Source organism: Pseudomonas sp. F9001 (assembly GCF_013385435.1).
Taxonomy (GTDB): domain Bacteria; phylum Pseudomonadota; class Gammaproteobacteria; order Pseudomonadales; family Pseudomonadaceae; genus Aquipseudomonas.
The window spans coordinates 57,322-114,612 of sequence record NZ_JACAPX010000036.1; the positions used below are offsets into that span (position 1 = coordinate 57,322).

Annotated in this window: 50 protein-coding genes and 1 tRNA gene (1 of these 51 only partly in view); 27 read left to right on the top strand and 24 right to left on the bottom strand. The window is 61.6% G+C overall.

What is annotated here, in order from left to right; genetic code table 11:
* The 3 genes from HX818_RS26640 to HX818_RS26650 form a co-directional block, all read left to right on the top strand.
* Positions 1–575: the final stretch of an ATP-dependent DNA helicase RecQ gene (locus tag HX818_RS26640; RefSeq protein WP_177021023.1), read on the top strand. 1,363 nt of this gene lie to the left of the window's left edge; the window shows 575 of its 1,938 coding nt (coding positions 1,364–1,938); its start codon lies off the left edge, out of view; its stop codon occupies positions 573–575.
* A gap of 114 nt (positions 576–689) precedes the next feature.
* Positions 690–1,547: a M15 family metallopeptidase gene (locus tag HX818_RS26645; protein WP_003213205.1), complete on the top strand. Its 858-nt coding sequence runs from the start codon at positions 690–692 to the stop codon at positions 1,545–1,547.
* A 60-nt stretch (positions 1,548–1,607) separates the two neighbouring features.
* A complete protein-coding gene (locus tag HX818_RS26650) occupies positions 1,608–2,039 on the top strand; it encodes a thioesterase family protein (protein ID WP_003213207.1) in 432 nt (143 codons plus the stop codon).
* A gap of 165 nt (positions 2,040–2,204) precedes the next feature.
* Here HX818_RS26650 and HX818_RS26655 read toward each other — a convergent pair whose 3' ends face one another.
* From HX818_RS26655 to HX818_RS26670, 4 genes are all read right to left on the bottom strand, one after another.
* A complete protein-coding gene (locus HX818_RS26655; protein WP_008435777.1) occupies positions 2,205–2,687 on the bottom strand; it encodes a glycine zipper domain-containing protein in 483 nt (160 codons plus the stop codon).
* A gap of 231 nt (positions 2,688–2,918) precedes the next feature.
* Positions 2,919–5,267 (bottom strand): FdhF/YdeP family oxidoreductase, encoded by a 2,349-nt coding sequence (locus HX818_RS26660; RefSeq protein WP_102367895.1) that lies wholly within the window; start codon positions 5,265–5,267, stop codon positions 2,919–2,921.
* Positions 5,264–6,103 carry a formate dehydrogenase accessory sulfurtransferase FdhD gene (gene fdhD / locus HX818_RS26665; RefSeq protein ID WP_008435774.1) on the bottom strand — a complete coding sequence of 280 codons (840 nt, stop codon included), beginning with the start codon at positions 6,101–6,103 and terminating at the stop codon, positions 5,264–5,266. The genes HX818_RS26660 and fdhD overlap by 4 nt, the downstream gene beginning before the upstream one ends.
* Positions 6,104–6,198: 95 nt before the next feature.
* Positions 6,199–7,086 carry a LysR family transcriptional regulator gene (locus HX818_RS26670; protein WP_177021024.1) on the bottom strand — a complete coding sequence of 296 codons (888 nt, stop codon included), beginning with the start codon at positions 7,084–7,086 and terminating at the stop codon, positions 6,199–6,201.
* A 130-nt stretch (positions 7,087–7,216) separates the two neighbouring features.
* Here HX818_RS26670 and lysM point away from each other — a divergent pair, with 130 nt between their 5' ends.
* Positions 7,217–7,657 carry a peptidoglycan-binding protein LysM gene (gene lysM / locus HX818_RS26675; RefSeq protein ID WP_003213215.1) on the top strand — a complete coding sequence of 147 codons (441 nt, stop codon included), beginning with the start codon at positions 7,217–7,219 and terminating at the stop codon, positions 7,655–7,657.
* Positions 7,658–7,777: 120 nt separating this feature from the next.
* Here lysM and yrfG read toward each other — a convergent pair whose 3' ends face one another.
* Positions 7,778–8,440 (bottom strand): GMP/IMP nucleotidase, encoded by a 663-nt coding sequence (gene yrfG, locus HX818_RS26680; protein WP_003213217.1) that lies wholly within the window; start codon positions 8,438–8,440, stop codon positions 7,778–7,780.
* Between the two features lie 87 nt (positions 8,441–8,527).
* On the opposite strand from yrfG, the gene nudE reads away from it, so the two are divergent.
* Complete coding sequence (nudE, locus tag HX818_RS26685) at positions 8,528–9,094, top strand: ADP compounds hydrolase NudE (RefSeq protein ID WP_003213218.1); 567 nt, start codon at positions 8,528–8,530, stop codon at positions 9,092–9,094.
* Positions 9,091–9,927, top strand: coding sequence for a 3'(2'),5'-bisphosphate nucleotidase CysQ (gene cysQ, locus HX818_RS26690; RefSeq protein ID WP_008435771.1), 837 nt, complete (start codon positions 9,091–9,093; stop codon positions 9,925–9,927). The genes nudE and cysQ overlap by 4 nt, the downstream gene beginning before the upstream one ends.
* A gap of 113 nt (positions 9,928–10,040) precedes the next feature.
* Here cysQ and HX818_RS26695 read toward each other — a convergent pair whose 3' ends face one another.
* From HX818_RS26695 to rfbB, 7 genes are read right to left on the bottom strand one after another with little or no spacing between them, the layout of a single operon-like run.
* Positions 10,041–10,496, bottom strand: coding sequence for a YiiD C-terminal domain-containing protein (locus HX818_RS26695; RefSeq protein WP_003213222.1), 456 nt, complete (start codon positions 10,494–10,496; stop codon positions 10,041–10,043).
* Positions 10,497–10,523: 27 nt separating this feature from the next.
* Positions 10,524–11,909, bottom strand: coding sequence for a sigma-54 dependent transcriptional regulator (locus HX818_RS26700; protein WP_087692719.1), 1,386 nt, complete (start codon positions 11,907–11,909; stop codon positions 10,524–10,526).
* Positions 11,906–13,714: an ATP-binding protein gene (locus HX818_RS26705; protein WP_023659335.1), complete on the bottom strand. Its 1,809-nt coding sequence runs from the start codon at positions 13,712–13,714 to the stop codon at positions 11,906–11,908. Before HX818_RS26705 ends, HX818_RS26700 begins: the two co-directional genes overlap by 4 nt.
* A gap of 36 nt (positions 13,715–13,750) precedes the next feature.
* Positions 13,751–14,620, bottom strand: coding sequence for a dTDP-4-dehydrorhamnose reductase (gene rfbD / locus HX818_RS26710; protein WP_177021025.1), 870 nt, complete (start codon positions 14,618–14,620; stop codon positions 13,751–13,753).
* A complete protein-coding gene (gene rfbC, locus HX818_RS26715; RefSeq protein WP_008435750.1) occupies positions 14,617–15,162 on the bottom strand; it encodes a dTDP-4-dehydrorhamnose 3,5-epimerase in 546 nt (181 codons plus the stop codon). The genes rfbD and rfbC overlap by 4 nt, the downstream gene beginning before the upstream one ends.
* Complete coding sequence (rfbA, locus tag HX818_RS26720) at positions 15,159–16,034, bottom strand: glucose-1-phosphate thymidylyltransferase RfbA (RefSeq protein ID WP_177009293.1); 876 nt, start codon at positions 16,032–16,034, stop codon at positions 15,159–15,161. The genes rfbC and rfbA overlap by 4 nt, the downstream gene beginning before the upstream one ends.
* On the bottom strand, positions 16,031–17,113 hold the full coding sequence (gene rfbB, locus HX818_RS26725) for a dTDP-glucose 4,6-dehydratase (RefSeq protein WP_177021026.1): 1,083 nt from the start codon (positions 17,111–17,113) through the stop codon (positions 16,031–16,033). The genes rfbA and rfbB overlap by 4 nt, the downstream gene beginning before the upstream one ends.
* A 177-nt stretch (positions 17,114–17,290) precedes the next feature.
* On the opposite strand from rfbB, the gene HX818_RS26730 reads away from it, so the two are divergent.
* The 4 genes from HX818_RS26730 (at position 17,291) to HX818_RS26745 (ending at position 22,773) form a co-directional block, all read left to right on the top strand.
* A complete protein-coding gene (locus tag HX818_RS26730; RefSeq protein ID WP_177021027.1) occupies positions 17,291–20,200 on the top strand; it encodes an aminotransferase in 2,910 nt (969 codons plus the stop codon).
* A 125-nt stretch (positions 20,201–20,325) separates the two neighbouring features.
* Positions 20,326–21,204 carry an N-carbamoylputrescine amidase gene (aguB, locus tag HX818_RS26735; RefSeq protein WP_008435737.1) on the top strand — a complete coding sequence of 293 codons (879 nt, stop codon included), beginning with the start codon at positions 20,326–20,328 and terminating at the stop codon, positions 21,202–21,204.
* 6 nt (positions 21,205–21,210) lie between these two features.
* Positions 21,211–22,317, top strand: coding sequence for an agmatine deiminase (gene aguA / locus HX818_RS26740; RefSeq protein ID WP_102604451.1), 1,107 nt, complete (start codon positions 21,211–21,213; stop codon positions 22,315–22,317).
* Between the two features lie 243 nt (positions 22,318–22,560).
* On the top strand, positions 22,561–22,773 hold the full coding sequence (locus HX818_RS26745; RefSeq protein ID WP_003213240.1) for a hypothetical protein: 213 nt from the start codon (positions 22,561–22,563) through the stop codon (positions 22,771–22,773).
* Between the two features lie 169 nt (positions 22,774–22,942).
* Here the strand turns inward: HX818_RS26745 and HX818_RS26750 are convergent, their stop codons facing one another.
* Positions 22,943–25,015, bottom strand: a complete 2,073-nt coding sequence (locus tag HX818_RS26750; protein ID WP_177021028.1) for a TonB-dependent siderophore receptor — start codon at positions 25,013–25,015, stop codon at positions 22,943–22,945.
* Between the two features lie 227 nt (positions 25,016–25,242).
* On the opposite strand from HX818_RS26750, the gene HX818_RS26755 reads away from it, so the two are divergent.
* Complete coding sequence (locus tag HX818_RS26755; RefSeq protein WP_177021029.1) at positions 25,243–25,950, top strand: DsbA family protein; 708 nt, start codon at positions 25,243–25,245, stop codon at positions 25,948–25,950.
* Positions 25,951–26,222: 272 nt separating this feature from the next.
* Positions 26,223–27,509 carry an OprD family porin gene (locus HX818_RS26760; RefSeq protein WP_003218115.1) on the top strand — a complete coding sequence of 429 codons (1,287 nt, stop codon included), beginning with the start codon at positions 26,223–26,225 and terminating at the stop codon, positions 27,507–27,509.
* A gap of 72 nt (positions 27,510–27,581) precedes the next feature.
* On the opposite strand, the gene HX818_RS26765 is transcribed toward HX818_RS26760, so the two are convergent.
* Positions 27,582–28,355, bottom strand: coding sequence for an alpha/beta fold hydrolase (locus HX818_RS26765; protein WP_177021030.1), 774 nt, complete (start codon positions 28,353–28,355; stop codon positions 27,582–27,584).
* Positions 28,356–28,614: 259 nt separating this feature from the next.
* Here HX818_RS26765 and HX818_RS26770 point away from each other — a divergent pair, with 259 nt between their 5' ends.
* From HX818_RS26770 to HX818_RS26780, 3 genes are read left to right on the top strand one after another with little or no spacing between them, the layout of a single operon-like run.
* Complete coding sequence (locus HX818_RS26770) at positions 28,615–28,830, top strand: 4-oxalocrotonate tautomerase family protein (RefSeq protein WP_003218111.1); 216 nt, start codon at positions 28,615–28,617, stop codon at positions 28,828–28,830.
* The gene (locus HX818_RS26775) at positions 28,827–29,477 is read left to right on the top strand and encodes a DsbA family oxidoreductase (protein WP_177021031.1); all 651 of its coding nucleotides are present in this window, start codon (positions 28,827–28,829) and stop codon (positions 29,475–29,477) included. The genes HX818_RS26770 and HX818_RS26775 overlap by 4 nt, the downstream gene beginning before the upstream one ends.
* Before the next feature lie 31 nt (positions 29,478–29,508).
* Positions 29,509–30,219, top strand: coding sequence for an SDR family NAD(P)-dependent oxidoreductase (locus HX818_RS26780; protein WP_003218108.1), 711 nt, complete (start codon positions 29,509–29,511; stop codon positions 30,217–30,219).
* A gap of 69 nt (positions 30,220–30,288) precedes the next feature.
* Here HX818_RS26780 and HX818_RS26785 read toward each other — a convergent pair whose 3' ends face one another.
* From HX818_RS26785 to HX818_RS26795, 3 genes are all read right to left on the bottom strand, one after another.
* Positions 30,289–30,630 (bottom strand): DUF6124 family protein, encoded by a 342-nt coding sequence (locus HX818_RS26785; protein WP_003218106.1) that lies wholly within the window; start codon positions 30,628–30,630, stop codon positions 30,289–30,291.
* Between the two features lie 522 nt (positions 30,631–31,152).
* Positions 31,153–31,228: transfer RNA gene (locus HX818_RS26790), tRNA-Thr, on the bottom strand.
* A gap of 484 nt (positions 31,229–31,712) precedes the next feature.
* Positions 31,713–31,943, bottom strand: a complete 231-nt coding sequence (locus HX818_RS26795) for a DUF2790 domain-containing protein (RefSeq protein ID WP_003218078.1) — start codon at positions 31,941–31,943, stop codon at positions 31,713–31,715.
* 691 nt (positions 31,944–32,634) lie between these two features.
* Between HX818_RS26795 and bcsQ (HX818_RS26800) the strand changes: the two genes are divergently transcribed.
* From bcsQ (HX818_RS26800) to bcsQ (HX818_RS26845), 10 genes are all read left to right on the top strand, one after another.
* The gene (gene bcsQ, locus HX818_RS26800; protein WP_177021032.1) at positions 32,635–33,618 is read left to right on the top strand and encodes a cellulose biosynthesis protein BcsQ; all 984 of its coding nucleotides are present in this window, start codon (positions 32,635–32,637) and stop codon (positions 33,616–33,618) included.
* Entirely contained in the window at positions 33,615–35,834 is a 2,220-nt protein-coding gene (bcsA, locus tag HX818_RS26805) for a UDP-forming cellulose synthase catalytic subunit (RefSeq protein ID WP_177021033.1), read from the top strand. Before bcsQ (HX818_RS26800) ends, bcsA begins: the two co-directional genes overlap by 4 nt.
* On the top strand, positions 35,831–38,089 hold the full coding sequence (gene bcsB / locus HX818_RS26810; protein ID WP_008435714.1) for a cellulose biosynthesis cyclic di-GMP-binding regulatory protein BcsB: 2,259 nt from the start codon (positions 35,831–35,833) through the stop codon (positions 38,087–38,089). The genes bcsA and bcsB overlap by 4 nt, the downstream gene beginning before the upstream one ends.
* Positions 38,086–39,282 (top strand): cellulose synthase complex periplasmic endoglucanase BcsZ, encoded by a 1,197-nt coding sequence (gene bcsZ, locus HX818_RS26815; protein WP_177009278.1) that lies wholly within the window; start codon positions 38,086–38,088, stop codon positions 39,280–39,282. The genes bcsB and bcsZ overlap by 4 nt, the downstream gene beginning before the upstream one ends.
* A complete protein-coding gene (locus tag HX818_RS26820; RefSeq protein WP_177021034.1) occupies positions 39,264–43,121 on the top strand; it encodes a cellulose biosynthesis protein BcsC in 3,858 nt (1,285 codons plus the stop codon). Before bcsZ ends, HX818_RS26820 begins: the two co-directional genes overlap by 19 nt.
* 17 nt (positions 43,122–43,138) lie before the next feature.
* The gene (locus HX818_RS26825) at positions 43,139–43,810 is read left to right on the top strand and encodes an SGNH/GDSL hydrolase family protein (RefSeq protein WP_003218072.1); all 672 of its coding nucleotides are present in this window, start codon (positions 43,139–43,141) and stop codon (positions 43,808–43,810) included.
* Positions 43,810–44,475 (top strand): alginate O-acetyltransferase AlgF, encoded by a 666-nt coding sequence (locus HX818_RS26830; protein ID WP_008435711.1) that lies wholly within the window; start codon positions 43,810–43,812, stop codon positions 44,473–44,475. The genes HX818_RS26825 and HX818_RS26830 overlap by 1 nt, the downstream gene beginning before the upstream one ends.
* Before the next feature lie 17 nt (positions 44,476–44,492).
* Positions 44,493–45,908 carry an MBOAT family protein gene (locus tag HX818_RS26835; protein WP_003218070.1) on the top strand — a complete coding sequence of 472 codons (1,416 nt, stop codon included), beginning with the start codon at positions 44,493–44,495 and terminating at the stop codon, positions 45,906–45,908.
* A gap of 12 nt (positions 45,909–45,920) precedes the next feature.
* Positions 45,921–47,048, top strand: coding sequence for a cell division protein FtsQ (locus tag HX818_RS26840; RefSeq protein ID WP_177021035.1), 1,128 nt, complete (start codon positions 45,921–45,923; stop codon positions 47,046–47,048).
* A gap of 173 nt (positions 47,049–47,221) precedes the next feature.
* A complete protein-coding gene (gene bcsQ, locus HX818_RS26845; RefSeq protein WP_177021036.1) occupies positions 47,222–48,163 on the top strand; it encodes a cellulose biosynthesis protein BcsQ in 942 nt (313 codons plus the stop codon).
* A 242-nt stretch (positions 48,164–48,405) separates the two neighbouring features.
* On the opposite strand, the gene HX818_RS26850 is transcribed toward bcsQ (HX818_RS26845), so the two are convergent.
* The 5 genes from HX818_RS26850 to HX818_RS26870 all read right to left on the bottom strand — a co-directional run bounded on the left by HX818_RS26850 (position 48,406) and on the right by HX818_RS26870 (position 52,637).
* Entirely contained in the window at positions 48,406–49,620 is a 1,215-nt protein-coding gene (locus HX818_RS26850) for a methyltransferase (protein ID WP_177021037.1), read from the bottom strand.
* Entirely contained in the window at positions 49,601–50,290 is a 690-nt protein-coding gene (locus HX818_RS26855) for an ABC transporter permease (RefSeq protein WP_032899447.1), read from the bottom strand. Before HX818_RS26855 ends, HX818_RS26850 begins: the two co-directional genes overlap by 20 nt.
* A 38-nt stretch (positions 50,291–50,328) precedes the next feature.
* Complete coding sequence (locus tag HX818_RS26860; RefSeq protein ID WP_003218063.1) at positions 50,329–51,024, bottom strand: ABC transporter permease; 696 nt, start codon at positions 51,022–51,024, stop codon at positions 50,329–50,331.
* 73 nt (positions 51,025–51,097) lie between these two features.
* Positions 51,098–51,850 (bottom strand): ABC transporter substrate-binding protein, encoded by a 753-nt coding sequence (locus HX818_RS26865; protein WP_003218061.1) that lies wholly within the window; start codon positions 51,848–51,850, stop codon positions 51,098–51,100.
* 13 nt (positions 51,851–51,863) lie between these two features.
* Positions 51,864–52,637 carry an ABC transporter ATP-binding protein gene (locus HX818_RS26870; protein WP_003218059.1) on the bottom strand — a complete coding sequence of 258 codons (774 nt, stop codon included), beginning with the start codon at positions 52,635–52,637 and terminating at the stop codon, positions 51,864–51,866.
* 554 nt (positions 52,638–53,191) lie between these two features.
* Between HX818_RS26870 and gabP the strand changes: the two genes are divergently transcribed.
* Positions 53,192–54,583: a GABA permease gene (gabP, locus tag HX818_RS26875; RefSeq protein ID WP_003218057.1), complete on the top strand. Its 1,392-nt coding sequence runs from the start codon at positions 53,192–53,194 to the stop codon at positions 54,581–54,583.
* A gap of 135 nt (positions 54,584–54,718) precedes the next feature.
* Here gabP and HX818_RS26880 read toward each other — a convergent pair whose 3' ends face one another.
* Both HX818_RS26880 and HX818_RS26885 read right to left on the bottom strand, forming a co-directional pair.
* Positions 54,719–55,132, bottom strand: a complete 414-nt coding sequence (locus HX818_RS26880; RefSeq protein ID WP_134325579.1) for a hypothetical protein — start codon at positions 55,130–55,132, stop codon at positions 54,719–54,721.
* A gap of 73 nt (positions 55,133–55,205) precedes the next feature.
* The gene (locus tag HX818_RS26885) at positions 55,206–56,126 is read right to left on the bottom strand and encodes an alpha/beta fold hydrolase (protein WP_177021038.1); all 921 of its coding nucleotides are present in this window, start codon (positions 56,124–56,126) and stop codon (positions 55,206–55,208) included.
* Positions 56,127–56,298: 172 nt separating this feature from the next.
* Between HX818_RS26885 and HX818_RS26890 the strand changes: the two genes are divergently transcribed.
* Positions 56,299–57,264 carry an arsenic resistance protein gene (locus tag HX818_RS26890; protein ID WP_177021039.1) on the top strand — a complete coding sequence of 322 codons (966 nt, stop codon included), beginning with the start codon at positions 56,299–56,301 and terminating at the stop codon, positions 57,262–57,264.
* Positions 57,265–57,291: the final 27 nt, after the last annotated feature.

The window sequence follows — 57,291 nt, forward strand, 5'->3', positions numbered from 1 at the left end:
AACAGCACCAGGCCGAGCGCAGCCGGGTGGTGAAGGCCCTGGATTACTTTCAGGAACAAGGCCTGATCGAGATGGAAAGCCGGCAGATGACCGAGGTTTACGCCCTGCTGAATACCGACTTCGATCCACCGGCGCTGAGCACGGAGTTATACACAGGCTTCAAGCAGCATGAGGTGACGGAGGTGGCGCGAATTCACGCCATGCTGGATCTGTTCGCGACACAGGAGTGCCTGGGTTACCGCCTGGCGCACTATTTCGGCGATGAAAACGCGCCCCGGCAGTGCGGGCACTGCTCGGTGTGCCACGGTAACGTCGCCCACTTGCCGGCGCCGCCGAGCTTGCCGCCGCTTGTGGATAAAAACTTTTTCGCGCTGTGCGGTGAATTTATCCACAGCCACCATGAATACAGCGGCGACTTGCCGAGCGCGGAGCGGCTGACACGGTTTTTATGCGGTCTCAGCGTGCCGTTGTTTACCAAGCTGAAGGCACGAGGGATTCCAGGTTTCGCGGTACTGGAGGAGTATCCCTATGCAGAGGTTCGTGAATGGGCGGAGGCAGGGTTGGAGGCACCCTGATTTCCGGTCTGGAGGGTCGCGCTTTCCCTTCCAGTGGCAGACGCCGCCGACAGCCGGACCGTGCCCGCAGGTGAGAAGGTTTGACGCTTCACTTCTTCTGCAAAGGAATTGCCCATGGCTTTTGGTTTTTCTCGTGGTGTTGTCCCCGGCGTCTTGCTGTTCGCCGGGTTGCTGGTCGCACAAGGCACGCTGGCCTCGGTCATCCCGTTGAGCGTGAATGACTGTCGGCAGATGCAGCTTCGCAACACTATCACCGCCGCCAATCCATTGCCCTGCGCACGCCTGGCGCGGGTGACGTTCAGCTATGTGGACTTTGGCGGAGTGCTGCATAACAACGGGCAGCTTGTAGTGCTGGATGCCATCGCGCCCCATGTGGAGGAGATCTTCAGGCAGTTGCTGCAACGTCGGTTCCCGGTGCATCAGGCGGTCAGGCTGGAAACCTATCGAGGCAACGACAAGGTCTCGATGGCCCGCAACAATACCAGTGGTTTTAATGGGCGCCAGGTCAGTGGCGCTTCGGGGTGGTCGCTGCACGCCTATGGCGCCGCAATTGACCTTAACCCTCTGCAAAACCCATTCGTTTTGTTCGGGCGTAACCCGCGAGGTGAATTCACCGGCCAGGCCACTGTTGAGCCCAGGGCAAGTACCGCAAATGCCGTTAACCGCCTGGATGCCCGCCCCGGCAAGCCGGCGCGCCCTGGCCGGGCAGAAGAGGTGATTGACCTGTTCGCCGAACACGGCTTTTTGACCTGGGGTGGTTATTGGGATTTTCCGCTGGATTACCAACACTTCCAGATCGGCCGGCGTTCGTTCGTGGAGTATCTGGCGCGGGTCACGCCGCAGCAGGCCAGCGCTGCAGTCGAGACCTATATCACCGCCTATCGCCAGTGCCTGCAGCAATCGGCCGAGACGGATCAAGCGCTCAAGCGTATGGCGTGCGTCCAGCAAACGATTGAGCAAAGCCCAACCTAGGCTTGCGGGTAGTGCTTGAACCCAGTATCAAGAGAGCCTCCTCCTGCCCGGGTTTTACCGATGACCAACGCCATGCCACAACGCGCCGATTACCGCCACTTCCAGCCGATCATCACGCGCTGGCACGACAACGATGTATATGGCCATGTGAATAACGTCACCTACTACAGCTTCTTCGACACCGCGGTGAATACCTACCTGATCGAGCAGGGCGGGTTGGATATTCATGACGGCGAAGTGGTTGGGTTTGTGGTGAGTTCGGCGTGCGACTACTTCGCCTCGATTGCCTTTCCGGACCGCATCGAGATCGGCCTGCGGGTGGGCAAGTTGGGCAACAGTTCGGTGCAGTATGAGTTGGCGGTGTTCAAGGCGGGAGAAGAAGATGCCTGTGCTGCGGGGAGGTTTGTGCATGTGTTTGTGGATCGGGCGTCGAACCAGCCGGTGACGATCCCGGGGATGTTGCGCGAGGCGTTACAGCGATTGGTGATCTGAATACGATCTGCGAAGCAATGAAAGTCAAATGTGGGAGCGGGCTTGCTCGCGAAGGCGTTGTATCAGTCGCCGGATGTATTGGCTGATACAACGCCTTCGCGAGCAAGTCGAATCGTCGCACCGCCGCTCCCACATTAAACCCGCGTTGTTCTTTCGATTCGCGCGTTACCGGTGGTGGCGATAGTGATGCTTGTTTTTGCGATGCCCATAAGCATGGCCGCGCCCGCGATGGTCGTCGCGGTCATAGCGGCGGTTATCGCGCCCACGGTAACGACGATCATCGTCATCGCTCTTGTTGCCCATGTAGTTGCCCAGTGCGCCACCGGCGCCACCGCCGGCTGCTGCGCCGATCAGGCTGCCGGTGCTGCCGCCGACACTGCGACCCACCACGTTGCCGCCGGCCGCGCCCAATGCGCCGCCAATGGCTGCTTCACCGCGGCTGCGCTTGTCTGCGCCCACCGCACTGCCGCCCGCGCCGCCGAGTGCTGCACCAATCGCCGAGCCGGTGTTACCGCCCAACTGCTGACCTACGACAGAACCTAGAACCCCGCCCAATGCGCCGCCCACACCGGCTTCGGTGGTGCCACCGGCCATGGCTGCGCCACTGACCAGGCCAAGGGACAACAAGAGAATCGAGGAGAACTTCATAGAGGAACCTCAAGAGGATGACGGCGCGATCCTGAGGTTGTATCGAGACGGTGACAATCGAAACCCGACCAGTGGTATGGGTTGTATACAATTCTCTAAGTTACTGTTTTGTATGAGGAACTTAAGTGAGTTTTGCGAGTCTTTAGTTACTTCGGAACGGCCGCTTTTATGCAAAAGCGGCCTTTTTTGTGCCCGTAAGAAACTCGGGTGCTGTCTGTGGCGAGGTGTCGCTTAGGCCGACTTCGCCATGATCAAGCCGGTTGCACTCGCTGCTTCCAGGCGGATCGCTACAAACTTCGACGTTGGCGTATGGCTGCCATCCCCCGTGCTTTCCAGCGGCACCAGCGGATTCACTTCCGGGTAATAAGCCGCAGCCTGCCCCGCCGGAATATCAAATGCCAGCAAGGTAAAGCCCTTCACCCGACGCTCACGTCCGTCATCCCAGATCGACACGATGTCAGCCTTCTGCCCCGGCTTGAAGCCCAGGCGGATGATGTCGGCTTCATTGACGAACAACACATCCCGCTGGCCCTTGACCCCACGATAGCGGTCGTCCAGGCCATAGATGGTGGTGTTGTACTGATCGTGGGAGCGCATCGACTGCATGATCAGGTCCGGCAATTGCCCGGTGTTGCGGGTGCGTTCGTGCACCAGGTCCTTGGGCAGGATGTTCGGGCGGAAGTTGGCGCGGCCCGACGGGGTGTTCCAGCGACGGGCGCCAGCCGAGTTGCCCAGGTAGAAACCGCCCGGGTTTTTCAGGCGCTCGTTGAAGTCCTTGAAGCCCGGAATGGTGTCGGCGATCAGGTCGCGAATACGGTCGTAATCGGCCACCAGCCAGTTCCAGTCCACCGGCTTGCTGCCCAGGGTGGCGGCGGCAATGCCCGCCAGAATCGCAGGCTCGGATTTCATCTGTTTCGACAGCGGCTGCAGTTGGCCGTTGGAGGCGTGGACCATGCTGAATGAGTCTTCAACGGTCACGGCTTGCGGACCTTCGGCCTGGATGTCGATGTCGGTGCGGCCCAGGCATGGCAGGATCAGCGCGTCCTTGCCATGCATCAGGTGGCTGCGGTTGAGCTTGGTGCTGATCTGTACGGTCAGGTCGCAATTGCGCAGTGCTTCAAAGGTGCGTGGGCTGTCCGGGGTGGCTTGGGCGAAGTTGCCGCCCAAACCGATAAACACCTTGGAGCGCCCTTCGAGCATGGCGTGAATCGCTTCCACCACGTTGTGGCCGTTATCGCGCGGCACCTGGAACTGGAAACGACGCTCCAGGGAATCGAGGAACGCCACCGGCGGGCGTTCGTTGATGCCCATGGTGCGGTCGCCCTGCACGTTACTGTGGCCACGCACCGGGCACAGGCCTGCGCCCGGGCGGCCGATGTTGCCGCGCAGCAGCATCAGGTTGGCGATTTCCTGGATGGTCGGCACCGAGTGGCGATGCTGGGTGATGCCCATCGCCCAGCACATGATCACGTTCTTGCCTTTGGCGTACATGCGCGCCGCTTGCTCGATCTCCACCAGGGTCAGGCCGGACTGCTCAACGATTTCATCCCATGAGGTGTCGTCGATCTTGCCCAGGTAATCCAGCACGTTGGCGGTGTGTTCGTTGAGGAAGTCGTGGTCGAACACGGCCTCCTTGCCTTCGGCCTGGGCCTGGCGTTCCCACAGCAGCAGGAACTTGGCCATGCCCCGCAGGATGGCCATGTCGCCTCCCAGCGCCGGGCGGAAGTAGGCGGTGTTGGTTGGCTTGTCGCCGTTGGTGAGCATTTCCAGCGGGTGTTGCGGGTGCTGGAAGCGTTCCAGGCCACGCTCTTTCAGCGGGTTGATGCACACCACCTGGGCGCCGCGTTTTACCGCTTCGCGCAGTGGCTCCAGCATGCGTGGGTGGTTGGTGCCGGGGTTCTGGCCCCAGACGAAAATCGCGTCCGCATGCTCGAAGTCATCGAAGGTCACGGTGCCTTTGCCCACGCCCACGCTTTGCGCCAGGGCGACGCCGCTGGCTTCGTGGCACATGTTCGAGCAATCCGGGAAGTTGTTGGTGCCGTAGGCGCGCACAAACAGTTGATACAGGTAAGCCGCTTCGTTGCTGGCCCGGCCCGAGGTATAGAACTCGGCCATGTCCGGGTTTGGCAGCGCATTGAGGTGCTTGCCGATCAAGTCGAAAGCCGATTCCCAGCTGATGGGTTTGTAACGGTCGGTTTCGGCGTCGTAGCTCATCGGCTCGGTCAGGCGGCCCTGGTACTCAAGCCAGTAGTCGCTCTGCTCCAGCAGCGCGCTGACGCTGTGCTTGGCGAAGAATGCCGCGTCGACCCGGCGCTTGGTGGCTTCCCAGTTGACCGCCTTGGCGCCGTTCTCGCAGAACTTGACCATGCCGCTTTCCGGCGAGTCGCCCCAGGCGCAGCCCGGGCAGTCGAAGCCGCCGTTCTGGTTGGTCTTGAGCATCATGCGGATGTTTTTCAGCGCGTTGTCGCTGGTCAGCCAGGCTTGCGCCACGCTGATCAGTGCGCCCCAACCACCCGCCGGGCCTTTATAGGGCTTGTAGCGCGGGGTGGGTTTGTCGTCGGCTTGATGATGATTACTCACGCTTGATTCTCCATCGCAGGGCTATAGACCCGCGGCGCACTTTTCTGCGGCAGGTGGATGAGATTGAGGTTGTGCCGGCGAGCCCATTGCAGGGCCAGGCCGGTGGGCGACGACAGGCTGACCAGGGTCTGGATGCCTGCACGCAGGACTTTCTGGATCAGTTCGAGGCTGCAGCGACTGGTGACAATCGCCAGGCCGCCGTCGGTCGGAATCTTTTGGCGGATCAGCGCACCGATCAGCTTGTCGAGGGCGTTATGCCGGCCGATGTCTTCACGGCCCAGCAGCAATTCGCCCTGGTTGTTCATGAACACCGCCGCATGCACCGCGCCGCTGTACTGGCCCAGCGGTTGGAACGCGCTGATGCGCTGGCGCAGGCCATCCAGCCATTCGGCAGGCGGCAACGGCGCGCCGGGCAACACCTTGAGGTTGGGCAGCGCCTGCTCCACGGCTTCTACGCCGCACAGCCCACAGCCACTGGTGCCGGCGAGTTGCCGGCGCTGCTGCTTCATATTCCAGAACGCGCGGCTGGAAATCTGCACCTGAGCGTATTGGGTCGAGCCCGAACCGCTGATTTTCAGGTCATAAATGTCGCTAACGTCTTCGATAATGCCGCTACCGATGCTGAATCCGACGATAAAGTCTTCAAGGTCGGTCGGCGTCACCAGCATCACCGCCTGGCTGATGTCGTTATAGGCAATCGCCAACGCAACTTCCTCGGCAAGCGCGGTGCTGGCCGATTCGGTGTGTTCGAGATTACAAAACTGGTAGCTCTGGCTGGCGGCGGGCGCGGGCGTTTCGAGGGCGGGCGCCGCGCAGACTGGGCGCTGGGCGTTCATTGGGCATTACCACCGGGAGTATTCAGCTGTAAGACTAGGCGCGACAAAGGGTCGCGTCTAATCGTCAGTACTGATCTACCGATAGATGCCGTCGATCAAGTCTCGATCAGCGATTTCTGGTACAGCGCAAAACACGCTTCCGCCAAGGCCGAACGGGGTGCACTGCGGCGCATGATCAACCCCAGGCGAGCCAAAGTGTGAGCGTCTTCAATGGGTTGCAGGCGCAGGTGCTCGGTGAGGGCGTCGAGGCCGCCGTCCAGTGGCATCACCGCGCAACACAGGCCGCCGTGCACCGCTTGTAACAATTGATGGACGGCATCGGTCTGCAACAGTGGCTGCGGGTTGAGGCCACGGCTGTGGAAATTGTGGTCGATGGACTGGCGAAAGTGCATGCCGCTGGTGAGCATGCCCAAGGGCAGTTCGATCAGCGCCTCCCAACTCAGGGGCTTGTCGCCGAAGCTGAAGAACCGTTGGTCGTACAGCAGGCCCATGCGGGTTTCGCCCAGGGCCAGGGAGTCGAAACGTTCGGCGTCCAGGCGCTCGAGGTACGACACACCGAGGTCCAGGCGGTTGCTGGCAAGTTGTTCAAGGATTTGCTCGGAGCTTAACGCGGACAACTCAAAGCGCAGGCTGGGGTGTTTCTTGTGCAGCTTCTGCATCAACGCCAGCGGATCGAAGCTCGACAACGGCACCACCCCCAGGCGCAACGTGCCTACCAGGTTGCCGCGACACGCAGCGGCCTCGGCCTGCAAGCCGTCATAGGCCGCCAGCACCGTGCGTGCCCAGGCCAGCACGCGTTCGCCGGGGGCGGTAAAGCCTTCGAAGCGCTGCCCGCGATTGACCAGCGGCAACTGCAGCTCTTCCTCCAGGCTGCGCAGGCGCATCGACAGGGTCGGCTGGGTGATATGGCAGCGCGCCGCCGCCTGGCCGAAGTGACGGGTTTCGTCGAGGGCGATGAGGAATTTCAGCTGTTTGATGTCCATCTTCGCTCCGGGCTTATTCCAATGCGGTGGGATTCTAGCGTGTTTGGGTCTTTGGTCAGGCTGGAACCCAATTCTGTAGGACTGGTCTAGTCTTTGGCATCTGGAAATTAAATCCCAAGGAGAGCGCACCATGAGTCTTTTAAGCTTTGTTAAGGAAGCAGGCGAGAAGTTGATTGACCTGTTGACACCGGGTAATGCCAACGCGAGCGAGCAGTTAAAAGAGCACGTGGCCAAGGTTGGATTGGGTAACCCCAATGTGCAAACCACCGTCGACGGTGACAAGGTGACCGTGACAGGTGAAGTCGCCAGCCAGGAAGAGAAAGAGAAGATATTGCTGGCGCTGGGCAACATCGCCGGCGTTGCGAGTGTTGATGACCAGATCACCGTTTCCGGTCCTGCTGTCGCGGCGGCCCGCTTTGTCGTGGTGAAAAAGGGCGACACCCTGAGTGCGATTTCGCTGGCGGTGTATGGCAACGCCAACCAGTACAACAAAATCTTCGAAGCCAACAAGCCGCTGCTGTCCCATCCGGACAAAATCTACCCAGGGCAGACGCTGCGTATTCCTGAGTAATCCGCGGACCCAATGTGGGAGCGGGCTTGCTCGCGAATGCGGTGTGTCAGTCAATATATTCAGTGGCTGACACACCGTATTCGCGAGCAAGCCCGCTCCCACATTGGACCTTCAGTGTTGTTACAAACCTACGATCAAGTCCCGGTAATCCCCAACCGCTGCAAACTCCGCCGTGTCCTTGGGCCCCTTCCGGCTGTCCGGTTCCTTCACCGCCAGCAAGTGCCCCACGCCAAAATCCCGGGCGCTACGCAGGATCGGCAAGGTATCGTCGATAAACAGGCTGCGGGCCGGGTCGAAGGCGATATCGGCGTGCAGGGCGTCCCAGAACTGCGGGTTTTCCTTGGCAAAACCATAGTCATGGGAGCTGATCAGTCGCTCGAAATAAGGCGCCAACTCGATGCGTTCCAGCTTCAACGACAGCGAATCCCGATGGGCATTGGTGATCAGGATCACCCGCTTGCCCGCCTGTTTGATCGCCGCCAGGAAGGTGTCGGCATCCGGGCGCAAGGCAATCAGGTGCGCGGTTTCCAGCTTGAGCTCGCGCACCGGGATCTTGAGTTCGGCGCTCCAGAAATCCAGGCAATACCATTGCAACTGTCCGGCGTTACGCTCGAACAGCGGCTGCAGCTCCATCTCGGCCATGGCCCGGCTCACACCATGCAACTCGGCATAGCGCTGGGGCAGGTGCTCCATCCAGAAATGGTTGTCGAAGTGCAGGTCGAGCAAGGTGCCGTCCATGTCCAGCAGGACGGTGTCGATGGCGTGCCAGGGCAATGGAGGCATAAAGAACACTCATGTAAGAAAAGATATACGACACAGACAATCGGAAAAGCCACGGTATAGTAACCCGATCACGCCAAGGAGCCGCTCATGCGCCAGAAACCCACCGTTCTCGCCCGCGAAATAGTCGCCAGTAGCCGTTTGTTCCGCGTGGAGGAAGTGCAATTGCGCTTTTCCAATGGCGTGGAGCGGACCTACGAGCGCCTGGTGGGCAGGGGTGCCGGATATGGCGCGGTGATGATCGTGGCGATGATCGACTCGGACCATGCGTTGCTGATCGAAGAATATTGCGGCGGCACCGACGAGTATGAACTGTCACTGCCCAAGGGCCTGATCGAACCGGGCGAAGACGTGTTGGCGGCAGCCGACCGTGAGCTCAAGGAAGAAGCCGGTTTCGGCGCCCGCCAGTTGGAGCATATCACCGAGCTGTCGCTGTCCCCCGGCTACATGAGCCAGAAAATCCAGGTGGTGCTGGCCACCGAACTGTATGAAGAGCGCCTGGAAGGCGACGAGCCCGAGCCGATGCGCGTCGACCGGGTCAACCTGCGGGAGCTCTCGCAGTTGGCGCAGAACGAGCAGTTCAGCGAGGGCCGCGCGTTGGCCGCGCTGTACCTGGTACGCGACCTGTTGACTCAACGTGGAGCGTTCCAGCCATGAGCGAACTGTTCCTGGGTCACCCGTTTATTGCCCCCGCGATCGAATTGGCCCGCCAGGCTGGCGAGGTCATCCTGCCGTATTGGCGCGCCGATGTTGCCGTCACCACCAAGACCGATGATTCACCGGTCACTGCCGCCGACTTGGCTGCCCATCACTTGATCCTCGCCGGGCTGACTGCGTTGGACCCGAGCATTCCGGTGCTCTCGGAGGAAGACGCCGACATTGACCAGAGCGTGCGCGCCGGTTGGCAGCGCTGGTGGCTGGTGGACCCGCTGGATGGCACCAAGGAATTCATCTCCGGCAGCGAGGAGTTCACCGTCAACATCGCGCTGATCGAAAAGGGCCGCGTGGTGTTCGGTGTGGTGTCGATGCCTACCAGTGGTCGGTGCTACTTCGGGGGTGCCGGGCTGGGTGCCTGGCGTTCCGATGTAGGTGCTGCGCCCAAGCAAATCCAGGTGCGCCAGACCCCGGCGAGCGGTGAAGCATTTACTGTGGTTGCCAGTCGTCGCCATACGAGCCCTGAACAGGATCGCTTGCTCGCTGGCTTGAGTGCCGGATTGGGCGAGCTGAAGCTGGCCAATATCGGCAGTTCTTTGAAGTTTTGCCTGTTGGCTGAGGGCAGCGCCGATTGCTACCCGCGCCTGGCGCCCACCTCGCAGTGGGACACCGCGGCCGCGCAAGGGGTGCTGGAAGGTGCGGGTGGGGAAGTGCTGGAGCTGGATGGGCAGCCGTTCAGTTACCCGGCGCGGGCGTCGTTGTTGAACCCGTTCTTCCTGGCATTGCCGGCTAAAGCGGAGTGGCGTGAGCGGTTGCTGACCCTGGCCCGGTCTTAAGCACAGCGCCGATCAAAAATGTGGGAGCGGGCTTGCTCGCGAAGGCAGTGTGTCAGTCACCAGATGTATTGGCTGATCCACCGCTTTCGCGAGCAAGCCCGCTCCCACATTTGTTATGTGTGCAGGACGTACTGCCCGGTAAAGGCCACGGCCCGCTCTTCACTGCCCTCATTGACGATCCACGTCTCCAGCGCCAAGCGCGCCCGGCCATAACGCTTGTAGGTGGCGACGAATCGCTTCCACACCTTGTCATCAGGTGCCTGGCAAATCGCCGTCGCATCGGTGGTCACCGGCAGCGGATAACTGATCTGCCCTTCCTGAATCACGATATGCCCGTCTTCAATCCCTTCCTCACGCAACTGCAAATGCAGCCAGCCCCAACCTGCCAGCACGGCGCCGCAATACAGGCTGCCGCCAAACATGGTGCTCTTGTGGTTGATGTTGGCGTCGAGCGGCAAGCGCAGTTGCAGCTGCCGGTCCTGCCAGTCGATAACCTTGAGGCCCATTTCCCGGGTCAGGGGAATGTCGTGGTGAAGGATCGATTCCAGGTAACGGCTATCGCGACTCATGGTGGCCTCTTGGCAGGGGGAAAAGGGTCATTCGTCGTCAGCGTGACTGTTGCCGCTGTCAGCGAAGTTCAGCCCGTGCTTGCGCAGTTTGTCGTGCAGGGTTTTACGCGGCACGCCCAATGCCTCGGCGAGGCTGCGCATGGAATTGTGGGTGCGCGCCAGTTCGGCGGCGATCAGGCTTTTTTCAAACTGTTCGACCTGTTCGCTCAAGCCGCCGGGCGTGCTGGTGAGGATGCCCGGCGAAGGGCTGTCCGGGGTGCTGTCCAGCGCCAGTTCAAGGCCCAGGGCGAAACGCTCGGCGGCGTTTTGCAGCTCGCGCACATTGCCCGGCCAGCTGTGACGCAACAACAGCGCGCGCTGGCCCGGTTGCAGCTCTTTCATCGGTAGCCCGTGGCGCGTGCTGGCTTCGTCGGCAAAGTGCTGGAACAGCATCAGCGCATCCTCACCCCGTTCGCGCAGCGGTGGAATGCGCAGCGGCGCAACGTTGAGGCGGTAATACAAGTCCGCCCGGAAGCGCCCCTGGTCGGCGGACTGGCGCAGGTCTTCCTTGGTGGCGGCGATGATGCGGATATCCAGCGGGATCAGTTGGTTGCCCCCCAGACGCTCCACCACACGCTCCTGCAACAGCCGCAGCAGCTTGACCTGCACATCCAGGCTCATGCTTTCGATTTCGTCGAGAAACAGCGTGCCGCCGTTGGCGAATTCGAATTTGCCGATGCGCCGCTTCTGGGCGCCGGTAAAGGCCCCGGGCTCATGCCCGAACAACTCGCTTTCCACCACCGACTCGGCCAGGGCGCCGGCGTTGATCGCCACAAACGGGCCGCTGCGGCGGTTCGACAGATCGTGCAGCGCACGCGCTACCACTTCCTTGCCGGCACCGGTTTCACCGAGGATCAGCACATCAGCCTTGGTCGCCGCCAGCGCGCCAATCTGCTCGCGCAGGCGCAGCATTTGCGGGGAGTGGCCCACCAGGCGCGTACTCAATTGCTGACGGTCGCTCAGGGCCAGGCGCAGGCTGCGGTTGTCCAGCACCAGGCGGCGCAGGGCCAGGGCGCGGCGCACGCTGTCGAGCAGGGCGTCACTGGCGAAGGGTTTTTCCAGGAAGTCGTAGGCGCCGGTGCGCATCGCCTGCACCGCCAGTGGCACGTCGCCGTGGCCGGTGATCAGCAGTACCGGCAGCTCCGGGTCCTGGGCGTGGAGTTCCTTTAACAGTTCCAGGCCGTCCATGCCGGGCATGCGGATGTCGCTCACCACAACCCCCGGCCAATCCCGGGACAGGCGCGCGGTCAGGCCCTGGGCTTCGCCGAGGGTCAGGACTTTCAGCCCGGCCAGGTCCAGGGTCTGGCAGAGAGCCTGACGCAGGTGTGGATCATCGTCGATCAACACCACCTGAATCTGGTTATCGATAGTCATACACTGCGGTCCTCGGACGGTTGCAGACTGACACCCGGTGCTCCGGCGCGCAGTTTCAAGGTTAACAGTGCGCCGCCTTCCTTGTGGTTGGCGAACAACAGTTCACCGCCAAAGGCGCGCATCAGGGTGTCGCAGATCGCCAGGCCCAACCCCAGGCCCTGGGTGCGGGTCTTGGTGGTGTAGAAGGGCTCGCTGGCGCGGCCCAGGGCTTCCATGCAGAAACCCGGGCCGTTGTCGCGAATGTACAGGTTGACGCCCTGTTCGGTGGTTTGGGCACTCAGCCAGAGTTTGCGCGGCGGGCCTTTTTCGGTCAGGGCGTCCAGAGCGTTGGCCAGCAGGTTGCCCAGCACCTGGCGCAGGCGGGTTTCGCCGGCCGCCACCCACAAGGTGGCCTCGGGCAGGTCGCGGATCAGTTCCACTTCCATTGCCCGCCGCCGCTTGGCCAGCAGCGCCAGGGCATCGTCCAGGGCCGGTTGCAGGGCCACGCTTTCCGGCGCATGCCGGTCGCGCCGGGCGAAGGCGCGCAAGTGGGCGATGATCGAAGCCATGCGCCCGGTCAACTCGCTGATCAGCTTGAGGTTGCCACGGGCGTCGTCGGTGCGCTCATGGTCGAGCAAAATCCCGGCGTTTTCCGCGTAGCTGCGAATCGCCGCCAACGGCTGGTTGAGTTCATGGCTGATACTCGCCGACATGGTGCCCAGCGCCGACAACTTGCCGGCCTGCACCAGGTCGTCCTGGGCGCGCACCAGTTCCTGCTGGGCATGTTCACGCTCCAGCACTTCCTGTTTCAGGCGCCGGTTGAGGCCTTCCAGGTCGCTGGTCCGCTCGATCACGCGCATCTCCAGTTCGCGACGGGCCTTGGCTTCGAAGGCGATGCGTTCCAGGTAGTGACGACGGCGCTGCATCATCAGGCCGAGCAACAGCATCAGCACCAGCAAGGCGGCGCCACCCACCGCGACCACGGTGCGCACCGGGCGGCTGATCAAGGTGCGCGGCGCGAGAATCTCGACTTTCCAGCCGGTTTCGGCGATGTCGGTGGATTGGCGCACCCACGCCGTCGGGCTGAGGCTCAGCGGCTGCGGGTCGCGGGTCGGATAGGGCTGGATGGCGATGATGGCGCGGCGTTCTTCATCCGTCAGCGGCCGGGTGGCACGAAAGCGCCATTGCGGGCGCGAGGTCAGGATCACCACGCCGTTGTGGTCGGTGACCAGCAGTTGTTCGGGGGTGTTGCCCCACAGGCTTTCGGTGTGGTCCAGGTCGACCTTCACCACCAGCACGCCGATGATCTTGTCACCATCTCGCACAGCGGCGGCGAAGAAGTAACCGCGCTTGGCCGAGGTGGTGCCCAGGCCGAAGAAGCGCCCGAGGCGCCCGGCCATGGCTTCGCTGAAGTAGGGGCGAAAGGAAAAATTACGCCCGACGAAGCTGTCCTGCTTGTCCCAGTTGGACGCGGCGAGGGTCTTGCCGGTGGTGTCCATCAGGTACATCACTTCCACCCCGGCCTGCGCGGCAACGTCCTTGAGCAGGTGGTTGGCATTGACCAGGTTGGTGCTGACGTGAGGCGCGTCGATGGCGGTGCGCAGGGCCGGCAGGTCACCGAGGATTTGTGGCAACACTTCGTAGCGGTGCAGGGTGCCCAGCAGGTTGGCGACGTACAGGTCCAGCGTCTGGCGGTTCTGGCCGGCCAGTTCGTTGCGGTAATAACGCTCGGCCAGGTGCTCCAGCGGCCACAACAGCGGTGCCAGGCATAGCGCCAGCAATGCCAGGCTGCGCCAGCGGGGTCTTCGCGGAAGGGGTGGAGTCATGGGAGTCGTGCGCCTGTGGGTACAGGCGCATTATGCCTAGTGCTGCTCGGCAAGACACTCGCGCAATGCGTCATGCCACTGCGGTTGCGAGACATGCCATTGCTGTTGCAGGCGGCTGCAATCGAGGCGCGAGTTCAGCGGGCGCCTGGCCGGCGTTGGATAGGCGCTGGAGGGAATCGCTTCCAGCTCGGCGCAGGCACGACCGTTGGCCCGTAGTTGCTCGCCGATGGCCTGTGCAAAGCCGAACCACGAGGTCTCGCCCTGGGCCGTCAGGTGGTAGACACCCCAATCCCCGGCCTCGCCCGCCTGCCAGCGCTCGATCAGTGCGCGGGTGCTGTTGGCGATGGTCCCGGCCCAGGTTGGCGCGCCGATCTGGTCGGCGACGATGCGCATCTGCGGTTTTTCCTGCAGCAGGCGTTGCATGGTCAGCAGGAAGTTCTTGCCGTGGGTCGAGTAGACCCAGCTGGTGCGCAGGATCAGGTGTTCACCGCCGATGGCCGCGATCGCCTGTTCGCCCGCCAGCTTGCTTGCGCCATAGACGCCCAGCGGGTTGGTTGCGTCGTCCTCGTTGTAGGGCGCGGCCTTGCTGCCGTCGAACACGTAGTCGGTGGAATAGTGAATCAGCGGAATGCCCAGTGCCTTGGCTTCCTCGGCGAAAATCCCGGGCGCGGTGGCGTTGATGGCGAAGGCCACGTCCGGCTCGCTCTCGGCTTGATCGACGGCCGTATGGGCGGCTGCGTTGATGATCAGGCCCGGGCGATGGGCGCGTACCTGGTCGCGGATCTGCTCGGGATGCGCCAGGTCCAGTTGATCGCGGCCCAGCACGATCAACTCGCCCAGGCCCCGGAGGCGCTGTTGCAACTCCCGGGAGACTTGGCCATGTTGGCCGCTGATAAGGATTTTCATGGGAACAGGTCGGCCTCTTGCAGGCTTTTCCCGGCCTGGTCCTTGGCAGACAGTTGCGGCGTCTCCGTCAGTTCCCAGTCGATGGCCAGCGTCGGGTCGTTCCAGAGGATGCAACGCTCGGCGCTCGGCTGGTAGTAATCGGTGGTCTTGTAGAGGAACTCGGCGTAGTCGCTCAGCACCACAAAGCCGTGGGCGAAACCTTCCGGTACCCACAACTGGCGATGGTTATCGGCGCTAAGCCGCACGCCCACCCATTGCCCGAAGTTGGGCGAGCTGCGGCGGATGTCGACGGCCACATCCAGCACTTCGCCGGCGATGACGCGCACCAGTTTGCCCTGGGTATGTTCGAGCTGGTAATGCAGGCCGCGCAGCACGCCTTTTTGCGAGCGCGAGTGGTTGTCCTGCACGAAATCACGCTTGAGCCCGGTGGCCTCTTCGAAGGCGCGGGCGTTGAAGCTTTCGTAGAAAAAGCCGCGCTCGTCACCGAACACTTTCGGTTCGATGATCAATACGCCCGGCAACGACGTGTCGGTGACCTTCATTTTTGCTCCCCGGCCAGTGAATACAGGTATTGGCCGTAGCCGGTCTTGCCGAAGTACTTGGCCCGCTCCAGCAAGTGGTCACGGTCGATCCAGCCGTTCTCGTAGGCGATTTCTTCCAGGCACGCCACTTTCAAACCCTGGCGGTGCTCGATGGTCTGCACATACGTCGAGGCCTCCAGCAGGCTGTCGTGGGTGCCGGTGTCGAGCCAGGCGAAACCACGGCCGAAGCGCTCCACGTGCAGGTCGCCACGATTGAGGTAGGCGTTGTTGACGTCGGTGATTTCCAATTCGCCGCGCGGCGATGGCTTGACCGCCTTGGCGATCTTGATCACGTCGTTGTCGTAGAAATACAGGCCGGTCACCGCGTAGCTCGACTTTGGCTTGGCTGGTTTTTCCTCGATGGACAGCGCGCGGCCCTGGCTGTCGAAGTCGATCACGCCGAAACGCTCCGGGTCCTTGACCCAGTAACCGAATACCGTGGCGCCAGATGGGCGTTCGGCAGCAGTGCGCAGTTGTTCGCCGAAGTGCTGGCCGTGGAAGATGTTGTCGCCCAGGATCAGGCATACCGGGTCATCGCCGATAAACTCTTCGCCAATCAAAAACGCCTGGGCCAGGCCGTCCGGGGACGGCTGCTCCGCATAAGTGAACCGCACGCCAAACTGGCTGCCATCGCCCAACAGGTTGCGGTATTGCGGCAGGTCTACCGGGGTGGAGATCACCAGGATTTCCTTGATCCCGGCCAGCATCAGCACCGAGATCGGGTAGTAGATCATCGGCTTGTCATACACCGGCAACAGTTGCTTGGAAACGCCCAGGGTAATGGGGTGCAAACGCGTGCCGGAGCCACCGGCCAGTACGATTCCCTTCATCATGCGATCAGATCCTTAAAGTCGGTGTTGCCCAGTCGTTCGCCTTGATAACTGCCGTCCTGGACCCTGCGGCACCATTCCAGGTTATCGAGGTACCACTGCACGGTTTTGCGCAGGCCGGTTTCAAAGGTTTCTTCGGGCACCCAGCCCAATTCGCGCTCGATCTTGCTGGCGTCGATCGCATAGCGCTGGTCGTGGCCCGGGCGATCCTTGACGAAAGTGATCAGGTCAGTGAATTTCTCCACGCCCGCCGGGCGTTGTGGTGCCAGTTCTTCCAGCAGGCCGCAGATGCTGCGCACCACGTCGATATTCTTCTGCTCGTTATGGCCGCCGATGTTGTAGGTCTCGCCTACCACACCTTCAGTCACCACTTTGAACAGCGCGCGGGCGTGGTCTTCGACGAACAGCCAGTCGCGCACTTGCAGGCCGTCGCCGTACACCGGCAATGGTTTACCTGCGAGGGCGTTGAGGATCACCAGCGGAATCAGCTTCTCGGGAAAGTGGAACGGCCCGTAGTTGTTCGAGCAATTGGTCAACAGCACCGGCAGGCCGTAAGTGCGCTGCCAGGCGCGTACCAGGTGATCGGACGCGGCCTTGCTGGCCGAGTACGGCGAGCTTGGGGCGTAGGGCGTGGTTTCGGTGAACAGGTCGTCGACGCCGTGCAGGTCGCCATACACTTCATCGGTGGAGATGTGGTGGAAGCGGAAGGCACTCTTGGCCGGTTCTTCCAGCTTCTGCCAATAACCGCGTGCGGCCTCCAGCAGGCTGTAGGTGCCGACGATATTGGTCTGGATAAAATCCGACGGGCCGTCGATGGAACGGTCCACATGAGACTCGGCCGCCAGGTGCATGATCGCGTGGGGCTCAAAGCGCGCCAGTACGGCGCTGACGGTGGCCTGGTCGATGATATCGGCCTGGACGAACTCGTAGCGGCTGTTGCTCGCGATGCTGGCCAGCGACTCAAGATTGCCGGCGTAGGTCAATTTGTCCAGGTTGAGCACTTCGTGCTTGGTGTGTTGAATCAGGTGCCGGATCAGAGCGGAGCCGATGAATCCGGCGCCGCCGGTGATGAGAATGCGCATGTCGGAGGCCCTTTTCCTTAGACAGACATTAAGCGAATGGAGCATAGCTTGAGTTGTGGAGCCAGGTGGTGCAAGGGGCCACAGTCAGATTGACGGCACTGCGCGGGACTGGGGGTTGCGTAACCCCCGTCAACAATGGCGATATAAGCGCCTGATAAAAAAGCCAGGGGTCTTCACATGTTGCTCGCCACGTTGATTCATCGCGCCAGCCTGCCTTGCCCGCAAGTCGGGCCTGTGCCTGCGACGCAGCTACTTGAGCAGCATTACGGCCTGGGTGGGGCGTTGCAGTCCCTCGGCAGCCAGCAAGACCTCAACTACCGTATCGACAGCGAGCGTGGCCGCTTTGTGCTGAAAATCTGCCGGGGCGACTACGCCGCCGTCGAGCTGCAGGCCCAGCACGCCGCTTTGAAGCATCTGCAGGGCCATTCGGATGTACGGGTGCCCAAGGTGATCTCGTCGCTTGCTGGCGAAGAATTGTTGACCGAGACCGTCGCCGGGCAAACCGTGCACCTGCGGTTGCTGGACTACATCGACGGCCAGCCGCTGACCCATCTGCCCCATCTGGGGCGCGAGGTGATCGCAGGCTTCGGCGAACTCTGCGGGCGGATGAGCCAGGCGCTGGCCGACTTCGAGCATCCGGGCCTGGAACGTACCCTGCAATGGGACCCACGCCATGCCCTTGAGCTGATCACTCATTTGCTGGCGACTCTCGAAAACCTCCCGCACCGGGCCGGGCTCGAGCGCGTGGTGGAGCAGGTCGGGCAGCGTCTGCTGCCGTTGGCCGACCGCCTGCCCTGGCAAGCCGTGCACATGGACATCACCGATGACAACGTGGTCTGGCAGCGTGATGCCCAGCGGCATTGGCAGATTGAGGGGGTGATCGATTTTGGCGACCTGGTGCGCACCTGGCGCATTGCCGACCTGTCGGTGACCTGCGCGGCGCTGCTGCATCATGCCGAGGGTGATCCGTTCGCGATCCTGCCGGCGATCCAGGCGTGCCACCGGATCACGCCGTTGCAGCGCGAAGAGTTGCAGGTGCTATGGCCGCTGATCGTCGCGCGGGCCGCGGTGTTGGTGCTGAGCAGTGAACAGCAGCAACGCCTGGACCCGGATAACGCGTACCTGTTGAAGAATGCCGAGCATGAGTGGGAAATTTTCCACGTAGCCACCTCGGTGCCCTTTGAATTGATGGAGGCGGCGATCCTGAACTGCGTCGGTGCCGAATTGCCGCCGATTGTCGGTGAAGGCTTCGCGCCTTTGTTGCCGGGGCTCGTTGGGCGTGAATTCGCGTTGATCGATCTGGGCGTGCTCAGCCCGCATTTCGAGGCCGGTAACTGGGAGCAGGAGGGCATTGATCGCCGATTGCTGGAACAAGCGGCCGTGGTCCATGGCCTGGCAGCCAGTCGTTATGGTCAATACCGTCTGTCCCGCACCCAACCCGACAGTGCCGTCGAGCCCGACACCTTCGCGCTTCACGTAGAACTGCACATGCCCTTGGGCGCCACGGTGGAAGCACCGTTCGCCGGCACCTTGCGCTATGGCGCCGAAGGCCTGCTGAGCCTGCATAGCGCCCAGTTGAGTGTTCGGTTGTGGGGCGTGAACGCCTTGTTGAAGCACGGCGCCGCAGTGGTAAAAGGCCAGGTAATCGGCGACGTGGTCGCGCCGCTGACAGTACAACTGTGCCGCGCCGAGCTTGAGCCGCCGCTGTTCTGCACGCCTTCCCGGGCGGCGGCATGGCAAACGCTCTGCCCATCCCCGGCTACCTTGCTGGGGCTGGCCTGCGACGCCGAGCCGGAGCTGGACCCCGAAGCCCTGCTGGCGCGTCGGGATGCCAGCTTCGCCCGCTCGCAGAAGCACTATTACGTCGACCCGCCGCGCATCGAGCGCGGCTGGCGCAACCATTTGATCGACATGCAGGGCCGTTCCTACCTCGACATGCTCAACAACGTCGCCGTCCTCGGCCACGGTCATCCGCGCATGGCCGAGGTGGCGGCGCGGCAATGGTCGCTGCTCAACACCAACTCGCGCTTCCACTATGCGGCGATTGCCGAATTCTCCGAGCGTTTGCTGGCGCTGGCGCCGGACTCCATGGACCGGGTGTTCCTGGTCAACAGCGGCACCGAGGCCAACGACCTGGCGATTCGCCTGGCCTGGGCCTACAGCGGCGGGCGCGACATGCTCAGCGTGCTGGAGGCGTACCACGGCTGGTCGGTGGCGGCGGATGCGGTGTCGACCTCGATTGCCGACAACCCCCAGGCCTTGAGCAGCCGCCCGGACTGGGTGCACCCGGTGACCGCGCCGAATACCTATCGCGGCGAGTTTCGCGGGCAGGACAGCGCCCCCGACTACGTACGCAGCGTGGAACACAACCTGGCGAAAATCGCCGCGCAGAATCGCCAGCTGGCGGGTTTCATTTGCGAGCCGGTGTACGGCAATGCCGGCGGGATTTCTTTGCCGCCGGGATATTTGCAGCAGGTGTACGCGCTGGTTCGTGAGCAGGGCGGCGTGTGCATCGCCGACGAAGTGCAGGTGGGCTACGGCCGCATGGGGCATTTCTTCTGGGGCTTTGAAGAGCAGGGCGTGGTGCCGGACATCATCACCATGGCCAAGGGCATGGGCAATGGCCAGCCGTTGGGCGCGGTGATCACCCGCCGGGAAATCGCCGAGGCGCTGGAGGCCGAGGGTTACTTCTTCTCCTCATCGGGAGGCAGCCCGGTGAGTTGCCGGATCGGCATGGCGGTGCTGGATGTGATGGAGGAAGAAAAGCTGTGGGAAAACGCCCAGGAGGTGGGCGGACACTTCAAGGCGCGGTTGGAGGCGCTGATCGAGCAGTATCCATTGGTGGGCGCGGTGCATGGTTCCGGGTTTTACCTGGGGCTGGAATTGGTCCGCGATCGACAGACCCTGGAACCGGCCACCGAAGAGACCGCGCTGCTGTGTGACCGGCTGCGGGAACTGGGGATCTTCATGCAGCCCACCGGCGACTACCTGAACATCCTCAAGATCAAGCCGCCGATGGTCACCTCACGGCACAGTGTGGATTTCTTCGTCGACATGCTGGCGAAGGTTCTGGAGGAAGGCTTGTAACAATAAACTCGATTGTTATCGGTAAAATTTGATCATTTTTCGATGAGCGGATATTTATTAGCTTCAAAAGCCGATTTTTATCCGCTATAAAGGCGAACACTTGCCCGCCGCCGAGGAGATGATTCATGAGTCGTATCGTTACCGTTGCCGCGACCCAGATGGCCTGTTCCTGGGACCTTGATGCCAATCTCGAAACCGCTGAAAGGCTGGTGCGTGAGGCCGCCGCCAAGGGCGCGCAGATCATCCTGATCCAGGAACTGTTCGAGGCCCCGTACTTCTGCCAGAAGCCGAACCCGGACTACCTGCAACTGGCGACCACGGTTGAAGATAACGTCGCGATCAAGCACTTCCAGAAGGTCGCCCGGGAACTGCAGGTGGTGTTGCCCATCAGTTTCTATGAACTGGCCGGCCGCGCGCGTTTCAACAGCATTGCGATCATCGACGCTGACGGCTCCAACCTCGGGATTTATCGGAAAAGCCACATCCCGGACGGCCCGGGCTACCATGAAAAGTATTACTTCAACCCCGGCGACACCGGCTTCAAGGTGTGGAACACCCGCTACGCGAAGATCGGCGTGGGCATCTGCTGGGACCAGTGGTTCCCGGAAGCCGCCCGCAGCATGGCGCTGCAAGGCGCGGAAATCCTGTTCTACCCGACCGCCATCGGCAGCGAGCCCCACGACAAGACAATTTCGTCCCGTGACCACTGGCAGCGGGTACAGCAAGGCCATGCCGGCGCCAACCTGATGCCGCTGATCGCCAGCAACCGCATCGGTAACGAGGAGCAAGACGGCTACGACATCACCTTCTACGGCTCGTCCTTCATTGCCAATCAGTTCGGCGAGAAAGTAGAAGAACTCAACGAAACCGAAGAAGGCATCCTGGTGCACCGCTTCGATCTCGATGAACTTGAACACATTCGCAGCGCCTGGGGTTCGTTCCGCGACCGCCGTCCGAACCTGTATGGTGCGCTTAAAACCCTCGACGGTTCCCTGGAGTCCTGAATCGCCATGACCACTTTGCACAGCACCCCCCGCGCCGACGGCTTCTACATGCCTGCCGAATGGGCGCCACAGACCCAAACCTGGATGATCTGGCCCGAGCGCCCGGACAACTGGCGCCTGGGCGGCAAGCCGGCGCAGGCCGCCCATGTGGCGGTGGCCAAGGCCATCGCACGTTTTGAACCGGTGACCGTGGCGGTCTCGGCCGGCCAGTACGAAAACGCCCGGGCGCGCCTGGACGTGCCGAATATTCGCCTGGTGGAAATGTCCAGCGACGACGCCTGGGTCCGCGATACCGGGCCGACCTTCGTGATCAACAACAGCGGTGAAGTGCGCGGTGTGAACTGGGACTTCAACGCCTGGGGCGGTTTTGATGGTGGCTTGTACTCGCCGTGGAACCGCGACTCCCAGGTGGGCGGCAAGATCCTCGAGATCGAGCGCAGCCCGCGTTATCGCACCGAAGGGTTTGTGCTGGAAGGCGGTTCGATCCACGTCGACGGCGAAGGCACCCTGATCACCACCGAAGAATGCCTGCTTAACCGCAATCGCAACCCGCACCTGCAGCGTGAGGAAATCGAAGCGGTGCTCAGCGCCAACCTGGCGGTGGATAAGATCATCTGGTTGCCGGATGGCCTGTTCAACGACGAAACCGACGGGCATGTGGATAACTTCTGCTGCTACGTACGCCCGGGCGAAGTGTTGCTGGCCTGGACCGACGACCCGCAAGACCCGAACTATGCGCGCTGCCATGCCGCCATGGACGTACTGCAAAGCAGCACCGACGCCCAGGGCCGCTCGTTCACAGTGCATAAAATGCCGATCCCAGGGCCGCTGTACGCCACCGAGGAAGAATGCGCAGGCGTGGACCCGGTAGACGGCACCCAGGAGCGCAATCCCACCGTGCGGTTGGCCGGTTCCTACGTCAACTTCCTGATCGTCAACGGCGGCATCATCGCGCCGAGCTTCGACGACCCGCTGGACAGCCGCGCCAAGGAGATTCTGCAGAGCCTGTTCCCGCAGCATGAAGTGGTGATGGTGCCTGGCCGCGAACTGTTACTGGGGGGCGGCAACATCCACTGTCTGACCCAGCAACAGCCGGCCCCGCACAAAAACTGAGTGCAGTTGTAACAGCCTGGTGCCGGGTTTAACGGCAATCGAGTGCGCCATGTTTTGCGCGCTCACAGCAAGCCCGCGGCCCGTCAGGTTCGCGGGCTTTTTTGTGTGCAAGTGCCGACAAACCGGGCACATTGGCATAGCTCTTGTATCGCTGTTGCGACACACAGCACGGTGTATGACTAAGCGGTTCTGTCATAAACCTTGAGTAAGTTAGCCGCTCATGCCGTCGGAGAGAGCGCTGAAATGAATGCCGATATCAACCTGATGTACACGCGCACGTTCCACCCTTTGCGGGTGAACGGTGACGCGATCCACGCGCTGGCGCTCTGGTTGAAGGCAAACGGTTCGCGGCAGATCAGGACGCCCGACCCGCGCCGGGTGATGAGCGAACGGTACCCGGCGGGGCTGTTCAGCGAGGACGAGGTGCAGGCGTTGTGTGAATTGATGCAAGGCTGACGGTTGTTTTCAATGTTGCACTGGACCTTGTGGTGAGGGAGCTTGCTCCCGCTGGGCTGCGCAGCAGCCCCAAAACAGATCATCGAGTTCTATCTGAAAAAACACAGTCGCCTATTTTGGGGGCGCTTCGCACCCCAGCGGGAGCAAGCTCCCTCGCCACGCAAGCCTGTTAGAAACTGTAGGTTCCGGTCACCACCAGACTGCGCGGGTCGCCGAACTGAATCTGCGCCGCACTCGTCGCTGACGCGTAGTACGTCTTGTCGCTGATATTGTTCAGCGCCGCCCGTACATCCCATTCCTTCTGCCGAAACCCGGCCAGTGCGTCCCAACGCCCATGGCCCGGCAACAATACCGTGTTGGCGTTATCCGCATAGCGCTCACCCACCAGCGTCAGCCCGGTTTCCGCGTACCAGCCCATCTCCGGTTTCCAGGTGACGAACAGGCTCGCGTTGCGCTTGGCCACGTCGCTGATGCGCTTGCCTTCAAAGCCATTGTTGTCTTTCACCACCGTGGCGTCCTGCAGGCCGACGCCACCGCGCACGTACCAGTTGCCGACGACCTTGCCGGTAGCGGTCAACTCCACGCCACGGGAACGCTGCTCGCCGCTGAGCAGGGTGATGGTCGGGTCCAGCGGGTCGCGGGTGCGGCGGTTGTAGAGCTCCAGTTCATACACCGCCAGGGTGGTGCTCAGGCGGTCGTCGAGCCAGTCGCTCTTGACCCCGATTTCCTTCTGTTTGGTCAGCTCCGGGCTCAGGTCGTTGGCGTTGCCCGTGGCATTGGGCGTGATGCCGATCAGGCCGCCGCCGGTCGGCGAGAACGTCTTGCTCCACGAGGCATAGAACGAATGGTGTTCCAGCGGCGTCCAGACCAGGCCCACGCGCGGGCTGGTGCTGTGGCTCACGACCTGTTCCGAGGCGTTGGTCAGTTTGTTGGTGGACTCCACATCAAAGCGGTCATAGCGCAAACCGGCGAGCAGTTGCCATTGATCGTTCAGACGCAGTTGGTCCTGCACATACACGCCCTGGCTTTGCGCTTCGGTGTGACTGCTGCTGAATGCCGGCAGGCGACCGTAGTGGCGCAGGTCCGGGTTGGGGTTGTACACATCCACGCTCGGCACAGCGGCGAGCGGCGCTCGATAGAGTTTCGGGTCACGGCGCTGGTTGCCCAATTCCACTCCGGTGAGCAAGCGATGCTCCAGGCCAAAGGTGGTGAAGCCGCCTTCCAGTTCGACGTTGTTGAGGATGTTGCGGGTGGTCAAGTCCTGCTGCCAGCGCTGGCGCCCGACCTTGCCGGTTTTTGGGTCGTAACTGACGGCGTAGGTGTTATCGAAGTCGCTGTCTAGGGTGAACACGCCCAACGTATGGCGCAGTTGCCAACTGTCGTTCAGCTCATAGGCAAGCCGCGAACGCAGGGATTGTGACGTGTCGTCGATGTAATCGCGCTTGTCACCATAAGTGGTGCCGCGGCTGACATCCGCCGGCCTCCCATTGACCCCGGGAATGCCCCGGTCCGGCGTGCGGTTGTAGCGGCTGTATTCGTACTGCACCAGCCAGTTCAGGTCGGGGCTCAGTTGCCAGCTCATGGACGGCGCAAACAGTTGGCGATTGCCGCTGACGCCGTCGCGGAAACTGTTGTTGTCCTGGTTGCCCATGTTCAGGCGCAGGCTGATGGTGTCGGTGGGGTCGGTGCTGAGGTCGGCGTACAGGCTGCGCAAATCATTGCTGCCGCCCTGGGCCTCGATGCTGGAGGCGCGACCGGCCTGGGGCAGCTTGCTCACACGGTTGACGATGCCGCCCTGGCCGCCGCGGCCGTACAACACGGCTGCCGGGCCCTTGAGTACTTCGATGCGTTCGATGTTGTGCAGGTCGCGCACGTATTGGCTGTCGTCGCGAACACCGTCCAGGTAGAAGTCGTTGCTGGCGTCGAAGCCGCGGATGCGCAGGCTGTCGAACCGTGTGTCGGCGCCGCTGCTGACGTTGGGTATACCGCTCAAGGCCTGGCCCAGGTCATTGGTGCCGTAGGAACGCAGGTTGTCGGTTTTTACCGAGTCGATGGCCTGGGGCACATAACGCACGGGTGTGGCGGTGCGAGTGGCGGTGCTGGTTTCCTTGACGCGCGGGTCGTCCTCTTCAGCTTCGGCGCTCACGGAGGTTTCCGGCAGGACAGTGGCAGCGCAGGTAAATCCGGCAGACAGCAGGACAGAGAGCCCAAGGGTCATGGGCGTCAGGCGAAGGGCAGGCATCGGGGTGTGTATCCAAAAAGGTTGGCAGAATAAAAGCGCGTTAATGGTAATGCTTACTATTTGCGCAGGTTATCTATTCCTGGGCGGACCTTTCTGAAAAATGTTACGGCGTATGTTTTTCAAGGGTATTCGACCGATTCTCGAAACAGTCTGAAAGCCGATCCGGGGTTTTTCCCAATTGTGCGTAAGACTAATCTGCCGGTCATCAACATCCATCGGAGCCCGTCATGTCGGCAGCCACACTTCACTACATTTACGACCCGCTGTGCGGTTGGTGTTACGGCGCCGAGCCGCTGCTGAGCGCCGCCCGGAGCGTGTTACCGATCCAGTTGCACGGCGGCGGCATGATGACCGGCGCGAATCGCCAATCCGTATCGCCGCAGTTGCGTGACTACGTAATGCCCCATGATCGGCGCATCGCCGAGTACACCGGGCAACCGTTTGGCGAGGCGTATTTCGAAGGTTTGTTGCGGGACCACGGTGCGGTGTTCGATTCAGCCCCGCCGACCAGCGCCGTGCTGGCCGCAGAAAAAATCGCCGGTCGCGGGCTGGAATTATTGGCGCGTTTGCAAACGGCGCACTACGTCGAAGGTCGCCGAATTGCCGATAAGGACGTGCTGCTGACCCTGGCCGAATCCATCGGTTTGGATCCCCAAGCCTTCACCGCCGCTTTCAGTGAAATCCTTGGCGCAGCAACTCAAGCGCACATCAATGACAGCCGCCAATGGCTGGCAAATGTCGGTGGCCAGGGCTTCCCCACGCTGGCCCTGGAGCAGAATGGGCAGCTGCAATTGCTCGATATCAGCCCCTGGTTGGGCAAGCCAGAAGCCTTCGTTGAGTGGCTGAGACAAAGAGTCGCAATTTCGATTCAACCCACCCAATCGAGTGCACCAATGTGTGGCCTGCAAGGGTGTGCAGATCCAGGAAGCGCTTGATAGAGCCTTGCGCAATGATGGCTATTTAATGTTTCTTAGACTTTTTTAGCCTAAATACAGAAGATTCACGAAATTGACACACAGTAAAGGGCGCGGATAGGATTCGCCCCAACGCCTGTGGCTAACCGCCATGACTTCCCCAATAAAAAAAGGCCCGCGGCATTTCACGTCGTCCGCGGGCCTTTTTTTATCTGGGAAAGTCGACACCAGAAAAGCAACACGGAGCCTGGTGTCACAGCGCGTACTCAACCAGCAATAAGGAATATAAGAAAATGTTGAAGCAACGGATGGGGCTGATCGCTCTGGGGATTTTGAGCGCTACGCAAGCAATGGCTGACGACCAATCCCAATCGAAGGGTTTTGTTGAAGACAGCCACCTGAACATCGCGGCACGCAACGCTTACATCAGCCGCGACTACAAAAACGGCAAGCAAGACAAAGCCGAATGGGGCCAGGGCTTTATCGGCAAGTTCGAATCCGGTTTCACCCAAGGCACCGTTGGTGTGGGTGTGGACGTGATCGGCCAATACGCCATTCGCCTGGATGGTGGTAAAGGTCGCAGCGGCGCTGGCGGTATCGACTTCTTCAAGCAAGGCGACAGCGGCGAAGCGGCCAACGACCTGGCCAAGGGCGGCGCTGCCGTCAAGGCACGCATCTCCAACACCGTGATCAAGTACGGTGATCAGATGCCAGCCGTGCCGGTCCTGGAATACGACAACTCCCGCCTGTTGTCCGAAACCTATACCGGTACCTCGATCGTCTCCAAGGAAATCGCCGGCCTGCAACTGGACGCTGGTCACTTCACCAAGGAAGCTCGCAAGAGCGCCGAGGGTTCCGACAGTGGCGCGCTGAAAAGCATCGACTACATCGGCGGTAGCTACAAATTCACCGAAAGCCTGTCGGCAGCGCTCTACGCTTCCAACATGCAGGACGTGCTGAAGAAGCAATACGTCAACGTCAACTACGTGCTGGCCCTGCCAGAGAAGCAATCGTTGACCTTCGACTTCAACGGCTACAAGACCAAGCTCGACCGTAGCTTCGCCCTGGAAAACCAAGGTGACGCCGACGCTCGCGACAACAAAATCTGGAGCCTGGGCGCCACGTGGGCCGTTGGCCCGCACAGCTTCACCGTGGCTCACCAGCGCAGCACCGGTGACACCGGTTACCTGTACGGCGGCTACCGCAACGCAGGCGGCATCGGCGACGGTGGCAACACCATCCTGCTGGCCAACTCCTACTGGTCTGACTTCAACGGCAAGGACGAGCGCTCCTGGCAAGCAGGCTACGGCCTGGACTTCAGCGCCTTCGGCGTGCCTGGCCTGACCTACAACATCGCCTACGTGCGCGGCACCAACATTGACGACGGTTCCAACCGCGGCAGTGGCACCGAACGCGAAATCTTCAACCAGTTCAAATACGTAGTGCAGAGCGGCCCGGCCAAAGACCTGAGCCTGCGTGCCCGTGCGTCGTGGTTGCGCGTTTCCAACAACGCCAGCAACTACAACGTGGGTGGTAACGAGATCCGCCTGTTCGCCGACTACCCAATCAACGTTTTCTAATTGATTCGGCGTCGCGCCTGATTCAAGGCGATAAAAAACCCCGACTGGTTCGGGGTTTTTTTATGCCTGCGATCAGCGCTTGCTGGCGGCTGCGATGATCACATCTGCGACCTTTTGCGGCTGCGACAGCATCGGCACATGGCTGGTTTGCACCACGGTGGTGGTGGCATTGATTTTCTTCGCGTAGGCCTGCTCCAGGCCCGGGTCGATCATGCGGTCCTTGGCGGCGACGATGTAATAGTTGGGTTTGGTTTTCCAGGCGGCGACCGTGATTTTATCGTCGAACGCCTTGCCCAGAATCGGCCCCTGGGTCACGGCAATCAGGTTGGCCTGGTCGGCAGGCAAGTCCTGGGCGAAGTTTTTCGCCACGGACGCGGCGGGCAAATACAGGTAGCCGGAAGCGTCGGCACTGATGGTCTCGATACCCGGCGGGGTTGGGTAGCCTTTCTCGGACTCGGCAGAGCTCTGGCCCTCGGACGGCGCGAACGCGGCCACATAAACCAGTGCCTTGACCTTGTCGCTGGTGCCGCCCTGTGTGATCACACTGCCGGCCCACGAATGGCCCACCAGAACCACTCGCCCACTCTGGGCATCAATCACCCGCTGGGCGGCGGCCACATCATCGGCCAGGGACGTCAGCGGGTTTTGCACCGCCACCACCTTCAAGCCTTTGGCCTGCAACAGCGGAATCACCTTGTTCCAGCTGGAGCCATCGGCAAAGGCGCCGTGCACCAGCACCACGGTGGTGTCCGATAGCGCCGGGGTGGCGGCATAGGCCTGGCCGGAGAGCATCGCGGCGGCCATGAGCGTAGGCAGCAACAGGGTTTTGAATGTGGATTTAAGCATGTGGGGCACGTCCGTAAGTGAGGGGTTATCGGCCAGCACTCAAGGCGTTTGCAGCCTGCCTTAAGCCTGTAGGCAAGACGCGCGGGGAGGGCGGTTATTCCAGGGAGCAGTAAAAAAAACGCAGCGCCGGACGTCTCGATTGATTACATAGCATCACTAATGAAGTACTCCGCCCCACCTTTATCCACCTCAAGCAACCTCTTAAATTGGCCTCACTGCCTGCCCACCATGTCGATGGGCAAGTCACTGGAGCCTTGTCATGCCATTTGTCAGCGTACGTATCACCCGCGACGGCGTTACCTCGGAGCAGAAAGCCCAGGTCATTGCCGAGATCACCGAAACCCTCGAACGCGTCCTCAACAAACGCCCCGACCTGACCCACATCGTCATCGAAGAAGTCGACACCGATAACTGGGGCTACGCTGGCATCACCACCACCCAGTACCGCAAACAGCTCGCGGAAAATCCGTCATGAGCACGCCCGTCACCATCGACTTCATCTCCGACGTGGTCTGCCCATGGTGCGCCCTCGGCGCCACCGCCCTGGAACAAGCCATCGACAACCTGGCGGGCGAAGTGAAGGTTGAACTGACCTACAAACCCTTCGAACTCAACCCCGACATGCCGGCCGAAGGCGAAAACGCCGTCGCCCACATGATGCGCAAATACGGGCGCAGCGCCGAGGAAGTTGCCAGCGGCAAAAGGATGCTGATGGAGCGCGGCGCGGCCATCGGCTTCACCTTCGACCTGGAAAAGCGCAGCCACTTCTACAACACCTTCGACGCCCATCGGTTGCTGTTTTGGGCTTTGCAGCAAGGGCGCCAGCTCGAGTTGAAAAAGGCGCTGTTGCGCGGGTATTTCAGCGATGGCCAGAACGTCAGCGATCACGAAACCCTGGCGCGTCTGGCCGCCGAAGCCGGGCTGGATATTGAAGGCGCACGACGGGTGCTGGGCTCTACCGCCTACGCCAATGAAGTGCGCGAGCTGGAAGCGTTCTACCGCGAGCACGGCATCAACTCCGTACCGGCCATGGTCCTCAATGGCCGTCAGCTGGTCTCCGGGTCGCAATCCGTCAGTTACTACGAACAGATGCTGCGGGAAATGTCCGCCGCGGCTGCTTGAACCATCCCATTTTCCCTATAGAGGTTTCATCATGAGCAATTCGAAAAAAGTCGTTGTGATCACCGGCGCATCCCAAGGCCTGGGCGCTGCTGCAGTGAAGGCTTACCGCGAGCTGGATTACCGCGTGGTTGCCACCTCCCGTTCGATCAAACCGTCGACGGATCCGGACATCCTCACCGTGGCCGGCGACATCGCCGACCCGGCCACCGCCGAGCGCGTCATCCGCGAAGGCGTAGCGCGTTTTGGCCGCATCGACAGCCTGATCAACAACGCCGGGATCTTCGTTGCCAAACCGTTCACCAGCTACACCCACGAAGACTACGTAAACGTGTTGGCGGTGAACCTGAACGGGTTCTTCTACATCACCCAACTGGCGATTACCGAGATGCTGAAACAGGGCGCTGGGCACATCGTCAACATCACCACCAGTTTGGTGGACCACGCGATTGATGGCGTGCCGTCGGTGCTGGCATCGCTGACCAAAGGCGGGCTGAACTCGGCGACCAAATCGCTGGCGATTGAATACGCCAAGCGCGGGATTCGCGTGAATGCGGTGAGCCCTGGGATTATCAAGACGCCGATGCATGGGGAAGAGACGCATGCGGCGTTGGGCAGCCTGCATCCGGTGGGGCATATGGGTGAAGCGCGGGATATTGCGCAGGCGATTGTGTACCTGGAATCGGCTGGGTTTGTGACTGGGGAAATTCTGCATGTGGACGGTGGGCAGAGTGCTGGGCACTAAGCGAAGCGGTTGAACGAAAAACGCCCCGGACCGTGATGGTTCGGGGCGTTTTTTGTTGGCCTGTCGAAATTAACGGGTTGCAGGCGCGACTTGTTCCAACGCTCGATCTACCAGCATTGAACTCAACTCAATCAGTTGCTGAATCCCCAATGCCACTGCCCTTTGTGATCCTTCCAACTCAAATGCCAGATTCGAGACCATCTCGTTGGCTGATGAGAGGGTTTCTGCGGCATTGGCCAGCAGCGTTTCGGTATCCACATCGGGCGAAACGGAGAACAGATTACTGCCTGGACGCGCCGCAGGTTCTGCATCGTCTGATGGGTGCAAGTAATGATCAATCGCCCGCTGTGCGGCGGCATGAAGCTTGGCGTCGATTGGGGCTTGAGGCGGGTTGGGTGTGACCTTGAACATGGCGAAGCTCCTTTAGCGATTCAGGAACTGCCAATCTCACTTCCACATGAGGGTGGCAGCTGTGCGCAGGTGTGGAAGACCGGGGCTAAAGGAACCCGGCGCACCGAAGTGCCCCGCACACAGCCGCCATAACACAAGAATACAGGCGAAAAAAAACGCCGGCAGGTGTTCATGGGCGTTTGAGCGCCTTTAGCCATAGTACGGACTTCCACATCCGGCCGCTGATTTTGCAGCGACTGGGGGAGGTTAGCGGGGTGGAGGATGGGGAGGCAAGCTGATATGGGTGTACGAAAATTCGGGGCCGCAGCGGCATGTGCTCATGAATTAGCTCTTTTTATGGATACGCCATAATTATTGGCTACCCATAATTCTGCATAAAACGCTGAAGGCGGGACTTCGCTACAGGAATTGGTCTTTTTGGAGGCTCACCGGCTTGTTCAGTTGGGGCGCCAGGCGTAGACAGAATATGAACACCCCAGAAACAACAAAGCCCCCGCATTTCTGCGAGGGCTTCGTTTTGTATGGTGCCGGCACCAGGAGTCGAACCCGGGACCTACTGATTACAAGTCAGTTGCTCTACCAACTGAGCTATACCGGCGTGTTAGGGCGACGATTATAGCGATTGGCAAGCATCTGTAAACCCCTGAATTCTGACTATTTTTGCAACCGACCGGGTTTTCTCTGCGCGGCCTCGTTTCAGCCACCCCAACCCCGCCAATCCCATGCGCTGGATCACTGGAAAGGCCTGCGTGCAGAAAGCGGCAAGTGCCAGTTCCTGTCCTGGAACAACAACCTCAAGCCCGACGGCCGATTCACCATCACGTTTGTCCGCGATGCGCAGCAAACCCAGCCGATTCAAACCGAACGGCACCTGGTGTGGCGGCGGACCCGACTGGCGATTGCCAGGAGGATTATGAGTTCACCGAGCACCGTATTCGCGGTTAATGCCTTTTAACTTCAGATGAAATTTTGTGGCGAGGGAGCTTGCTCCCGCTGGGCTGCGCAGCAGGCCCAAAACAGTGGGAGCGCTGCGCACTCCAGCGGGAGCAAGCTCCCTCGCCACAGGTTTTGTCGTTCAGCTTTTAGCTGCCTTCGTTACACGAATCGGCAAATTTCTTGTACTCAAACACCCGCTTCTGCCCATGGGAATCCAGGTAGGTCATCCGCGCATTCACCACGCCACACGCCGCGCCTCCATCGTCCACGGTCGACAGTACTTGCTGTACATCCAGCTTGGGGCTGGCCTGGGCCGAAAAGGCGGCAACGTTGAGCAAGGCAAACAGGCTGCTGGCGATGAGGGTGTTGCGGTTCATGGTGGTGTCCTCTGAGGTTCAATAGGGTGTGTGTTGCGTTGGAGCCTATTGAGCGCCCGGGAGGTATCCGGCCTGTGTCATGCACCCCGGCGTTTTGCCTCGGCATGTGTTGAGAAGGGGATTGCATACAACTTGATACAGAAACTTATCCATTAGAGGTATTAGTGCCTCAGGGTCTTTCTCTTAGATGTTTTCGACATAACGGTCATCGTTTTTCCCTTGAATAAGGCGAGTCTTACCGTATTCTGTTTCGAAATATTAAACGTCATATAAATAGCGGAATCGTTTAACCCGGTTTACGGAACGTTGGCGGTTAATGACTAAGTTGTAATTTGATTCGTCAGCTAAGCAATTTTTCCTGACCAGGCGGCCAGAAAAACTGTTAGAAGCCTCCGCAAGCTTCTGATCTGAAAGAAATTGATAAAAATTCGCCAAATAAGTCAAAAATACGGCACTAAGCCGCTCGTCGGAAAGAATTCATCAAAAAGCATCAAAATACTGACACCATCAATCTGATATCACAGAATGCCGCCAGCCAACACATAACTAGAAAAACCAAGGTCAGCCCAACGGGCTGACCTTTTTAACGCCTTTAAAGCGTAATAACCGGGGAGGGCCGTGGGTGAGTCGCGCAGACGATATTTCAAAACTATTCAATAAGCTGGGCGCCAATCCAAATGGCTACCGGGAGATGTACGCCGTCCATGATTATCTTGAGGATGACGTGGTGGCCGAGCGTTTCGACGCCGTGCCCATCCCGGCCCAAACCGCTTGCACCGTCGCGCTGGATGAGCCGCCGTCGGCGCCATTGCTGCGTTTGCTCGAAGAGCTGACCCAGGGCGAAGCCGATCACCTGCAACCTCCCGAAGTGGTCGAAGGGCCGACCGGTGAGGTGTACTCGGATCAATCCTCACCCAAGGTGATCGTGGTGGTCTCGCTCAAGGGCGGTGTCGGTCGCAGCACGCTGACCGCGGCCATTGCCAGCGGCTTGCAGCGTCAAGGCCACCCGGCCGTGGCGCTGGACCTGGACCCGCAAAATGCCCTGCGTCATCACTTGTGCCTGGGCCTGAATTTGCCCGGCATCGGCGCGACGAGCTTGAGCAATGAGTCTTGGGAAGGCCTGGCTGAGCGCGGCTTTGCCGGTTGCCGTCTGGTGGCCTTCGGTGAGACCAACAACGACCAGCAAAAAAACCTCAATCGCTGGCTCGGCGAAGACGCCCAATGGCTGCCCCGGCACCTGGCCGGTTTGCAGTTGAATGGCCAGGACACGTTGGTGATCGACGTGCCCGCCGGCAACACGGTGTACTTGCACCAGGCCATGGCCCTGGCAGACGTGGTGTTGGTGGCGGTGCAGGCGGATGTTTCCTCATTCAGCACCCTGGCCCAGATGGACAGCGTGCTGGCGCCGTACCTTGAGTGCGAAAAACCACCGCAGCGTTACTACGTGATCAACCAACTCGACGGCGCCCACCGCTTCAGCCTGGACATGGCCGAAGTGTTCAAGGCCCGCCTCGGCGATGCACTGCTCGGCACGGTCCACCGTGACCCGGTGTTCAGTGAAGCCCAGGCCTGCGGCCGCGATCCCCTCGACCCTACCGTCAACAGTCTCGGCTGCCAGGACATTCACGCCCTGTGCCGCACGCTGCTCGAACGCATCGATTCGGACCTTCCATGACCGACACTACGTCCTCTACGCCCCACACTCCGGGGCGCGCCGAGCAGCGGCTGGACGCCGCGATTTCGCGCTTCAATCGCTGGCCCGATACGCTGCGCAAAGTGCTGGTGGTGATCAGTTGTGTGGTCGGCACCTTGCTGTTGGTGAGCATTGTCAGCGCCCCGCTGGACCTCTATAGCCAATGCCTGTTTGCCGCCGTGTGCTTCCTTGCGGTGCTGGTGCTGCGCAAGATTCCCGGGCGCATGGCGATCCTCGCGCTGGTGGTGTTGTCGCTGGTGGCGTCGCTGCGCTACATGTACTGGCGGCTGACTTCCACCCTGGGTTTTGAAACCTGGCTCGACATGCTGTTCGGCTACGGCCTGGTGCTCGCCGAGCTGTACGCGCTGGTGGTGCTGATCTTCGGCTACGTGCAAACCGCCTGGCCGCTGCGCCGCGAGCCGGTGTGGCTCAAGACCGAACCGTCGGAGTGGCCCACGGTCGACGTGTTCATCCCGACCTACAACGAGGCGTTGAGCATCGTCAAACTGACCATCTTCGCCGCCCAGGCGATGGACTGGCCCAAGGACAAGTTGCGCGTCCACGTGCTCGACGATGGCCGTCGCGACGACTTTCGCGATTTCTGCCGCAAGATCGGCGTGAACTACATCCGTCGCGACAACAATTTCCACGCCAAGGCCGGCAACCTCAATGAAGCGTTGAAGGTCACCGACGGCGAGTACATCGCGCTGTTCGACGCCGACCACGTGCCGACCCGTTCCTTCCTGCAAGTCAGCCTCGGCTGGTTCCTCAAGGACCCCAAGCTGGCGATGCTGCAAACGCCGCACTTCTTCTTTTCACCCGACCCGTTTGAAAAGAACCTCGACACCTTCCGCGCCGTGCCCAACGAGGGCGAGTTGTTCTACGGCCTGGTGCAGGACGGCAACGACCTGTGGAACGCGACGTTCTTCTGCGGCTCGTGTGCGGTGATCCGCCGCAAGCCCTTGCTGGAAATCGGCGGCGTGGCCGTCGAGACCGTCACCGAAGACGCCCACACCGCGCTCAAGCTCAACCGCTTGGGCTACAACACCGCTTACCTGGCGATCCCGCAAGCCGCGGGCCTGGCCACCGAAAGCCTGTCACGCCACATCAACCAGCGCATCCGTTGGGCGCGGGGCATGGCGCAGATTTTCCGCACCGACAATCCGCTGCTGGGCAAAGGCCTGAAGTGGGGGCAGCGCATCTGCTACGCCAACGCGATGCTGCACTTCTTCTATGGCTTGCCGCGGCTGGTGTTTCTCACCGCGCCGCTGGCCTACCTGATTTTCGGCGCGCAGATTTTCCACGCCTCGGCGCTGATGATTGTCGCCTATGTGTTGCCCCACCTCGTGCATTCGAGCCTGACCAACTCGCGGATCCAGGGGCGCTTCCGCCACTCGTTCTGGAACGAGGTCTACGAGACCGTACTGGCCTGGTACATCCTGCCGCCGGTATTGGTTGCGCTGGTCAACCCCAAGGCGGGCGGCTTCAACGTCACCGACAAGGGCGGGATCATCGACAAGCAATTCTTCGACTGGAAACTCGCCCGGCCGTACCTGGTACTGCTGGCGGTGAACCTGGTCGGGCTGTGCTTCGGTCTGTATCAATTGATCTGGGGCGACGAGTCCACCGCGGTCACCGTGGCGATCAACCTGACCTGGACCCTCTACAACCTGATCATCACCAGCGCTGCAGTGGCGGTGGCTTCCGAAGCGCGGCAAGTGCGCTCCGAGCCGCGGGTCAGCGCGAAATTGCCGGTCAGTGTGATCTGCGCCGACGGTCGTGTGCTCAAAGGCACGACCCAGGATTTCTCGCAGAACGGCTTCGGCCTGATCCTCGCCGACGGGCACCAGATTGCCCGGGGCGAACAGTTGCAGTTGGTGCTGTCGCGCAACGGACAAGACAGCCTGTTCCAGGCGCGGGTGGTGTTCAGCAAGGGCGCGCAGATTGGCGCGCAATTCGATGCACTGTCCCTGCGCCAACAAAGCGAACTGGTACGCCTGACGTTTTCCCGCGCCGACACCTGGGCCGCGAGTTGGGGCGCCGGCCAGCCCGATACACCGTTGTCAGCCCTGCGTGAAGTCGGTGCCATCGGCATCGGCGGCCTGTTTACCCTGGGTCGCGCCACGCTGCATGAATTGCGTCTGGCCCTGCGCCGCACTCCCTCACAACCGCTCGATACGCTGATGGACAAGCCATGACTTCCACACTATTTGCCCGCCCGCAGTCGCGCGGCGTGCTCGCGCTGATGATCGCTTCGCTGCTGGGCCTGGGCTCGCAGGCACAGGCCGCTGCACCCGCTGTTGCGGTGCAGAGCACTGACGACGGCTACAGCCTGACCCTCAAGCAACTGGGCCGTCGCGACACCATGAACCTGCAAGGCGTGGAAGCGTCCGACAGCGTCAACTTCGACATCCGTGCCGATGAAGTGGTGAAGGGCGCGCAACTGTTGCTCAAGTACAGCTACTCGCCGGCGCTGCTGGCGGACCTGTCGCAGATCAACGTGCTGGTCAACGACGAAGTCGCCGCCAGCCTGCCGCTGCCCAAAGAGGGCGCAGGTATCCAGCAGGAAAAACTGGTGCAGATTCCGGCGCACCTGATCACCGAATTCAACCGCTTGAGCCTGCAGTTCATCGGCCACTACACCATGTCCTGTGAAGACCCGCTGCACAGCAGTCTGTGGGCCAAGATCAGCAACAGCAGTGAGCTGAAAGTGCAGGTGCAGCCGATCGTCTTGAAAGACGACCTGTCGGTGCTGCCGCTGCCGTTCTTCGACAAGCGCGATGCGCGCCAGGTCAGCCTGCCGTTCGTGTTTGCCAGCGCGCCGGACAACGCCGCGCTGGAAGCTGCCGGCGCGCTGTCGTCGTGGGTAGGCGGCTTGGCCAGCTACCGGGGTGCGACGTTCCCGACGACCCTTGGCGAGATTCCGGCCAAGGGCAACGCCATCGTGCTGGTGCAAAGTACCCAGGCCGTGGACGTACACGGTGTGGCGGTCCCTGAGCCTAAAGGGCCGACCCTGACCCTGATCACCAACCCCAACGACCCGAATGGCAAGCTGCTGATCGTCTCCGGCCGGGATGGCGCCGAACTCAAGCGTGCCGCCACCGCCGTGGTGCTGGGCAACCCGGTGTTGACCGGCAACAGCGTGGTCATCACCAGGCTCGACACCCTGGCCCCGCGCAGCCCTTACGACGCGCCGAACTGGCTGCCCAGCAACCGTCCGGTACGCCTTGGCGAGCTGGTAGAACTGAAAAAGCTCAACGTCTCCGGCTACAACCCGGGCCCGATCAGCGTCGACCTGCGCCTGCCGCCCGACCTGTTCAACTGGCGTGAAGAGGGCGTGCCGCTCAACGTCAAATACCGCTACACGCCGCAGCAGGTGTCCACCAACTCCTCCTTGCTGATCGGCCTGAATGACCAGTTCATGAAGTCTGTCGCGTTGCCGTCGGTGAGCAACCTGGGCGGTGGGCAGAGCCTGCTGGACCAGCTGAAGAAAGACGAAACCCTGCCCCGTGAAGTGACGACCCTGTTGCCGATCAGCTCGGCTTCGCCCAAGTCCAAGCTGCAACTGCGCTTCATGTACGACTACATCAAGGAAGGCGAATGCCGGGACATCATCGTCGACAACATGCGCGGTGCGATTGACCCGGACTCGAGCCTGGACCTGAGCAGCTACCAGCACTTTATCGCCATGCCGAACCTCGGCGTGTTCAACGATTCCGGCTTCCCGTTCACTCGCCTGGCTGACCTTTCGGAGTCGGCGGTGGTGATGCCGGACAACGTCGGCACCGATGAATTGAGCGCCTACCTGACTGTGATGGGCCGCTTCGGCGAGTCCACCGGCTACCCGGCCACCGCCGTCAAAGTGGTGCAGGCCAAAGACGTGCAAAGCGTTGCCGACAAAGACCTGCTGGTGCTCGCCACCGGCGGCAACCAGCCGCTGCTGCAGCAATGGCAGCAATACCTGCCGGCCACCAGTGACGGCCTGCAGCACCACTTCCTGTTGTCTGACCTGCCACGTTATGTGCGCAGCTGGATCAGCCCGGACGCCGCGGCCAACCAGCATACGGCCAATGCCGGCATCACCTTCAGCGGCCTGAGCAACAGCACCTGGTTCGCCGGCTTCCAATCGCCGCTCAAGGCCGGGCGCAGCGTGGTGCTGATCGCCAGCAACCAGCCTCAGGGCCTGCTTGAAGCGACCTCGGCGCTGATTGGCGGTGACGACTACAAAGACTCGATCCAGGGCAGCCTGGCGGTGGTGCAGGGCACGCAGATCAGCTCGTTGGTCGCGGACCAGCAGTACTACGTCGGCGACCTGAACTACTTCAAATTCATGCAATGGCAGCTGTCCCAGAACCTGGGCTGGATGCTGGCGATTACCTTCCTGGGGCTGCTGGTGCTGACCTGCCTGATCTACCTGGCACTGCGTGCCCGTGCAAAACGGCGGTTGGCATGAACCCTTTGCGTAGCGCGATCCTGGCGGTGATTGGCAGCACATTGCTTGCCGGTGCCGCCCAGGCACAGACCTGCGATTGGCCGCTGTGGCAGAACTATGCCAAGCGCTTTATCCAGGACGATGGCCGGGTGTTGAACTCGTCCATGAAGCCGACGGAAAGCAGCTCGGAAGGGCAGTCGTACGCGATGTTCTTTGCCCTGGTGGGCAACGACCGGGCGACCTTCGACAAGCTCTGGACCTGGACCAAGTCCAACATGGCGGGCGCCGACATCGGCCAGAACCTGCCGGCCTGGCTGTGGGGCAAGCGTGACGATGGCAAGTGGGGCGCGATCGACAGCAACTCCGCCAGCGACGCCGATTTGTGGATGGCCTATGCGTTGCTCGAAGCCGCGCGCGTGTGGAACGCACCGCAGTACCGCAGCGACGCGCAATTGGTGTTGGCCAACGTTGAACGCAACCTGATCGTGCGCGTACCGGGCCTGGGCAAGATGCTGTTGCCGGGGCCGGTAGGCTATGCACACGCGGGTGGCCTGTGGCGCTTCAACCCCAGCTATCAAGTACTGCCGCAACTGCGCCGCTTTGCAAAAGAACGCCCGAACGCCGGCTGGAACGAAGTGGCCGAGAGCAACGCGAAGATGCTCGCCGACCTGCCGAGCAATCCCCATGGCCTGGCGGCCAACTGGGTCGGTTACCGCGCCACCAGCGCGAACACCGGGCTGTTTATCGTCGACCCGTTTTCCGATGACCTGGGCAGCTACGACGCGATCCGCACTTACCTCTGGGCCGGCATGACCGCCAAGAGCGACCCGCTGGCCGCACCGATGCTCAAGGCCTTGGGCGGGATTTCCCGTGCCACTGCTGCGTCGGTCAGCGGTTTGCCGCCGGAAAAAGTCCACGTGCTGACCGGTGAAGTCGAGAAAAACAACGGCTACACGCCGACGGGTTTCTCGGCCTCCACCATGGCCTTCTTCCAGGCCCGGGGCGAAACCGCCCTGGCGCAATTGCAAAAGCAGAAAGTCGACGACGCCCTTGCCAAGGCGCTCGCGCCTTCGGCCCCGGACAGCGCCCAGCCGATTTACTACGACTACATGCTCAGCCTGTTCGGCCAGGGCTTCGCTGATCAAAAGTACCGTTTCGAACAAGACGGCACGGTGAAATTATCCTGGGAGTCTGCATGCGCCGTCACACGCTAGCCATTGCGATTCTGGCGGCCCTGGCTTCCAGCGCCAGCTTTGCCGAAACCACTGACCCGCAAAGCCTGCTGATCGAGCAGGGCTATTACTGGCAGTCGAAAAAGAACCCGGAACGCGCCCTAGAGACCTGGCAGAAACTGCTGCGCCTGAGCCCCGAACAGCCGGATGCGCTGTACGGCATCGGCTTGATCCAGGTGCAACAACAGCGTCCGGCCGAAGCGCAAAAGTACCTGGCCCGCCTGCAGGCGCTGAGCCCGGTACCGCGCCAGGCCTTGCTGCTGGAGCAGGACATCACCGTCAACCTCCCGGCCAACGCCAAGTTGCTGGAACAGGCCCGTGAACTCGGCGAGCCTGAAGAAGAGCGCGAACAAGCGGTGGCGCTGTATCGCCAGATCTTCCAGGGGCGCCAGCCCCAGGGCCTGCTTGCCCGCGAGTATTACAACACCCTGGGCTTCACGCCCAAGGGCACGAACGAGGCCATCGCCGGCTTGCAGCGTTTGTCTCGCGAGCGGCCGAACGACCCGATTGTGGCGCTGTTCCTGGCCAAGCATCTGGCGCGTAACCCGGCCACCCGCGCCGACGGCATCCGCGCCCTGGCCAAGCTGGCCCCGAACAACGACGTGGGCGGCAACGCCGATGAAACCTGGCGCTTTGCGCTGATCTGGCTCGGCCCGCCGAAGAGCGACCAGGTGCCGTTGTTCCAGCAGTTTCTGGCGGCGCATCCGGACGACAGCGAAATCCGTGCGCTGATGAACAAGGGCATTGCCCAAGGCAAGACCGGCGCCGGTTGGCAGCGTGATCCGCAGATGACCAAGGCGTTCAAGGCGCTGGATGACGGCGACCTGAAAACCGCCGAGCCGCTATTGGCGGCGCGCCTCAATGAAAAATCCAATGACGTCGATGCCCTCGGCGGCATGGGCGTGCTGCGTCAACAGCAGCAGCGCTTCAGCGAGGCTGAAAGCTACCTGGTTCAGGCCACCCGTTTGCCGGGTGGCGCGGCATGGCAGTCGGCGCTCAATGATGTGCGCTACTGGAACCTGCTCAACCAGGCCCGTGACGCCCAGCGTGGCGGGCGCGGCAGCCAGGCCCGCGACCTGGTGGCCCAGGCCGAACGCTTGAACCCTGGCCAGCCCGGCGCTGCCGTGGCACTGGCGGGTTTCCAGGCCCAGGACAATCAGTTCGACACCGCCGAAGCCGGCTACCGCAAAGTGCTCGCCCGTCATCCTGGCGACCCGGACGCGCTGAGCGGCTTGATCAACGTGCTGTCCCAATCCGGGCAGCCGGAAGAAGCCTTGAAGCTGATCGACTCGGTGTCGCCCGCCGAGCGCGCGAAGTTCGCGCCGAGTGTGAAAATCACCGCGTTGCGCGCTACCCAGGTCGGCAAGCTGGCCGAGCAGCGGGGCGATTTGAAAGCCGCGCAAGCCGCCTACAAACAAGCCCTTGATGCCGACCCGGAAAACCCGTGGACACGCTTCGCCCTGGCGCGCATTTACCTGCGCGACGGCCAGATTCGCAACGCCCGTGCCTTGATCGACGGCTTGCTGGCCAAGCAGCCGAACCAGCCGGACGCGCTGTACACCAGCACGCTGCTGTCGGCGGAGCTGGGTGAGTGGAAAAAGGCTGAAGAGACCCTCGCGCGTATCCCTGCGGGGCAACGTACCGCTGACATGAACGAGCTGGGTATCGATATCGCGCTGCACAAGCAGACCGACATCGCCATCGAGACCGCCCGCCGTGGCCAACGCCCGGAAGCCCTCGCGCTGCTGGGCCGCAGTGAAGCCATGACCCGGCAGAAGCCTGAGCGCCTGGCGGTGCTGGCGGCCGCTTATGTGGAAGTCGGCGCGACGCAGCAGGGCCTGGATATCATGCAGAAGGTTCTGGATAACAATCCGAACCCGACCGTCGACCAGAAACTGCTGTACGCCAATGTGCTGCTCAAGGCCAACCACTACACCGAGGCGGGCGACATCCTGCGTGAAGTGCAGGGCAAGCCGCTGAGTGAAACCGGTCGCCAGCGTTACGACGATTTGATCTACCTGTACCGGGTCAAACAGGCTGATGCCCTGCGTGAGAAAAACGACCTGGTCGCGGCCTACGACATGCTGTCGCCGGCCCTTGCCCAGCGTCCCAACGACGCTATGGCGGTAGGTGCCCTGGCGCGGATGTACGCGGCCAGCGGCAATAGCAAAAAGGCCATGGAGCTTTATGCGCCGCTGATTCAGCAGAACCCGAACAACGCTCGCCTGCAACTGGGCCTGGCGGATATCGCGCTGCAAGGCCGTGATCGTGGCCTGGCGGAAAGCGCCAGTGAAAAGGCGCTGTCCCTGGAGCCGGGTAACCCCGAGATCCTCACCTCGGCTGCGCGCATCTATCAGGGGCTGGGCAAGAACAACGAAGCCGCTGCACTGCTGCGCAAGGCGTTGGCGATTGAGAACAGCCAGAAGAGCCAGACGCAATTGGCTCAGGCCGGCTCCCAGGGCGTGCCTTACAACCCCTTCGTCGGCTTGCCGGGCCAGCGTCGCCAGGTCACCGACCTGACCGTTGCGGGCGCCGTGCCGCCGCCGATTGATGCACCGACCAATGTCGTGCCGGACAATGCCCTGGCAGCCTCCGCGCGTCCAGCGTCGAACAACTGGAACGAGCCGTTCGAGCCACCGTCGAGCATTGCTGCACTCGACACCGCCAACCTCAGCCCGGCACGTCGTGCGCTGGATACGATCCTGCGGGATCGCACCGGTTACCTGGTGCAGGGCTTGAGCGTTCGCAGCAACAATGGCGAAAGCGGCTTGAGCAAAATCACTGACGTCGAGGCGCCGTTTGAAGCGCGGATGCCGGTGGGGGATCTGAACGTTGCGCTGCGCGTGACGCCGGTGCATGTGAGTTCCGGCAGCGTGAAGAGCGACTCTGCCACACGCTTTGGCGGTGGCACGGCCAACCCGGCGGGCTCCCAGAGCGACACAGGCGTCGGTCTGGCCGTTGCCGTGGAGAACCCGGATGAAGGCCTCAAGGCCGACATCGGTGTGAGCCCGCTGGGCTTTCTGTACGACACCATCGTCGGTGGCGCCAGCGTCTCGCGGCCGTTCTCCCAGGGCTCCAACTTCCGTTACGGGGTCAACGTTTCGCGGCGTCCGGTCACCGACAGTGTGACCTCCTTTGCCGGTTCCGAAGACAAGCGTACCGGCGAGAAATGGGGCGGCGTGACCGCCAACGGCGGGCGTGGCGACCTGAGCTACGACAACCAGAAGCTCGGTGTGTATGGCTACGCCTCGTTGCACGAGCTGTTGGGCAACAACGTCGAAGACAACACCCGGCTGGAACTGGGCAGCGGCATCTACTGGTACCTGCGCAATACCCCGACCGACACCCTGACCCTCGGCATCAGCGGTTCGGTCATGGGCTTCAAGGAAAACCAGGGTTACTACACCTACGGCCAGGGCGGTTACTTCAGCCCGCAGCGCTTCTTCTCCCTGGGTGTGCCGGTGCGCTGGGCGCAGAGTTTTGATCGGTTCAGCTACCAGATAAAAAGTTCGGTGGGCATCCAGCATATCGAGCAAGATGCGGTCGATTATTTCCCGGGGCATAGCGATTACCAAAATGACCCGACCCGGGGCGATCCGAAATACGCCAAGGACAGCAAGACCGGCATCGGCTACAGCTTCAACGCCGCCGCCGAATACCGCCTCAGCTCGCGCTTTTACCTGGGTGGCGAAGTCGGTCTCGACAACTCCCAGGACTATCGCCAGTACGTCGGTAACGCCTACCTGCGCTACTTGTTTGAAGACCTGAGCGGGCCTATGCCCTTGCCGGTCAGTCCGTACCGTTCCCCTTATTCGAATTGATTTGATAGGAGTCATCCATGCCTGTTTCCGCTTCTGCTATTGCCGGCCTGACCCTGCTGGTATTGGGCGAAAGTCACATGAGCTTTCCTGATTCACTGCTCAACCCGCTGCAGGACAACCTCACCGCCCAGGGCGCCAAGGTTCACTCCATCGGCGCGTGCGGCGCCGGTGCAGCCGACTGGATCGTGCCGAAGAAAGTCGAGTGCGGTGCCGAGCGCCTGCCGGTTGGCAAGGCCGAGATTTTCGGCAAGAACGCCATGAGCACCACCCCGATCAAAGACCTGATCGCCAAGGACAAGCCGGACCTGGTGGTGATCATCATCGCCGACACCATGGCCTCGTACCCGGAGCCGCAGTTCCCGAAAGTCTGGGCCTGGAAAAGCGTGACTTCCCTGACCAAGGCCATCACCGAAACCGGCACCAAGTGCGTGTGGGTCGGGCCGGCGTGGGGCAAGGTCGGTTCGCAGTACAAGAAGGATGATGCGCGCACCAAGGTGATGTCGCAGTTCCTCGCCACCAACGTGGCGCCGTGCACCTACGTTGACTCGCTGACCTTCTCCAAGCCGGGCCAGTGGATCACCACCGACGGCCAGCACTTCACCATCGACGGCTACCAGAAGTGGGCCAAGGCGATCGGCGACTCCCTGGCGAAGTTGCCACCGGCCGCCGTGGGCAAAGGAGCGCAATAATGAAACGGATCACCCTGGGCCTGGCGACCTTGCTCGCCAGCGTCAGCGCCTACAGCGCCGACATCCCGCTTTACCCCACCGGCCCGGAGAAGGATTCGGCCTTCCTGCGCCTGGCCAACGGCACCGACGGCGAGCTGAAATTGCTGCCCCAGGGTTCCAAGGCCAGCCTGGTGTTGGGTGGCGATAAACTGGTGTCTGACTACCTGCCGGTGTCGGGCGGCAAGACCCCGATCAAGGGTGTGTTGAGCCAGGGCGGCAAGGATTCCGAGCTGGCCGTGACCGTCGCGCCGGGCGAGTTCGCCACCGTAGTGGCCGTGCCGGACGCCAAGGGCGGCACGCGCCAGCTGGTGATCCACGAACAGCCGGATGACTTCAACGCACTGAAGGCCTCGCTGGCCTTTATCAACGCCGACGCCGCCTGCGCCGATGCGAGCCTGGAAGCCGTGGCGCAAAAAGCCGAGCTGTTCAAGAAGGTCGCCGAAGGCGCGATTTCGCGCCGCATGATCAACCCGGTGGAACTGTCGGTGCAGCTCAAGTGCGCCAACGCGCCGGTGGGCCAGCCGCTGACCTTCACCCTCAAGGCCGGCGAACGCTACAGCGTGCTCGCACTGCCATCGGCCGCCGGTTCGAGGTTGCTGTTTACCTCCGACACGCTCGCTAACTGATCGGGCCCGACACCACCATGGTCTTTGCCTCACTGGAATTCCTCACGCTGTTCCTGCCGGCCTTCCTGTTGATTTATGCGCTGGCCCGTCCGGGCTGGCGCAACGTCATCCTGTTGATCGGCAGCTGGCTGTTCTACGGCTGGTTGAGCCCGCTGTTCCTGTTCCTGCACATGGTGTTGACCGTGGTGGCGTGGGTCGGCGGTTTGCTGGTGGACCGTTCCCGTGAAGACGGCAAGGGCCGGGTGCGGCTGTTGATCGCGTTGATCGTGTTCAACACCGCGGTGCTGTGTTGGTACAAGTACGCCAACATCGTCGCGGGCACCGTGAGTGAGGTGATCACCTGGTACGGCGCGATGCCGCTGGATTGGCAGCGCGTGGCGTTGCCGGCCGGGTTGTCGTTCATTGTGCTGCAGGCGATTTCGTACCTGGTGGATGTGCATCGGCACACCGTGCCGGTGGAGCGCAGCTTCATTAATTACGCGACCTATATCTCGATGTTCGGCCACTCGATTGCGGGCCCGATCATTCGTTATGACTGGGTGCGGCGCGAGCTGAACCAGCGCTATTTCAACTGGCCGAATTTCAGCCTTGGCGCTCGGCGTTTCATGATCGGCATGGGCATGAAAGTGCTGGTGGCCGACACCTTGTCGCCGTTGGTGGACATCGCCTTCCACCTGGAAAACCCGAGCCTGGTGGATGCCTGGATCGGCTGCCTGGCGTACTCGTTGCAACTGTTTTTCGACTTCGCCGGCTACAGTGCCATGGCCATCGGCCTGGGCTTGATGCTGGGCTTCCACTTCCCGGAAAACTTCAACCGGCCGTACCTCGCCAGCAGCATCCAGGACTTCTGGCGGCGCTGGCATTTGTCGTTGTCCAGCTGGCTGCGGGACTACCTGTACATCGCCCTCGGCGGTAACCGCGATGGCGTATGGCGTACCTACCGCAACCTGTTCCTGACCATGGCGATTGCCGGGTTGTGGCATGGCGGCGACAGTTGGAACTACCTGTTGTGGGGTTCGGCCCATGGTATCGCGTTGTGCATTGACCGGGCGTGGTCGCGCTCGAGCCTGCCGAGCATTCCGCCGGTGCTGTCGCACATCTTGACGCTGCTGTTTGTGTGCCTGGCCTGGACGCTGTTCCGCGCACCGGACTTCCATTCGGCACTGACCATGTACGCCGGCCAATTCGGCATGCATGGCATGGCCTTGGGTGATGCGTTGGCCGTGGCCATGCGCCCGGCCCATGGCATGGCCGCGTTGCTCGGTTTGGTGTGCATCATCGCGCCGATCTGGCAGACCCGCTGCGAGCAGCGTTTTGGTACGCAGCCCTGGTTTGTGGTGGCCGCATCCCTGTGGCCGGTGGCCGGGTTTGTGTTGTCGTTCGCGCTGATTGCCAGCCGCGATGCCGTGCCGTTTCTGTACTTTCAGTTCTAAGGAAGCCTGACGATGCCCGCCCCTACCGCGCCGACCCCACCGAGTGAATTGGCCGTCCGCACCAGCCCCCTGGCGGGCTGGGTGTTGGTGCCTTTCCTGGCGGCGGGGCTGTTGTCTTGCGTCTGGCTGATGGTCAAGGGGCCGGTGAGTTTCCTGCCGCCCAAGGTCGACAGCGACATGCTGCTGCACGGTGAAGTGACCCATCGGTTTGCCAAGGAATTGTCCAAGGCACCGATGGCCATCGAAGCGGCAAACCTGGAGCGCGGCGCCAGTTGGCTGGCGTTCGGCGACACTGGGCCGCGGGTGCGCCAGGGGTGCCCGGGCTGGCTGTTTATCAGCGATGAACTGAAGCTCAACCGCCACGCCGAAGACAATGCGCGCACCAAGGCCGACGCGGTGATCGACCTGAAAAAGCAGCTCGGCCAGCGCGGTATTGATCTGCAAGTGATGGTGGTGCCGGATAAAACCCGCATCGCCGCTGCCCAGCGTTGCGGCTTGTATCGTCCGACCGTGCTGGATGGCCGGATTCAGCAATGGAGCACGCTGTTGCAAGCGGCGGGCGTTGAAGTGCTGGATTTGACCGACACCCTGAAACCCCTCGGCCCGGATGCCTACCTGCGTACCGACACGCACTGGAGCGAAATCGGCTCGAATGCCGGCGCCCGCGCCGTGGCCCTGCGCATCCAGCAGCGCGGTATCCAGGCCACGCCGGAGCAAGCCTTCGACATTACCCAGGCACCGCTCGCACCGCGTCCGGGTGACCTGGTGCGCCTGGCCGGTCTCGACTGGTTGCCGCCGAAGTTACAGCCGGTGGGCGAGCAGGTTGCGGCCAGCACCGCGCATGAGAATGGCCCGGGGGCGTCGAGTAACCGTGACGATTTGTTTGGTGACGCCGGCCTGCCGAACGTGGCGCTGATCGGTACCTCGTTTTCGCGCAATTCGAATTTCGTGGGTTTCCTGCAAAAAGCCCTGAACGCTCCGGTGGGTAACTTCAGCAAGGACGGCGGCGAATTTTCAGGCGCCGCCAAGGCTTATTTCGACAGCCCGGCGTTCAAGCAGACGCCGCCCAAGCTGCTGATCTGGGAGATCCCGGAGCGGGATTTGCAAACACCTTACGACCCGATAAAGATTAGTCAGTAAATTGACCATTTACCGCTCGTCTTAAAGATTTCTTCAGAAACACCAAAATAATGACACTTTCATTCCTTTGTCACAGAATGCGTACACAAAGGCGCCCACAAAAAGACCTGCGGTAAGCATCAGTACAGCTGACCTTTCACGTCTTTAAGATGCGTCGTGAGGGAGTGTTGGCGATGAGCCGTACCGATGATCTTTTTTCGTTGTTCGATAAGACGACTGCCAGTGATGTTCAAGGGATGGATTCGATGCTGCAGTTCTTCGAAGACATGCCGGTCGACGACAGTGCCAGCCTCAATATGGGCAGTGGCGCGTCGTTCTCCCGACATTCCCCTTGTGCCAACGAGCAGTCCCGCGAAGCCGCGAACATCCGGGCGAAGGTGGTAGCGCTGGTTTCGGTCAATGGCGGCGTCGGCCGCAGCACCCTGGCCACGGCGCTGAGCAGCGGTTTGCAGCGCCTGGGACAGCCAGTGGTGGCGCTGGACCTGGACCCGCAAAACGCGCTCTATCACCACTTCGGCCTGAGCCATACCTTGCCCGGCATCGGGCGCACCAGCCTGCACAACGAGCGCTGGAGCCAGATCCTTCATTCAGGCTTTGCCGGTTGCCAGGTGATCACGTTTGGCGAAACCGATATCCGTCAGCAGGAAGACCTCCAGCGCTGGCTGAAACAGGAGCCGCATTGGCTGGCGCAACATTTGTCGGCCCTGGGCTTGGGTGAGCAGGACACGGTGATCATCGACACCCCGGCGGGTAATAACGTCTACCTGCATCAGGCACTGAACGTGGCCGATGTGGTGCTGGTCATCGCCCAGGCGGATGCGGCTTCCCTTGGCACCCTGGAGCAGATGGAGCAGTTGCTGGCGCCACACCTTGATGATCGGCCGGCGCTGCGTTGCCACTTCGTGATCAACCAACTCGACGAGACCTCGGGCTTTAGCCTGGACATGGTCGAGGTGTTCAGGAAGCGCCTGGGTGACAGCCTGTTGGAGGTGGTGCATCGGGATCCGGCGATCAGCGAGGCCCTGGCTTTTGGCAGCGATCCGCTGGATAACCAAGCCGCAAGCATGGCCTGTGACGATATCAATGCGCTTTGTCGCCTGCTGGTTGCCCGCTGAAAAGCCCGGGTTATGCCGCTAACCTCAGATGCTTATGCACAATCGGTTGGTTCGACCTGTCATCAAACCGCAATTTTGCGGAGCGGTTCTCATCACGCTGCAACTGCCTGTTTTGCGTGCGTTTTATTTTGTGAACAAAAAATGACCAGTCAGCATTTTGCCCCGCGAAGCTTGCCGGCAGGGCCTCTGCCAGAATTCCATCAACAGAGTTATCCACAGGGCACGCTGCGACAAAATGCCCTTTAATTGCGCTCGGCGAGCAGCATCAGGTTGCGCGGGGTGAGCGGTGTTTCGCAGAAGCTGCCGACTTGAACCCTGTAACCGTTTTCTTCGAGAAACAATGCCCGGTCCAGTACCAGCCACATTTCCAGCGGGCGCCGAAACAGACCACGCACTAATTCCAGGTTTCGCACCTGTGCCAAGCGCTGCCAGCCTTGGGCCTCCAGTGCCGACCAATGCTGTTCCCCTGTGGATAATCCCTTGAGGGCCGCCAGTTCGCGGCAGTAGTCGGCGAACGGCTTGGCCAGCCAACTCGCGGGCAGGGACGGAGTGGGCAGGTAAGCATCGCTCTTGCGCAGTTGCCGCTGCAGAACATCAAAACCCAGGCGCCTGGCCATCGACGTATCGCGCTGCTGACGCACCCGCGCGCCTGCGGTAACGGTTTCGCTCAGCGGCAGGCCGAGGTCTTCCACCGATAAATGCAGTGACGACGCCTGGGCGGCAATCGACAGCGGCGGGTACTGCTCGGCGCGGATGCGGTTGTAGCAGCAGGGCGCCACGGCCAACTGCTGGCAGCCGGCGGCGCTGGCCAGTCGGAGCAGGCGCACATGCAGGTCGCCGCAGGCGTGCAGTGCCACCGGGGTTTGGTCGCGGCTGATCTGTACGTCGGCCATCACGTCTTGCAGGCGATGGGTGACGGGCAATTGATGGTGTTCGCTGAGGGCTTGCCCTGAGGCGATGAGGGCCGGGTCGTATTCCAGGCAGGTCAGTTGCTGCTCGGGTTGCAACAGGCGGCGGCCGAGGTGGCCCTTGCCGGCACACCAGTCGAGCCAGTGTTCGGGGGTTTGGCGAAATTGCAGCGCGGCGCCGAAGGCTTCGATCTGCTGCCATTTGCGGCCGGGTACATCGACGTTCAGGCGATGACGGGCGGCCGGTAGCGGGCGGGACGGTAAGTTATCCACAGCACTGAGATTCAGCGACTGCATGGCCAGCTCAGGGAAAGGCGCAGGCGCCGGCAGGTGGTGAGGCTGGTTATGGCTGCTTTCCGCTTCGGCCAGCGAGCGCTGGCGCAGCCAATGGGCCAGTTCGGGATGCTGGGTTTCCCACGGCAATTGCAGATGGGTAAAGGGCCGTGGTCGCCACAGCCCTTGATGTTCGGTGAGGAACGTATCCAGCGCCTGGAAGCGGGCGAGCAGGTGCTCACCCGTCAACAAGGCGTCAGCGGCCCTGGCAGGCATCGACCCGCAACCAGCGCTCCAGCAGCTTGAAGAAGCGCACCAGGACGTAGGACATCAGCAGGTAGAACAAGCCGGCAGCGAAGAAGATCTCCACCGGCAGGTAGGTGCGGGCAATGATCGTGCGGGCCATGCCGGTCAGTTCCAGCAGGGTCACGGTACTAGCCAGGGCGCTGGCCTTGAGCATCAGGATCACTTCGTTGCTGTAGGCCGGCAGGCCGATGCGCGCGGCACGCGGCAGGATGATGTAGAACAGCGCCTTGGGCCTGGACATGCCCAGCGCCCGCGCGGCTTCGATTTCACCCGGCGGGATGGCCTGGATCGCGCCACGCAGGATCTCGGCGATATAGGCGGCGGTGTGCAGGGTCATGGTGGCGGTGGCGCACCAGAACGGGTCCCGCAGGTACGGCCACATGAAGCTTTCACGCACGGCGTCGAACTGTGCCAGACCGTAGTACACCAGGAACAGCTGCACCAGCAGCGGCGTGCCGCGGAAGAAGAAAATGTAGCAGTAGGGCAGGGTGCGCACGTACCACAGGCGTGACGAGCGGGCGATGCCCAGCGGGATTGCCAGCAGCAGGCCGGCGATCACGGCGATGGCCACCAGCTCCAGGGTCAGGGTTGCGCCCTGGGCCAGTTTCGGCAGCCATTTGATGATCACGGCCCAGTTCAGGCCCAGGTCGAAATGCGACAGCCAGCTGTAGTCGCCACTCATTGCGTGCTCCTCGCAAAGCCGCGCGCGGCACGTTTTTCCAGGAAGTGCATGCCGGTCATCGCCAGGACAGTGAGGCCCAGGTACATGAAGGCCGCGACCATAAAGAAGGTGAAGGGCTGCTTGGTGACGGTCACGCCGATCTGCGCGTGGCGCATGATTTCTTCCAGGCCGATCACCGAGACCAGCGCGGTGTCCTTCATCAGAATCATGAACAGGTTGCCCAGGCCCGGTAGCGCGATGCGCCACATCTGCGGCATGATCAAGCGGGTGAAGATCCGGACCTTCGACAAGCCCAGTGCGACACCGGCTTCACGGTGGCCCTTGGGAATGGCCAGGATCGCGCCGCGGAAGACTTCCGTGGCGTAGGCGCCAAAGCACAGGCCCAGGGCGATCACCCCGGCGGCGAAAGCGCTGAGGGAAAGGTCGGGGTTGCCGAAAAACTCCCCGAGGGAGCGCATCAGGTTGACCGTACCGAAGTAGATCAGCAGGACCCACAGCAGTTCCGGGATGCCGCGAACCAGGGTGGAGTAGCTGCCGCCAAGCCATTGCAGCGGCTTGTACGGGGAAGTCTTGGCCAGGGCGCCGGCCAGCCCGAGCACCAGCCCGAGGCACAGGGCGGTGAGCGCCAGCTTGACGGTCATCAGCGCGCCGGCGGCGAGCGCCGGGCCGAATCCGTAGAGGTCGAAATTCATGGTTTAGTCGTTTCGCAAGGCAAAGCTCAGGACCGGCGCACTCAAGCGAGCACGCCGGGCAGGCCATTCAGGATCACTCGATACTGAAAGGGAAGTACTTGTCGTTGATCTTCTTGTAGGTGCCGTCGGCCTTGATTTCAGCCAGGGCTTTGTTCAAGCGCTCGCGCAGCGGGTCGCCTTTGCGTACGGCGATACCGATCTTGTCGCTCTCGACCACCGGGTCGCCCTTGAATTCGTAGGCGGAGCCGTCTTTGCTTTTCAGCCACTCGTACTGCACGTACTTGTCGGCGAGCATCCCGTCCAGGCGGCCGGAAGTCAGGTCGAGGTAGGCGTTTTCCTGGGTGTCGTAGAGCTTGGCGGTGGTGTCCGGCAGCTTGTCTTCCAGGTAGGTACCGGCCAGCGTTGCGCGCTGTGCACCGATGATCTTGCCCTTCAGGTAGTCCGCGTCGGTCTTGAAGTCTTTGTTGGCTTTGGGCGCGATGAACTGCAGCTTGTTGGAGTAGTACGGGTCGGTGAAGTCGACGGCCTGCTTGCGTTCATCGGTGATGGACAGCGAGGAGACCAGGAAGTCGAACTTCTTGGCATTCAGGGCCGGGATGATGCCGTCCCAGTCGGAGACATACACTTCGCACTTCTCGACTTTCATCTTGGCGCACAGGGCGTCGCCGATGTCCTTGTCGAAGCCGACGACGTTGCCGCTGGCATCTTTATTGTTGAACGGCGGGTAGGCCGCTTCGATCCCCATTTTCAAGGTTTCAGCCATCGCCGTGGCGCTGAACGCCATCGAAACAGCGGCGGCCAAGAGGAATTTTTTATAGTTCTGCATGCATGTTGCTCCGTTAGCGGTTGCTGGACATGAATTGTTTGCAGCGCGCCGAAAGCGGGTTTTCAAATACCTGCTGTGGCGATCCTTGCTCTTCGACCAGGCCCTGGTGCAGGAACACCACTTCACTGGACACCTGGCGGGCAAAGCCCATTTCATGGGTGACCAGCAGCATGGTGCGGCCTTCTTCGGCCAGGGCGCGGATCACATTAAGTACTTCCTGAACCATTTCCGGGTCAAGGGCCGATGTGGGCTCGTCGAACAGGATGACTTTGGGCTGCATGGCCAGGGTGCGTGCGATCGCGGCGCGTTGTTGCTGGCCGCCGGACAGTTGCGCGGGGTAGGCATGGCGCTTGTCACTGATGCCGACCTTGGCCAGCAAGGCTTCGGCGATTTCAGTGGCTTCGGCCTTGCTCTGGCCGAGCACGCGGCGCGGGGCCTCGATGATGTTGTCGAGGACGCTCATGTGCGGCCACAGGTTAAAGTTTTGAAACACAAAACCGATTTCGCTGCGCAGGCGGTTGATCTGTTTGCCGTCGGCGGCCACCAGTTCGCCGTTTTTCGCAGCCTTGAGCTTGAGCTCTTCACCAGCCACCAGGATTTGCCCCTGGTGCGGGTTTTCCAGCAGGTTGATGCAGCGCAGGAACGTGGACTTGCCGGAACCGGAGGAACCCAGGATCGAGATCACATCGCCGTCGCGGGCGGTCAGCGAGATACCTTTAAGCACCTCCAGCTCACCATAGCGTTTATGCAAGTTGCGGATTTCAAGCGCGGGCGTGGCCTCAGCCATGTGCGGTCCTCATTGTGTTCATTGCGCTCCTGCTGTTGGCCCGCCTTCCTGGCGAGGCGCCAAGCTAGCATAGCGTCCGGATGACAGCCAACAGCCCTGCAGGCGGTAAACAGACGGTCTGCGGCAGGGTGTCGCATCGGCACAGCAGTGTGTCGCGCCATCAACAACCGAACAGCCGTTTGAACCAGTATTCCTACAGGTTTCGCGTAAAAAAGGGCGCGATGGTGCCAGCTTTGGCCGGGTGTTGGAAGGGTTAAACCGGCGAACGGTCCTTATCAGCCCTTTTATGGGGCGTCACGCACAAATTGTGTGTGTTTTTGGTGCGCTGATTCGTCTTTCAAGTGAGTCGCACAGTAACGCTATAGCGGAATGCCATTAGTGTCAGTGACTTACGAGAGCTATTGAGTTTCCCTACAGCCCGCGTCAATCGCGGCTCTGTAACATTTTGGCGCAAATCTTGCGTAAAAAATAAAGAACGCCCCGTTGGTTTCTTTTCACGAGAAAGACGCCAGACCGGGTGGACCGTATTCGCAATTCCTCGCAAAGGTGTGTCAATGAGTAGTACGCAAAGCTCCAATGACCTCGAACAGGGGCTCAAACCGCGTCACGTCACCATGCTGTCGATTGCCGGCGTTATCGGTGCCGGGTTGTTTGTGGGCTCCGGCCACGCGATTGCTGCGGCGGGCCCGGCCGTGCTGCTGGCTTATGCCGCCGCCGGTACGCTGGTGGTGTTGGTGATGCGCATGCTGGCCGAGATGGCCGTGGCATCGCCGGACACGGGTTCGTTCTCTACTTATGCCGACCGTGCGATCGGGCACTGGGCCGGTTTCACCATCGGCTGGTTGTACTGGTGGTTCTGGGTGCTGGTGATTCCGCTGGAAGCCAACGCTGCCGCGACCATCCTGCACGCCTGGTTCCCCGGCGTGGCGATCTGGGCCTTCACCCTGATCATTACCTTGCTGCTGACCGCGACCAACCTGTTCAGTGTGAAGAACTACGGCGAGTTCGAGTTCTGGTTTGCGCTGATCAAAGTGGTGGCGATCATCGGGTTTGTGATCCTCGGCATCCTGGCGATCTTCGGCTTCCTGCCGGGCAGTCAGGTCAGCGGCGTTTCGCACCTGTTCGACACCCAGGGCTTCCTGCCCAACGGCATGGGCGCGGTATTGGCGGCGATCCTGACCACCATGTTCTCGTTCATGGGCACCGAGATCGTGACCATCGCGGCCGCTGAATCGAAGAACCCGGGCCAGCAGATTTCCAAGGCCACCAACTCGGTGATCTGGCGGATCGGCTTGTTCTACCTGGTGTCGATCTTCATCGTCGTGGCCCTGGTGCCGTGGAATGATCCTGCGCTGGCAGCGGTCGGTTCCTACCAGACCGTGCTGGAACGCATGGGCATCCCGAATGCCAAGCTGATCGTTGACCTGGTGGTGCTGGTGGCCGTGACCAGTTGCCTGAACTCGGCGCTGTACACCGCTTCGCGCATGATGTTCTCCCTGGGCCGTCGCGGTGATGCACCGGCGGTGTCCAAGATCACCAACAAGAGCGGCACGCCTTACTGGGCGGTGTTGCTGTCTACCGGCGCGGCGTTCCTGGCGGTATTCGCCAACTACGTGGCGCCGGCGGCGGTGTTTGAATTCCTGCTGGCCAGCTCCGGCGCCATCGCGCTGCTGGTGTACCTGGTGATCGCCGTGTCGCAACTGCGCATGCGCCAGAAGCGCACGGAAGCGGGCGAGAAGATTGCCTTCAAGATGTGGCTGTTCCCGGGCCTGACGTATGCGGTGATCGTGTTCATCGTGGGCGTGCTGACGATCATGTTGTTCCAGGAGGCGCATCAGGTGGAGATCATTGCCACCGGGATCCTGAGCTTGCTGGTCGTTGCGGCGGGGCTGATGGTGTCGCGTCGGCGCAAGGGCCGGAAGGTTGGGGCGGCGGTGCTTAACTGACGGAGTGCTTTCGTCGCAATACCGTTGATCAAATGTGGGAGCGGGCTTGCTCGCGAATGCGGTGGATCAGTCGACATTTGAGCTGACTGACACACTGCCTTCGCGAGCAAGCCCGCTCCCACATTTCGTTTTGTATCAGCCTTCGGAGCTAACAAGCGCCTGTGACGCCGCGACGTAATCGGCCTGGAATTCCGGCGATTCAATCCACGCCAGCGCTGCCGCTTCATCCTCGGTATCCGTGGCCCACTGGCGATACTCGATCAGCGCCGCGAGGATAAAGTCCGTCGCTTCTTCTTCGCCTTCCTGCTCCAGTACCACTGCCAGCAGCGGGTGCGCCAGGAACACGGCACACAGCGCCTGCTGGCTGGTTTCGCCAGCGGTGCGCATCTCCAGGAACAGCTCGGTCAAATCCACCGATTCAAGATCAATGCGGCTGTCATCGCCGGCAAAGGCATCCGGCTTGGTGGCGACGGCGCGTTGGGTGCGATTCTGCTTGGCCTTGGCTTTTGCCCGGTGGGCGCGTTTTTGCTGCTTGTTCGGCGAAGCCATGGGCTCACGTCCTTGGTGTCAGGATCTGGGGGTGGGGTATTGAAGCGCAGGTCTGGAGAAATCCCAAGGCTTTCTAGGTGCGATCCGTCACTTGGCGCCCCGGCGTGCCGTTGGCCAACTCTCCCCTTTGCAGCCAAGCCAATGCAATCGGCCACAACCGATCCTGATACTGGCTGCGAAAGAATGCGAAGTGTCCGACCTCTTTTTCGCCGATATCTTCAGGGGCGATCCGCAGGTGCGTGCGCTCGCTGCCGTCGAAGTAACCCAGCAGGCGCTCGATTGCCGCCACTGTGCCAAACGGGTCGTCGGTAATGCTGATGGCCAATATCTGTGCCTTCACCCGCGAAAACGGCAACTCGGGCAAGGCTCGCCCACTCGGACGTTTTTCATAACTCGGCGTCGGCGTACTCCAGTCGCGTACCACGCCCGCCGGGGTATCCTCCAGCCAGCCTATGCGCTTGCCCGGGAAGTAGCCAAAAACCGCTGTCACCAGCGGCATCACCACATGCCATTTGGCAAACATCCGCCAGCGCCCGCTCGCCTCGTAGTCGCGCCAGTAGGCAAACTGCGCGCCTACCGTCACCAGGCGCCGAATCACTGCGCCGGAAGCCCCGAGCCCCGCCGCACATCCGCCAAAACTGTGCCCGACCACATCAATCGGTTGCCCGGCAAACTCCCGCTGGGCCCGCTGCAGGATCGCTTCGAAGTCCAGCACGCCCCAATCGGACCATGAGGCCTTGAACCCTTTCAGCGAGCCGCTGCGGGATTCGCCGATGCCGCGGTAGTCGTAGGTGATGACGTCGAAGCCATTGGCAAACAGGTAATCGGCAAACCGTGAGTAGTGACGGCAGCGTACGGAGGTGGCGGCGTTGATGATGACGACCGGGCGTTCAACGTCTGTGCGCGGATGGCGCCATGTGAAGCCGCCGATGGAATGCCCATCGGCTGTGGGCTCGCGGAATGCTTCGGCTTGAGGTCGGACTGGCAGGTTCATGAACAGGCTCGATCATTGCGCTTTCGATGGGGTGTCAAAGGTCCGTGCGCAGTTTTATGAGAAGTCGAAACTAACAAATTTCTGCTACGAAGACCCCGGGGATTTTTCTGAGGCTCGACCTGAGCGGCACAGATGCCTAGGCTTAGACCCTTTCGCCCACCAGAGCCGGCCCATGACCCGCGACACCCTCGAACAAAACCAGATCCCGATCTACTTTGCCAGCGTGGTGCTGGCTGCCGTTGTCGGCCTGCTGGCGCCCTCCATGGCTCAAGGTGTGGCCGCCCTGGTTACGCCCGCCATCGCCGTGCTGATGTACGCGATGTTCCTGCAAATCCCGTTTCTGGACCTGCGCCAGGGGCTGGGCAACAAACACTTCATGGCCGCGTTGCTGCTGGCCAACTTCATCCTGATTCCGCTGCTGGTGTGGGCGCTGACTCGGGGCCTGGTGGAACACCCGGCGATCCTGGTGGGTGCGTTGCTGGTGCTGTTGACGCCGTGCATCGACTACGTGGTGGTGTTTACCCATATCGGCAAGGGTGACTCGCGGTTGATGCTGGCGGCGACCCCGATTCTGTTGTTGCTGCAACTGCTGCTGTTGCCGGTCTACCTGGGGTTGATGCTGGGGGCGCAGTCGCAGGTGGTGGTTGCAGTGGGGCCGTTTGTCGAGGCCTTCCTGCTGCTGATCGTTGCGCCCATGATTCTGGCGGTGCTGACCACTTCCCTGTCCCGGCGCTCACCGGGCGTCAGTGCCTGGAACGATGCCTGGGCCTGGCTGCCCGTGCCGGCCATGGCGCTGGTGCTGATGGTGGTGATCGGTTCGCAGATCACCGCCGTGGTCCGCGATATCGGCCTGCTGGCGCCGGTGATCCCGGTGTATATCGGCTTCCTGTTGCTGGCCCCGCTGATGGGGGCGCTGGCTTCGCGCCTGTTCAAGCTATCGGCGCCCACGGCGCGGGCGGTCACCTTCAGCGCCTCCACGCGTAATTCCCTGGTGGTGCTGCCGCTGGCGCTGGCGTTGCCCGAAGAGATCCGTGGGCTCGCTGCTGCAGCGGTGATCACGCAAACCCTGGTGGAATTGGTAGGGGAGCTACTCTATATCCGCCTGCTGCCGCTGCTGGTCTGGCCCGCTCGTCGTTAGGCGGATGAATGTTTGATTCCGTTCAGG

Coding starts and splice junctions, on each gene's coding strand:
- HX818_RS26645 (WP_003213205.1), top strand. CDS start 690: ATGGCTTTTGGTTTTTCTCGTGGTGTTGTCCCCGGCGTCTTGCTGTTC.
- HX818_RS26650 (WP_003213207.1), top strand. CDS start 1,608: ATGACCAACGCCATGCCACAACGCGCCGATTACCGCCACTTCCAGCCG.
- HX818_RS26655 (WP_008435777.1), bottom strand. CDS start 2,687: ATGAAGTTCTCCTCGATTCTCTTGTTGTCCCTTGGCCTGGTCAGTGGC.
- fdhD (WP_008435774.1), bottom strand. CDS start 6,103: ATGAACGCCCAGCGCCCAGTCTGCGCGGCGCCCGCCCTCGAAACGCCC.
- HX818_RS26670 (WP_177021024.1), bottom strand. CDS start 7,086: ATGGACATCAAACAGCTGAAATTCCTCATCGCCCTCGACGAAACCCGT.
- lysM (WP_003213215.1), top strand. CDS start 7,217: ATGAGTCTTTTAAGCTTTGTTAAGGAAGCAGGCGAGAAGTTGATTGAC.
- yrfG (WP_003213217.1), bottom strand. CDS start 8,440: ATGCCTCCATTGCCCTGGCACGCCATCGACACCGTCCTGCTGGACATG.
- nudE (WP_003213218.1), top strand. CDS start 8,528: ATGCGCCAGAAACCCACCGTTCTCGCCCGCGAAATAGTCGCCAGTAGC.
- cysQ (WP_008435771.1), top strand. CDS start 9,091: ATGAGCGAACTGTTCCTGGGTCACCCGTTTATTGCCCCCGCGATCGAA.
- HX818_RS26695 (WP_003213222.1), bottom strand. CDS start 10,496: ATGAGTCGCGATAGCCGTTACCTGGAATCGATCCTTCACCACGACATT.
- HX818_RS26700 (WP_087692719.1), bottom strand. CDS start 11,909: ATGACTATCGATAACCAGATTCAGGTGGTGTTGATCGACGATGATCCA.
- HX818_RS26705 (WP_023659335.1), bottom strand. CDS start 13,714: ATGACTCCACCCCTTCCGCGAAGACCCCGCTGGCGCAGCCTGGCATTG.
- rfbD (WP_177021025.1), bottom strand. CDS start 14,620: ATGAAAATCCTTATCAGCGGCCAACATGGCCAAGTCTCCCGGGAGTTG.
- rfbC (WP_008435750.1), bottom strand. CDS start 15,162: ATGAAGGTCACCGACACGTCGTTGCCGGGCGTATTGATCATCGAACCG.
- rfbA (WP_177009293.1), bottom strand. CDS start 16,034: ATGATGAAGGGAATCGTACTGGCCGGTGGCTCCGGCACGCGTTTGCAC.
- rfbB (WP_177021026.1), bottom strand. CDS start 17,113: ATGCGCATTCTCATCACCGGCGGCGCCGGATTCATCGGCTCCGCTCTG.
- HX818_RS26730 (WP_177021027.1), top strand. CDS start 17,291: ATGTTGCTCGCCACGTTGATTCATCGCGCCAGCCTGCCTTGCCCGCAA.
- aguB (WP_008435737.1), top strand. CDS start 20,326: ATGAGTCGTATCGTTACCGTTGCCGCGACCCAGATGGCCTGTTCCTGG.
- aguA (WP_102604451.1), top strand. CDS start 21,211: ATGACCACTTTGCACAGCACCCCCCGCGCCGACGGCTTCTACATGCCT.
- HX818_RS26745 (WP_003213240.1), top strand. CDS start 22,561: ATGAATGCCGATATCAACCTGATGTACACGCGCACGTTCCACCCTTTG.
- HX818_RS26750 (WP_177021028.1), bottom strand. CDS start 25,015: ATGCCTGCCCTTCGCCTGACGCCCATGACCCTTGGGCTCTCTGTCCTG.
- HX818_RS26755 (WP_177021029.1), top strand. CDS start 25,243: ATGTCGGCAGCCACACTTCACTACATTTACGACCCGCTGTGCGGTTGG.
- HX818_RS26760 (WP_003218115.1), top strand. CDS start 26,223: ATGTTGAAGCAACGGATGGGGCTGATCGCTCTGGGGATTTTGAGCGCT.
- HX818_RS26765 (WP_177021030.1), bottom strand. CDS start 28,355: ATGCTTAAATCCACATTCAAAACCCTGTTGCTGCCTACGCTCATGGCC.
- HX818_RS26770 (WP_003218111.1), top strand. CDS start 28,615: ATGCCATTTGTCAGCGTACGTATCACCCGCGACGGCGTTACCTCGGAG.
- HX818_RS26775 (WP_177021031.1), top strand. CDS start 28,827: ATGAGCACGCCCGTCACCATCGACTTCATCTCCGACGTGGTCTGCCCA.
- HX818_RS26780 (WP_003218108.1), top strand. CDS start 29,509: ATGAGCAATTCGAAAAAAGTCGTTGTGATCACCGGCGCATCCCAAGGC.
- HX818_RS26785 (WP_003218106.1), bottom strand. CDS start 30,630: ATGTTCAAGGTCACACCCAACCCGCCTCAAGCCCCAATCGACGCCAAG.
- HX818_RS26795 (WP_003218078.1), bottom strand. CDS start 31,943: ATGAACCGCAACACCCTCATCGCCAGCAGCCTGTTTGCCTTGCTCAAC.
- bcsQ (WP_177021032.1), top strand. CDS start 32,635: ATGTACGCCGTCCATGATTATCTTGAGGATGACGTGGTGGCCGAGCGT.
- bcsA (WP_177021033.1), top strand. CDS start 33,615: ATGACCGACACTACGTCCTCTACGCCCCACACTCCGGGGCGCGCCGAG.
- bcsB (WP_008435714.1), top strand. CDS start 35,831: ATGACTTCCACACTATTTGCCCGCCCGCAGTCGCGCGGCGTGCTCGCG.
- bcsZ (WP_177009278.1), top strand. CDS start 38,086: ATGAACCCTTTGCGTAGCGCGATCCTGGCGGTGATTGGCAGCACATTG.
- HX818_RS26820 (WP_177021034.1), top strand. CDS start 39,264: ATGCGCCGTCACACGCTAGCCATTGCGATTCTGGCGGCCCTGGCTTCC.
- HX818_RS26825 (WP_003218072.1), top strand. CDS start 43,139: ATGCCTGTTTCCGCTTCTGCTATTGCCGGCCTGACCCTGCTGGTATTG.
- HX818_RS26830 (WP_008435711.1), top strand. CDS start 43,810: ATGAAACGGATCACCCTGGGCCTGGCGACCTTGCTCGCCAGCGTCAGC.
- HX818_RS26835 (WP_003218070.1), top strand. CDS start 44,493: ATGGTCTTTGCCTCACTGGAATTCCTCACGCTGTTCCTGCCGGCCTTC.
- HX818_RS26840 (WP_177021035.1), top strand. CDS start 45,921: ATGCCCGCCCCTACCGCGCCGACCCCACCGAGTGAATTGGCCGTCCGC.
- bcsQ (WP_177021036.1), top strand. CDS start 47,222: ATGAGCCGTACCGATGATCTTTTTTCGTTGTTCGATAAGACGACTGCC.
- HX818_RS26850 (WP_177021037.1), bottom strand. CDS start 49,620: ATGCCTGCCAGGGCCGCTGACGCCTTGTTGACGGGTGAGCACCTGCTC.
- HX818_RS26860 (WP_003218063.1), bottom strand. CDS start 51,024: ATGAATTTCGACCTCTACGGATTCGGCCCGGCGCTCGCCGCCGGCGCG.
- HX818_RS26865 (WP_003218061.1), bottom strand. CDS start 51,850: ATGCAGAACTATAAAAAATTCCTCTTGGCCGCCGCTGTTTCGATGGCG.
- HX818_RS26870 (WP_003218059.1), bottom strand. CDS start 52,637: ATGGCTGAGGCCACGCCCGCGCTTGAAATCCGCAACTTGCATAAACGC.
- gabP (WP_003218057.1), top strand. CDS start 53,192: ATGAGTAGTACGCAAAGCTCCAATGACCTCGAACAGGGGCTCAAACCG.
- HX818_RS26880 (WP_134325579.1), bottom strand. CDS start 55,132: ATGGCTTCGCCGAACAAGCAGCAAAAACGCGCCCACCGGGCAAAAGCC.
- HX818_RS26885 (WP_177021038.1), bottom strand. CDS start 56,126: ATGAACCTGCCAGTCCGACCTCAAGCCGAAGCATTCCGCGAGCCCACA.
- HX818_RS26890 (WP_177021039.1), top strand. CDS start 56,299: ATGACCCGCGACACCCTCGAACAAAACCAGATCCCGATCTACTTTGCC.